At 57.5% G+C, this 55,867-nt stretch carries 59 protein-coding genes and 1 riboswitch (2 of these 60 only partly in view); of the genes, 36 read left to right on the plus strand and 23 right to left on the minus strand.

The genetic code is table 11. The features are described 5' to 3' along the window. Both WCY31_RS05780 and WCY31_RS05785 read left to right on the plus strand, forming a co-directional pair. A protein-coding gene (locus tag WCY31_RS05780) for a cytochrome-c peroxidase (RefSeq protein ID WP_345973629.1) crosses the window boundary here: on the plus strand, nucleotides 1-6 show its 3' end. Its footprint begins 1,167 nt before the window's first position; the window shows 6 of its 1,173 coding nt (coding positions 1,168-1,173); the start codon falls outside the window, past its left edge; its stop codon occupies nucleotides 4-6. Nucleotides 7-61: 55 nt separating this feature from the next. After that, a complete protein-coding gene (locus WCY31_RS05785) occupies nucleotides 62-286 on the plus strand; it encodes a hypothetical protein (protein ID WP_231021124.1) in 225 nt (74 codons plus the stop codon). A gap of 4 nt (nucleotides 287-290) precedes the next feature. Here WCY31_RS05785 and WCY31_RS05790 read toward each other — a convergent pair whose 3' ends face one another. After that, nucleotides 291-677: a hypothetical protein gene (locus WCY31_RS05790; RefSeq protein WP_345973630.1), complete on the minus strand. Its 387-nt coding sequence runs from the start codon at nucleotides 675-677 to the stop codon at nucleotides 291-293. A 53-nt stretch (nucleotides 678-730) separates the two neighbouring features. Here WCY31_RS05790 and WCY31_RS05795 point away from each other — a divergent pair, with 53 nt between their 5' ends. Genes WCY31_RS05795 through WCY31_RS05805 form a run of 3 tightly spaced genes read left to right on the plus strand, consistent with a single transcriptional unit; the run spans nucleotide 731 to nucleotide 2,440 of the window. Next, the gene (locus WCY31_RS05795; RefSeq protein WP_345971352.1) at nucleotides 731-1,471 is read left to right on the plus strand and encodes a DUF695 domain-containing protein; all 741 of its coding nucleotides are present in this window, start codon (nucleotides 731-733) and stop codon (nucleotides 1,469-1,471) included. 2 nt (nucleotides 1,472-1,473) lie between these two features. After that, the gene (locus WCY31_RS05800; RefSeq protein WP_345971353.1) at nucleotides 1,474-2,085 is read left to right on the plus strand and encodes a 1-acyl-sn-glycerol-3-phosphate acyltransferase; all 612 of its coding nucleotides are present in this window, start codon (nucleotides 1,474-1,476) and stop codon (nucleotides 2,083-2,085) included. Further along, the gene (locus tag WCY31_RS05805; protein WP_231021128.1) at nucleotides 2,075-2,440 is read left to right on the plus strand and encodes a diacylglycerol kinase; all 366 of its coding nucleotides are present in this window, start codon (nucleotides 2,075-2,077) and stop codon (nucleotides 2,438-2,440) included. The genes WCY31_RS05800 and WCY31_RS05805 overlap by 11 nt, the downstream gene beginning before the upstream one ends. Here the strand turns inward: WCY31_RS05805 and WCY31_RS05810 are convergent. After that, nucleotides 2,431-2,700: a hypothetical protein gene (locus tag WCY31_RS05810; RefSeq protein ID WP_345971354.1), complete on the minus strand. Its 270-nt coding sequence runs from the start codon at nucleotides 2,698-2,700 to the stop codon at nucleotides 2,431-2,433. The genes WCY31_RS05805 and WCY31_RS05810 overlap by 10 nt on opposite strands. Nucleotides 2,701-2,921: 221 nt before the next feature. On the opposite strand from WCY31_RS05810, the gene WCY31_RS05815 reads away from it, so the two are divergent. The 7 genes from WCY31_RS05815 (at nucleotide 2,922) to WCY31_RS05845 (ending at nucleotide 8,519) form a co-directional block, all read left to right on the plus strand. Next, entirely contained in the window at nucleotides 2,922-3,152 is a 231-nt protein-coding gene (locus tag WCY31_RS05815; RefSeq protein ID WP_345973632.1) for a hypothetical protein, read from the plus strand. A 4-nt stretch (nucleotides 3,153-3,156) separates the two neighbouring features. Then, on the plus strand, nucleotides 3,157-3,552 hold the full coding sequence (locus WCY31_RS05820; protein WP_345971355.1) for an ester cyclase: 396 nt from the start codon (nucleotides 3,157-3,159) through the stop codon (nucleotides 3,550-3,552). Between the two features lie 65 nt (nucleotides 3,553-3,617). Beyond that, nucleotides 3,618-4,172, plus strand: coding sequence for an ATP-dependent zinc protease family protein (locus tag WCY31_RS05825; RefSeq protein ID WP_345971356.1), 555 nt, complete (start codon nucleotides 3,618-3,620; stop codon nucleotides 4,170-4,172). Then, nucleotides 4,169-5,707, plus strand: coding sequence for a UUP1 family membrane protein (locus tag WCY31_RS05830; RefSeq protein WP_345973633.1), 1,539 nt, complete (start codon nucleotides 4,169-4,171; stop codon nucleotides 5,705-5,707). Before WCY31_RS05825 ends, WCY31_RS05830 begins: the two co-directional genes overlap by 4 nt. Next, the gene (locus tag WCY31_RS05835; protein WP_345973634.1) at nucleotides 5,704-6,642 is read left to right on the plus strand and encodes an alpha-L-glutamate ligase-like protein; all 939 of its coding nucleotides are present in this window, start codon (nucleotides 5,704-5,706) and stop codon (nucleotides 6,640-6,642) included. Before WCY31_RS05830 ends, WCY31_RS05835 begins: the two co-directional genes overlap by 4 nt. Before the next feature lie 15 nt (nucleotides 6,643-6,657). Further along, the gene (gene ppk2 / locus WCY31_RS05840) at nucleotides 6,658-7,473 is read left to right on the plus strand and encodes a polyphosphate kinase 2 (protein WP_345971359.1); all 816 of its coding nucleotides are present in this window, start codon (nucleotides 6,658-6,660) and stop codon (nucleotides 7,471-7,473) included. After that, entirely contained in the window at nucleotides 7,470-8,519 is a 1,050-nt protein-coding gene (locus WCY31_RS05845) for a peptidase M42 (RefSeq protein WP_345973635.1), read from the plus strand. The genes ppk2 and WCY31_RS05845 overlap by 4 nt, the downstream gene beginning before the upstream one ends. A gap of 7 nt (nucleotides 8,520-8,526) precedes the next feature. On the opposite strand, the gene WCY31_RS05850 is transcribed toward WCY31_RS05845, so the two are convergent. From WCY31_RS05850 to WCY31_RS05865, 4 genes are read right to left on the minus strand one after another with little or no spacing between them, the layout of a single operon-like run. After that, the gene (locus WCY31_RS05850; RefSeq protein ID WP_345971361.1) at nucleotides 8,527-9,570 is read right to left on the minus strand and encodes a succinylglutamate desuccinylase/aspartoacylase family protein; all 1,044 of its coding nucleotides are present in this window, start codon (nucleotides 9,568-9,570) and stop codon (nucleotides 8,527-8,529) included. A gap of 13 nt (nucleotides 9,571-9,583) precedes the next feature. Continuing rightward, a complete protein-coding gene (rimK, locus tag WCY31_RS05855) occupies nucleotides 9,584-10,495 on the minus strand; it encodes a 30S ribosomal protein S6--L-glutamate ligase (RefSeq protein ID WP_345971362.1) in 912 nt (303 codons plus the stop codon). After that, entirely contained in the window at nucleotides 10,492-10,932 is a 441-nt protein-coding gene (locus tag WCY31_RS05860) for an ATP-dependent zinc protease family protein (protein ID WP_345973637.1), read from the minus strand. Before WCY31_RS05860 ends, rimK begins: the two co-directional genes overlap by 4 nt. Nucleotides 10,933-10,974: 42 nt before the next feature. After that, nucleotides 10,975-12,627, minus strand: coding sequence for a Na/Pi symporter (locus WCY31_RS05865; protein WP_345973639.1), 1,653 nt, complete (start codon nucleotides 12,625-12,627; stop codon nucleotides 10,975-10,977). Between the two features lie 130 nt (nucleotides 12,628-12,757). Here WCY31_RS05865 and WCY31_RS05870 point away from each other — a divergent pair, with 130 nt between their 5' ends. Then, nucleotides 12,758-13,942, plus strand: a complete 1,185-nt coding sequence (locus WCY31_RS05870; RefSeq protein ID WP_345973640.1) for a saccharopine dehydrogenase family protein — start codon at nucleotides 12,758-12,760, stop codon at nucleotides 13,940-13,942. Here WCY31_RS05870 and WCY31_RS05875 read toward each other — a convergent pair. After that, entirely contained in the window at nucleotides 13,884-14,864 is a 981-nt protein-coding gene (locus WCY31_RS05875; RefSeq protein ID WP_345973641.1) for a glucosaminidase domain-containing protein, read from the minus strand. The two genes, WCY31_RS05870 and WCY31_RS05875, sit on opposite strands and share 59 nt — an antisense overlap. A gap of 28 nt (nucleotides 14,865-14,892) precedes the next feature. Here WCY31_RS05875 and nspC point away from each other — a divergent pair, with 28 nt between their 5' ends. Further along, complete coding sequence (gene nspC / locus WCY31_RS05880) at nucleotides 14,893-16,029, plus strand: carboxynorspermidine decarboxylase (protein WP_345973642.1); 1,137 nt, start codon at nucleotides 14,893-14,895, stop codon at nucleotides 16,027-16,029. Between the two features lie 23 nt (nucleotides 16,030-16,052). Here nspC and WCY31_RS05885 read toward each other — a convergent pair whose 3' ends face one another. The 5 genes from WCY31_RS05885 to WCY31_RS05905 form a co-directional block, all read right to left on the minus strand. Beyond that, a complete protein-coding gene (locus tag WCY31_RS05885) occupies nucleotides 16,053-17,270 on the minus strand; it encodes an HD-GYP domain-containing protein (RefSeq protein ID WP_345973644.1) in 1,218 nt (405 codons plus the stop codon). A 110-nt stretch (nucleotides 17,271-17,380) separates the two neighbouring features. Then, nucleotides 17,381-18,772: a Do family serine endopeptidase gene (locus WCY31_RS05890; protein WP_345971369.1), complete on the minus strand. Its 1,392-nt coding sequence runs from the start codon at nucleotides 18,770-18,772 to the stop codon at nucleotides 17,381-17,383. A 68-nt stretch (nucleotides 18,773-18,840) separates the two neighbouring features. Continuing rightward, complete coding sequence (locus WCY31_RS05895; RefSeq protein ID WP_345971370.1) at nucleotides 18,841-19,047, minus strand: hypothetical protein; 207 nt, start codon at nucleotides 19,045-19,047, stop codon at nucleotides 18,841-18,843. A 92-nt stretch (nucleotides 19,048-19,139) separates the two neighbouring features. Next, complete coding sequence (gene pdxA / locus WCY31_RS05900; protein WP_345973645.1) at nucleotides 19,140-20,075, minus strand: 4-hydroxythreonine-4-phosphate dehydrogenase; 936 nt, start codon at nucleotides 20,073-20,075, stop codon at nucleotides 19,140-19,142. After that, nucleotides 20,072-20,854 carry a pyridoxine 5'-phosphate synthase gene (locus WCY31_RS05905; protein ID WP_345973763.1) on the minus strand — a complete coding sequence of 261 codons (783 nt, stop codon included), beginning with the start codon at nucleotides 20,852-20,854 and terminating at the stop codon, nucleotides 20,072-20,074. The genes pdxA and WCY31_RS05905 overlap by 4 nt, the downstream gene beginning before the upstream one ends. Before the next feature lie 244 nt (nucleotides 20,855-21,098). Then, nucleotides 21,099-21,197: riboswitch (guanidine-I (ykkC/yxkD leader) on the plus strand. A gap of 47 nt (nucleotides 21,198-21,244) precedes the next feature. Here WCY31_RS05905 and WCY31_RS05910 point away from each other — a divergent pair. The 13 genes from WCY31_RS05910 (at nucleotide 21,245) to WCY31_RS05970 (ending at nucleotide 35,749) form a co-directional block, all read left to right on the plus strand. Further along, complete coding sequence (locus tag WCY31_RS05910; protein WP_345971372.1) at nucleotides 21,245-22,315, plus strand: putative urea ABC transporter substrate-binding protein; 1,071 nt, start codon at nucleotides 21,245-21,247, stop codon at nucleotides 22,313-22,315. A gap of 9 nt (nucleotides 22,316-22,324) precedes the next feature. After that, entirely contained in the window at nucleotides 22,325-23,149 is an 825-nt protein-coding gene (locus WCY31_RS05915; protein WP_345973647.1) for an ABC transporter permease, read from the plus strand. Beyond that, nucleotides 23,146-23,910, plus strand: a complete 765-nt coding sequence (locus WCY31_RS05920; protein ID WP_345971374.1) for an ABC transporter ATP-binding protein — start codon at nucleotides 23,146-23,148, stop codon at nucleotides 23,908-23,910. The genes WCY31_RS05915 and WCY31_RS05920 overlap by 4 nt, the downstream gene beginning before the upstream one ends. Before the next feature lie 92 nt (nucleotides 23,911-24,002). Then, nucleotides 24,003-24,740, plus strand: a complete 738-nt coding sequence (locus WCY31_RS05925) for an urea amidolyase associated protein UAAP1 (protein WP_345971375.1) — start codon at nucleotides 24,003-24,005, stop codon at nucleotides 24,738-24,740. A 10-nt stretch (nucleotides 24,741-24,750) separates the two neighbouring features. After that, nucleotides 24,751-25,371, plus strand: coding sequence for an urea amidolyase associated protein UAAP2 (locus tag WCY31_RS05930; protein WP_231021152.1), 621 nt, complete (start codon nucleotides 24,751-24,753; stop codon nucleotides 25,369-25,371). 4 nt (nucleotides 25,372-25,375) lie between these two features. Continuing rightward, nucleotides 25,376-26,389 (plus strand): fatty acid desaturase, encoded by a 1,014-nt coding sequence (locus tag WCY31_RS05935; RefSeq protein WP_345973649.1) that lies wholly within the window; start codon nucleotides 25,376-25,378, stop codon nucleotides 26,387-26,389. Nucleotides 26,390-26,400: 11 nt separating this feature from the next. Further along, a complete protein-coding gene (locus WCY31_RS05940) occupies nucleotides 26,401-27,183 on the plus strand; it encodes an N-acyl homoserine lactonase family protein (protein ID WP_345973651.1) in 783 nt (260 codons plus the stop codon). Between the two features lie 95 nt (nucleotides 27,184-27,278). After that, nucleotides 27,279-30,881, plus strand: a complete 3,603-nt coding sequence (uca, locus tag WCY31_RS05945; RefSeq protein WP_345973652.1) for an urea carboxylase — start codon at nucleotides 27,279-27,281, stop codon at nucleotides 30,879-30,881. An 8-nt stretch (nucleotides 30,882-30,889) separates the two neighbouring features. Next, nucleotides 30,890-31,741 carry a sugar phosphate isomerase/epimerase family protein gene (locus tag WCY31_RS05950; RefSeq protein ID WP_345973654.1) on the plus strand — a complete coding sequence of 284 codons (852 nt, stop codon included), beginning with the start codon at nucleotides 30,890-30,892 and terminating at the stop codon, nucleotides 31,739-31,741. Further along, the gene (locus WCY31_RS05955) at nucleotides 31,738-32,622 is read left to right on the plus strand and encodes a DMT family transporter (RefSeq protein ID WP_345971380.1); all 885 of its coding nucleotides are present in this window, start codon (nucleotides 31,738-31,740) and stop codon (nucleotides 32,620-32,622) included. Before WCY31_RS05950 ends, WCY31_RS05955 begins: the two co-directional genes overlap by 4 nt. A gap of 13 nt (nucleotides 32,623-32,635) precedes the next feature. Continuing rightward, a complete protein-coding gene (gene atzF / locus WCY31_RS05960; protein ID WP_345973656.1) occupies nucleotides 32,636-33,970 on the plus strand; it encodes an allophanate hydrolase in 1,335 nt (444 codons plus the stop codon). After that, nucleotides 33,963-34,361: an allophanate hydrolase-related protein gene (locus WCY31_RS05965; protein ID WP_345973657.1), complete on the plus strand. Its 399-nt coding sequence runs from the start codon at nucleotides 33,963-33,965 to the stop codon at nucleotides 34,359-34,361. The genes atzF and WCY31_RS05965 overlap by 8 nt, the downstream gene beginning before the upstream one ends. Before the next feature lie 173 nt (nucleotides 34,362-34,534). Further along, nucleotides 34,535-35,749 (plus strand): hypothetical protein, encoded by a 1,215-nt coding sequence (locus WCY31_RS05970; RefSeq protein ID WP_345973659.1) that lies wholly within the window; start codon nucleotides 34,535-34,537, stop codon nucleotides 35,747-35,749. Nucleotides 35,750-35,841: 92 nt separating this feature from the next. Here WCY31_RS05970 and WCY31_RS05975 read toward each other — a convergent pair whose 3' ends face one another. Continuing rightward, nucleotides 35,842-36,651, minus strand: coding sequence for a class III extradiol ring-cleavage dioxygenase (locus WCY31_RS05975; RefSeq protein WP_345973661.1), 810 nt, complete (start codon nucleotides 36,649-36,651; stop codon nucleotides 35,842-35,844). A gap of 215 nt (nucleotides 36,652-36,866) precedes the next feature. Here WCY31_RS05975 and WCY31_RS05980 point away from each other — a divergent pair, with 215 nt between their 5' ends. Further along, the gene (locus WCY31_RS05980; RefSeq protein WP_345973662.1) at nucleotides 36,867-37,739 is read left to right on the plus strand and encodes a hypothetical protein; all 873 of its coding nucleotides are present in this window, start codon (nucleotides 36,867-36,869) and stop codon (nucleotides 37,737-37,739) included. Between the two features lie 4 nt (nucleotides 37,740-37,743). Here the strand turns inward: WCY31_RS05980 and tgt are convergent, their stop codons facing one another. After that, nucleotides 37,744-38,865 (minus strand): tRNA guanosine(34) transglycosylase Tgt, encoded by a 1,122-nt coding sequence (gene tgt, locus WCY31_RS05985; RefSeq protein ID WP_345971388.1) that lies wholly within the window; start codon nucleotides 38,863-38,865, stop codon nucleotides 37,744-37,746. 187 nt (nucleotides 38,866-39,052) lie between these two features. Between tgt and WCY31_RS05990 the strand changes: the two genes are divergently transcribed. The 7 genes from WCY31_RS05990 to mog all read left to right on the plus strand — a co-directional run bounded on the left by WCY31_RS05990 (nucleotide 39,053) and on the right by mog (nucleotide 47,575). Further along, a complete protein-coding gene (locus WCY31_RS05990; protein ID WP_345973664.1) occupies nucleotides 39,053-40,456 on the plus strand; it encodes a COG3400 family protein in 1,404 nt (467 codons plus the stop codon). A 74-nt stretch (nucleotides 40,457-40,530) separates the two neighbouring features. After that, entirely contained in the window at nucleotides 40,531-41,586 is a 1,056-nt protein-coding gene (aroB, locus tag WCY31_RS05995) for a 3-dehydroquinate synthase (RefSeq protein ID WP_345973666.1), read from the plus strand. After that, nucleotides 41,583-43,667 (plus strand): mechanosensitive ion channel domain-containing protein, encoded by a 2,085-nt coding sequence (locus tag WCY31_RS06000; protein ID WP_345973667.1) that lies wholly within the window; start codon nucleotides 41,583-41,585, stop codon nucleotides 43,665-43,667. The genes aroB and WCY31_RS06000 overlap by 4 nt, the downstream gene beginning before the upstream one ends. Beyond that, entirely contained in the window at nucleotides 43,664-44,911 is a 1,248-nt protein-coding gene (gene mtaB, locus WCY31_RS06005; RefSeq protein WP_345973669.1) for a tRNA (N(6)-L-threonylcarbamoyladenosine(37)-C(2))-methylthiotransferase MtaB, read from the plus strand. The genes WCY31_RS06000 and mtaB overlap by 4 nt, the downstream gene beginning before the upstream one ends. Continuing rightward, complete coding sequence (locus WCY31_RS06010) at nucleotides 44,898-46,541, plus strand: AAA family ATPase (protein ID WP_345973671.1); 1,644 nt, start codon at nucleotides 44,898-44,900, stop codon at nucleotides 46,539-46,541. The genes mtaB and WCY31_RS06010 overlap by 14 nt, the downstream gene beginning before the upstream one ends. Next, on the plus strand, nucleotides 46,528-47,040 hold the full coding sequence (gene bioV, locus WCY31_RS06015; RefSeq protein WP_345973672.1) for a pimelyl-ACP methyl ester esterase BioV: 513 nt from the start codon (nucleotides 46,528-46,530) through the stop codon (nucleotides 47,038-47,040). The genes WCY31_RS06010 and bioV overlap by 14 nt, the downstream gene beginning before the upstream one ends. 1 nt (nucleotide 47,041) lies before the next feature. Further along, nucleotides 47,042-47,575, plus strand: a complete 534-nt coding sequence (gene mog, locus WCY31_RS06020; protein WP_345973674.1) for a molybdopterin adenylyltransferase — start codon at nucleotides 47,042-47,044, stop codon at nucleotides 47,573-47,575. Nucleotides 47,576-47,633: 58 nt separating this feature from the next. On the opposite strand, the gene WCY31_RS06025 is transcribed toward mog, so the two are convergent. The 6 genes from WCY31_RS06025 to WCY31_RS06050 all read right to left on the minus strand — a co-directional run bounded on the left by WCY31_RS06025 (nucleotide 47,634) and on the right by WCY31_RS06050 (nucleotide 52,667). After that, nucleotides 47,634-49,220, minus strand: coding sequence for a hypothetical protein (locus WCY31_RS06025; protein ID WP_345973676.1), 1,587 nt, complete (start codon nucleotides 49,218-49,220; stop codon nucleotides 47,634-47,636). A gap of 245 nt (nucleotides 49,221-49,465) precedes the next feature. After that, nucleotides 49,466-49,828, minus strand: coding sequence for a hypothetical protein (locus WCY31_RS06030; protein ID WP_345973677.1), 363 nt, complete (start codon nucleotides 49,826-49,828; stop codon nucleotides 49,466-49,468). 23 nt (nucleotides 49,829-49,851) lie between these two features. Beyond that, the gene (locus WCY31_RS06035) at nucleotides 49,852-50,235 is read right to left on the minus strand and encodes a hypothetical protein (protein ID WP_231021173.1); all 384 of its coding nucleotides are present in this window, start codon (nucleotides 50,233-50,235) and stop codon (nucleotides 49,852-49,854) included. A gap of 77 nt (nucleotides 50,236-50,312) precedes the next feature. Continuing rightward, nucleotides 50,313-51,365 carry a hypothetical protein gene (locus WCY31_RS06040; protein ID WP_345973679.1) on the minus strand — a complete coding sequence of 351 codons (1,053 nt, stop codon included), beginning with the start codon at nucleotides 51,363-51,365 and terminating at the stop codon, nucleotides 50,313-50,315. A 117-nt stretch (nucleotides 51,366-51,482) separates the two neighbouring features. Further along, the gene (locus WCY31_RS06045; RefSeq protein WP_345973680.1) at nucleotides 51,483-51,929 is read right to left on the minus strand and encodes a hypothetical protein; all 447 of its coding nucleotides are present in this window, start codon (nucleotides 51,927-51,929) and stop codon (nucleotides 51,483-51,485) included. A gap of 255 nt (nucleotides 51,930-52,184) precedes the next feature. After that, nucleotides 52,185-52,667, minus strand: coding sequence for a GNAT family N-acetyltransferase (locus tag WCY31_RS06050; RefSeq protein ID WP_345973681.1), 483 nt, complete (start codon nucleotides 52,665-52,667; stop codon nucleotides 52,185-52,187). Between the two features lie 93 nt (nucleotides 52,668-52,760). On the opposite strand from WCY31_RS06050, the gene WCY31_RS06055 reads away from it, so the two are divergent. Next, nucleotides 52,761-53,087: a hypothetical protein gene (locus WCY31_RS06055; protein ID WP_345971404.1), complete on the plus strand. Its 327-nt coding sequence runs from the start codon at nucleotides 52,761-52,763 to the stop codon at nucleotides 53,085-53,087. An 83-nt stretch (nucleotides 53,088-53,170) separates the two neighbouring features. Here the strand turns inward: WCY31_RS06055 and WCY31_RS06060 are convergent, their stop codons facing one another. The 3 genes in view from WCY31_RS06060 to WCY31_RS06070 are tightly spaced (at most 54 nt apart) and all read right to left on the minus strand, a layout consistent with a single transcriptional unit that may run on beyond the window. Further along, entirely contained in the window at nucleotides 53,171-53,947 is a 777-nt protein-coding gene (locus tag WCY31_RS06060) for an exodeoxyribonuclease III (RefSeq protein ID WP_345973682.1), read from the minus strand. 54 nt (nucleotides 53,948-54,001) lie between these two features. Then, a complete protein-coding gene (locus WCY31_RS06065) occupies nucleotides 54,002-54,886 on the minus strand; it encodes a CoB--CoM heterodisulfide reductase iron-sulfur subunit B family protein (protein WP_345973684.1) in 885 nt (294 codons plus the stop codon). A gap of 9 nt (nucleotides 54,887-54,895) precedes the next feature. Next, nucleotides 54,896-55,867, minus strand: the 3' portion of a protein-coding gene (locus WCY31_RS06070; RefSeq protein ID WP_231021180.1) for a succinate dehydrogenase/fumarate reductase iron-sulfur subunit. The gene runs 9 nt beyond the window's last position; the window shows 972 of its 981 coding nt (coding positions 10-981); its start codon lies beyond the right edge, outside the window; it ends in the stop codon at nucleotides 54,896-54,898.

Consider the following 55,867-nt stretch of genomic DNA (forward strand, 5'->3'; position numbering starts at 1 on the left):
CCGTAGCGATTGATTCGGTCCCGCCATTGCGCTATACTATCCAGAAAACAATGGAGGGGCCATGTCCGTAGAGGGGCTGATGCTGAGTGCCGCCGCGCTGTTGCTGATCGTGACGGCGGGGCTTTTTTACCTTATTGTACGGCGGATCGGGCGTGCCCAGCGCGATGACAACGCCCGGATGGACAAACTCAGCGAATCGCTGATGGAGAAACTCGAATCCCAGTCACTTTCCGAAGAGCAGAAGGCGAAGATCGCCGAAGCGCTCAAAGAGATAAGAGAGCGTTGACCTTTTAAAGGATCGCCCACAGCACCAGCGGCGGGTAGACGGCGTAGCCTGCGTAGGGCATCCACCTTCCCAGCGGCATAATAAGCATCTCCTGCAGCGGTGCGGAGACCTCTCTTTTTTCAAACACCTGTTGCATCAGGACGATCTTTGTCGCGATATCGACCGTTTTGATAAAGAGGAGCATGACGGCGGGCAGCGCCATCCGCGTCTCCAGGATCAGCCAGATGGCAAAGTAGTAGGTGGGGTGCAGCAGGAAGAAGTAGAAAATGCTTCTGTCATAGCGGCGCCGGATGCGTATAAGCATCTCCAGCATCGTCGGCGCCTTCTGCCAGGCGATCTCGAACCCTTCGAGGAGAAGATAAAAAACCGTTACCGCGACAATGCTCTCCATCTATTCCTTCCCCAATCTTTGTTAAAATAGCGCCATTATACCAAGGGCAGTGCATGAACGTTACCTACACGACGACGAATGAAGAAAATATCCCGGTCACGATCGAGGCGAACCTCGATTTTGAGCCCCAAAGCGACGATACGGTCTGGATGCTCTGGAGCTTCGCTCCGCTCAAATCGCCGAACGCGGCGGGCGGGTGCGACGCAGAGGAACGCCGTGTCCTCGATGCGATCAAGACGGAGCTGAACGATCGGCTCGAACTGCGCAACGGCGCCCTGTATGCCGGCATGCGCCTGCAGGAGGGGTGGGCGGAGCTTTATTACTATGCCGCCTGGAGCAAGGGGGCGGAGCAGCAGTTCCGGGATCTTTTCAAGCAGCATGGCTACGGCCGGATCGAGTACGGGGCGACCCGCGACACCCATCACGCCTTTTACCACGATGTCCTCGTACCCGACCCCTTTGAGCTTCAGCAGGCCAAAAGCACCGAGATCATTGCGGAACTGGTAGCGGCCGGCGATGACCTCTCCTGTGAACGCCCGGTGGAGCATTACCTCTTTTTCCAGACGCGAACAGCGATGCAGCGCGCGGCGGTGGCCCTGGCCGAAGAGGGTGTGCGTATTGAAACGGACCTGGAAGAGGAGGGGCTCTATCCCCACGGACTACTGTACGAACGCACACACGCCTGTACCCCCGAAGTGCTTGAGGAGGTTACCCGGCCGCTGATCGAAACCGCACTCGAGGCTCACGGGCTCTACCTGGGGTGGAGCACCTCGCTTTCGGGAAGCGAGGGGTGAGGATGCGCAAAGGCGTGCTGCTGCTGCTCTGGACGGTGGCCGCGCTGCTGGTGTCGCTGCGTTACCGCGTCCGGGCCGAGGGGCGGGAGCACGTTCCGCGCTCCGGGCCGGTACTGCTGCTGGGCAACCATGTCAGCTGGCTGGACTGGCTGCTGGTGCAGATCGCGCTGCGCCGCCGTCTGCTGCGCTACATGATGGAACGTGCCATCTACGAATGGAAAGCGCTGGGGTGGATGTTCCGGCTGGGGCGGACGATCCCCGTCTCGCCCAAGGCGTCGAAGCAGGCGTTCAAAGAGGCGATATCATCGTTAAACGCGGGAGAAGCCGTGGCCATTTTTCCCGAAGGCGGCATCAGCCGGCGCTGCGAGATAGAAAAGTTTTATAGGGGTTTTGAGATAATAGCGTCTCAGAGTCACGGGGGGGAGATCGTGCCGTTTTACATCGATGGGATGTGCGGCAGCCGATGGTCCTATACCCGAAAGAGCCATCCCGGCCCGCGGCGTTCGCTGCGGCGCACGGTGACGGTCGTCTTCGGTGCCCCGATGCCCCTTGCCAGCAGCGCGGATTCGGTCCGCGACGCGGTCATGCAGTTAAAGGATTCGATTGCTCAATAAACCGGAATACACCCTCTTCAAAAATACGCGCTATGCCCTGAGCGGCCTCATCGAGGTTATCCGCAATGAGAGCTCTTTCAAACTGCAGCTGCTGCTCTTTTTCGGCATGGGCACCTTTGCCTGGCTGTTGCCGATCAGCCCGCTTTACAGCGCTATTTTGAGCATTTCCCTCTTTATCCCGCTCCTGGCGGAACTGGCCAACAGCGCGGTGGAGCGTGTCGTGGACCTGGTCACGCTCGAATACCATGAACTGGCCAAACGTGCCAAGGATGCGGGTGCGGCGCTGGTGTTCGTTTCGCTCGTGATGACCGGCGCCATCTGGATCAGCACCCTGCTGATCGCTTTTTACTTCTGAGCCTTTTTCGCACTCGCATTGGCATCCGCCGCATACGTGCTGGGGAGTTCCGGGGTGTATCCGTTGGCGATGTCGAGGCAGCGCCGGTAGGCGGTATCGCAGGCGTCGTAACACGACGAGGAGGCGTTTTCCATTCCGTCACACTTTGCGACGCAGGCGTCGTTCCTTTCGTCGCATACCTCCATCGGGTCTCTCTCCTCAGCTTGCGCTGAAAGTGCCGCAAACAGGAGGCACGCTCCCCAAACTATCTGTTTCATCATGCGCTTTCTCCTCCCGGCAGTACGGCTCTCTATTTGGCATAGGGCAATGCAATGAGTGTCTAAATTATAGCGCTGTTTTCGCAAAAAAAGGAGTATAATTTCTGGTTTGCACTTATTTTTGTTTTGGCCGCTGCACGCGGTCATGGTCGGGTAGTAGCCCGTGTTCAGCGCCTGTCGGCGCTTTACTATTTGAGGTCGAAATGACGATTTCTGATATCGAAATGGAAATGAAGTTGAACGGTGTGGAGGAAGCGGATGCCGCTTCGATCCTTGCGGTTTGTAAAACGAAAGGGTACGCCCCCGAAACCCTTGACGAAGAGCTGGAAAAACGGGGATACGAACGTATCTTTACGTATGATTTTGAGAACGATGAAACCTGGGAGGACGACGACGAGGACGATTTTGCGCCGGTTGAACGTTTCCCCCATAAACACCGTTTCGATGATGAGTGAGTGCATGATGGAACCGCGGCAGTTGCTCGAACGCTATTATGCGATGTGGAATGATAAGGATTTCTCCCAGGCTGACGTGCTGCTCGATCCCGATGTCCGTTTCAGGGGATCGCTGGGAATCGAAGCGAACGGCCTGGCGGGCTTCAAAGACTACGCCGAGCTGGTGACACGGGCATTTCCGGCCCTTTACCACGCCGTTGAGATTACCGTTGTCGAGAACGAGAGGGCCGCCGCGTACGTCTCCTATACGGGCAAGCATGAAGGCGAGCTTTTCGGGCATCCGGCTTCGGGCAACAGGGTGAGCTTCTCCGGCGCCTCTTTTTTCCATTTCCGTAACGGCAAGATCGCATCGATCAACGTGCTCGGCGACCTCAATACGCTGCTGTCACAGTTGTCATAGTCACCTTTCTCTGTTACAATCTAAACCAAAAATGCCTTTTTGGCTACGAAAGTGAGCGGCGTATTTTGAAGAAACGGACCTTCCTGGCGATCTTATGTTTAGTGGCGTTCAGTGCGCTGGCGGCTGCGGAGACGGCCGCGCAGCAGCCCCCTGTCGTCGAACCGGCCGAAGTGAGCTGGAGCGATGAAGAGGCGGACGCGGGCGAGATCGGCACGAAACAGGTGATCGGGAAGGTGGAGAAGGTGTTTGTCGAACCGGGGGGCTTTGTCCTCGACGGCAGGATTGACACCGGTGCCAATACGACTTCCATCGGCGCGGAGGACCTCCAGGTCATCAATGAAGACGGCCAGGACTGGGCCCTGTTCAACGTCAACGGAAAACCGATCCGTGCCAAGGTCGTGCGTTTCGTGCGGATCAAACAGCACGGCGCCCCGTCGCAGCGCCGGGCGGTCGTGATGCTTAAACTCACCCTCAGCGATGTGACCCAGGCGGTCGAGGTGACCCTGACCGACCGGAGCAACTTCAAATACAAGATCCTTATCGGCGTCAATTTCCTGCATGATCACTTCATTGTCGATGTCAGCCGAAAATATATCAAAGAGCTGGTGGAAACCCCGTGATATCGTCACGTTTTCAGGTACTGATGATCGTCATGCTGCTGGCGATGGCGGGGCTCTTCGTCTCCTGGTACAAGGTGGTGTACCTGGGTGTTCCTGTCACGCCCCATGACAAGCGTTCCGTCTTTACGGTCACGGCGGAAGTGGACCTGGAAGGTACCGGCAGTGCTGCGTCGGTCTCGCTGCGTCTCCCGTCGCAGCAGCCGGGTATGAAGATCCTCGAGCGGGAGGGGGAAGCCGGCGAGTTCGGCATGACGACTGCCTCCATGCAGGACGGGGAACTGCTGCACTGGACGAAACGGCAGTTTGACGACAAGAGCAAGCTCTTTTATAAAGTTAGGGTTACGCCCGAACCGCTCTACGAGCCTCAGGAACGCAAGGATATGTGGGATACGTCCCCCGCATATGACGACACACAGTTCTGGGATGCATCGGAACAGGCCGCGGCGGCGGGGATCCTCAACTTCGCGCGGGAGCATTCGGCCGATGGGATCTCCCTGGCGGCACAGCTGATCGATATGTTCAACACCGAAATGCCGACCGATGCGGTCAAAGAGCTCCTGGCGAAGAAGAACGAGACGACATCCTCCCTGGTCATGGCACTGCTGGCACGGGAAAAGGTTCCCTTCCGCAAGGTGCGCGGTATTATGCTCGAGGATGGGCAGAAAAAACGGCGGGCCGTGACCCTGCTGGAGGTCAAAGGGACGGACGAGACGGGCTATTTCAGCTTCAAGTCGGGGCAGATCACGCTGCCGGAGAACTTCTTTGTCTGGTCACTCGGCAACCGGGCAATGATGACGACAAAGGGGATTGCCAAAGCGCGGCTGCGCTTCTCGGTCAGCGAGGCGAAAGTCGCGGCCTCGATGCTCAGCAAGCGTGAAATGCTGCGTCAGGGTAACGATTTCCTGAACTTCTCGCTCTACACCCTGCCGAGCTCCCAGCAAAACGCTTTCAAGCAGCTATTGCTGATCCCGATCGGCGCACTGGTGGTCGTCATCTTCCGTATCCTGATCGGGATCCGCACCATGGGGACCTTCATGCCCGTCCTGTTTGCCCTCGCCTTTATTCAGACGACGCTGATCAGCGGTCTGGCGATGTTCTTCGTCATTGTCGCGAGCGGCCTGATCGTACGCAGCTACCTCTCCAGGCTCCAGCTGCTGCTGGTGGCGAGGATATCCGCCGTTATCATCGTCGTGATCAGCATTATGTCGATCATGAGCATCATCAGTTTCAAACTCGGGATCGACGAAGTGCTCAAGATCACCTTCTTCCCGATGATCATCCTCTCCTGGACGATCGAGCGGATGTCGATCCTCTGGGAGGAGAGCGGGGCGCGGGAGGCGTTGACCCAGGTCGGCGGTTCACTGATCGTAGCGATCGCCGCCTCTTTTGCGATGGATAACGACTTTGTACGCCACCTGACCTTTACCTTCCCCGAACTGCAGCTGCTTGTCCTGGCCATGGTCATCCTGATCGGCCGCTACACCGGCTACCGGCTCTCCGAACTGGTGCGTTTCGCACCGATGGCCGGGCGATGAAACTGGTGACCTTCGGCGCGCTGCGGCGCAAAGGCATCATCGGGATGAATTACCGCAATATCGAACTGATCGGCCGCTACAATCCCCGCAAACTCTACCCGATGGTCGATAACAAGCTGATGACCAAAGAGCTGGCCACCGCTTCGGGGGTACCGGTGACGGAACTTTATGCGACCATTGAACGCCAGTCCCAGCTGCGCGACCTGCACACCATCCTCGCCACCTACGACAGTTTTGTCGTCAAACCCGATTACGGCAGCGGCGGGAAGGGGATCGTCGTCATCACCCACCGCGAAGGCGATACCTTTATCAAAGCCAGCGGCGATGCGCTCTCCCTGTCGGACCTGCGCAAACACTTCTCCAATGTCCTCAGCGGCCTCTACTCGCTGGGCGGCCGGTACGATACGGCGATCATCGAAAAGGTCGTCGCCTTCGACCCGATGTTCGCCAATTACAGTTTCGAAGGGGTGCCGGACATCCGCATCATCGTCTACCGGGGCTACCCGGTGATGGCGATGATGCGCTGTCCGACCAAGGAGAGCGACGGGAAAGCGAACCTGCACCAGGGGGCCGTCGGCGTCGGATTGAACCTGAAAGACGGTTCGGCGCTTTCGGCGGTTATCCACGACCGTCCCGTCACGCACCATCCCGATACCCATCACGATTTCGCCCACCTTCGGGTCCCCCAGTGGGAGGCGGTGCTGTCGATGGCGTCATCGTGTTATGAGATGACGGGCCTGGGCTACCTGGGGGCCGACATCGTTTTTGACAAGAACGACGGTGCGCTGCTGCTGGAGCTCAATGCCCGGCCGGGACTGGCGATCCAGATCGCCAACGGCATGGGGCTTCGGGGCCGACTGGAGACGGTGGACCGCCAAAAACAGACGCGGGATGCCCATGAGCGCGTGCTTTACAGTATGAACTATCTCGAATAACGTCAGGGGGAGACAATGCAAACGTATGGCCTGACACCGGAGCAGCAGGATGAAGCGCTTCGTATCCACGCGGAGAACCTTGCGCTCGCGCCTTACCAGGCGGAACTGATCAAGCTTCAGCAGCATATTGAACGCAACCGGTTGAAGATGATGGTGCTCTTCGAAGGGCGTGACGCCGCGGGCAAAGGAACGACGATCGGCAGCGTCAGCCGTTTCATGAACCCGAAACACTACCGCATCGTCGCCCTGGGCAAACCGACGGAGGAGGAGCGCTCCCAGTGGTATTTCCAGCGCTACATCAAACACTTCCCCCATTTCGGCGAACTGGTGCTTTTCGACCGCAGCTGGTACAACCGGGCGATGGTCGAGCCGGTCTTCGGGTTCTGCACCCCGCGCGAACATGCGCTTTTCCTCAAGCACGTCGTGCCGTTCGAGCAGGCGCTGACCGAGGAGGGGACGCTCCTCGTCAAACTCTATTTCAGCGTCAGCAAGCAGAAGCAGGCCCTGCGTTTCGAACAGCGCCGGAGTGATCCGCTGCGCCGCTGGAAACTCAGCGAGATCGACATGCAGGCGCAGAGCATGTGGGAGCAGTTTACGCAGATGAAGTACCAGATGCTGACCGTGACCGATCACGCGGCGGCCCCCTGGCACGTTATCCGCTCCAGCGACAAGCACAGGGCGCGGCTTGAGACGATGAAGCTACTGCTGCGGCAGGTCGATTACGAAGGGCGTGACGACAGCCTCATGCTCACACCGGACCCGAAAGTCTGTTTCTCCGGGCGGCAGGAGTTGAACCTGATGGACCAGCACGGCAAAGGATATACATCATGAGCGGCACGGCGTTCAGCGAATTCCTCGATACTCTGAAGTACCTTGTCCGCCGCCCCTCCGTCGTGGGGGCGGAACACCCCTTCTTCCTGACGCTCAAGCGCGAACTCGACGAGCTCGGGATCGAAACGACCCTCTATGAGGGGGTGCTTTTCGCGCAGGGCAAGCAGCCCGAAACGGGGGCCTTGTCGGCGCATATCGACCGCCACGGCCTGATCTGTACGGGGCCGAACGAGTTCCAGTACGCGGCGTTCCTGACCCAGAACCGCGCAGACCTGATCGGCAACTCGGTGGCGGAACAGACGATGAATACGATTTCGGAACGTTTCGCGGGGCAGGCGGTCCAGGCCTATCAGCCCTGGTCAGGTACATACATCGGGCTGGGCAATATCGAGAAGGCCTACATCTGCCCGCGGCGCAACAACCTGATCTTCGAGGTGAAAGGGCTGGAGTACCTGCTGCCGGGAACACCGGTCGCCTATGTCGATTCGCTTCGGATCAATGGGGGGATGCTCTCGGCCCAGCTTGACAACGTCATCAGCGCGGCGCTGATCCTGCATCTTTACCGCTGCGGATACGAGGGGACGGCTTTTTTCACCGCACAAGAGGAGGCAGGCAAAAGCTGGCGTTTCGTGCTGGAGTGGTACCGCCGCTTCGACGGGAAGACCGACCGGCTCCTGGTGCTCGACACCAGTCCTTTCCCCGACCGAGAAACGGCCGATGCGCAGGACCTGGTGCTGCGCTACCGGGATGCGAACGCTTCTTTCAACGAGGCATTTACGGAGGAGATCGCCGCGCGCTGTGAAACTCTCGGCATCCGCTACAGTTTCAAAGACCGCTATATCGAGACGCAAAACGCCAAGCTGATGGCCTCCGGAGGAACGGCGGCATCACTGGGGAGTACGGAGATGGGGCGGCTGGCCGCGGAGGGGACGCTCCAGGGGACGACGCTGCAACTGCCGACGACCGGGTATCATACCGTCTCGGAGACGGTCCGGACGGAATCCGTCAAGAAGATGCTGCAGCTGCTCACTGATCTCTACCTTTAGGCGGCGATCAGATCAGAGGCGGGTCCTGAAGCAGAGAGGGCATCGCTTCGCCGACGGCACTTTCGTCCAGGGCCTCCAGGGCCTCCAAGTGGGAGATGGTATGGGCCTTTTCCTTGGTGGCGATATGAAAGATCGCATCCCCTTCGTAGACCAGGGGGGTTTCCAGGCGTCCGATGATGACCCCGTCGAATTCGGCATAGACCTCGATCACCTCCTGCTGCAGCGGCACGTCGATCTGCGCCAGCAGTTCACCCTCTTTGACGAAACTTCCCGGAGCTTTGAAACTGCGCATCAGCCCGCTTTGGGGCGATCGAAGCCATTTGCTGCTGCTGACGGTGACGGTCGGCAGCTTTTTGGGGGTATAGGTGGTTTTCGGCAGCATTCCCAGATGGCGCATGACGTGGACGATCCCCTTCAGCCCGGTGCGGATGGAGAGCTCGTCGTAGCGCAGCGCTTCTCCCCCTTCGTAGAGCAGTATGGGCACCCCTTTTTCTACGGCCGCTTCGCGCAGCGAACCATCGCGAAGCGCGGAGTGCATCAGCACAGGCGCACGGAATGCCTCGGCCATTGCCAGGGTCCTTTCGTCGTCGAGGTTGGCCCGTACCTGCGGGAAGTTCGAGCGGTGGACGGCGCCGGTATGCAGGTCGATTCCCGCGTCGGCTTTGTCGACGATCTCGTCCATGAAGATCTTGGCGACCCTGGAGGCGAGGCTTCCTTTCTGCATGCCGGGGAAGGATCGGTTGAGATCGCGGCGGTCGGGGAGGTAGCGCGAATGCTGGATCAGGCCGTAGGGGTTGACGACGGGAACGGCCACGATGGTGCCGCGGAGTTTGGCGAGCTGGGGGAGCTGCAGCAGACGGCGGATGATCTCGATACCGTTGAGTTCATCCCCATGGACGGTTGCACTGACAAACAGGGTCGGACCTTTGCGCTTTCCCCGAACGACCTCGACCGGCATATCGATCCGTTTTTCGGAGTAGAGGGCGGGCAGAGGGATGGGAATGACTTTGCGCTCCCCCCTGGCGACGGAAATTCCTGCTATCTCGAACATGGCGTCATCCCCTTTACATTGGTGAAAGTCTCGGCTTTTTGGCGCGGGGCTTGCTGCTGGCCTTTTCAAGGTGCTGGATAATGAGACCGGCGATGTCTTTGCCGGAGGCGCTTTCGATCCCCTTGAGCCCGGGGGAGGAGTTGACCTCCATAATCAGCGGGCCGCGTTTGGAACGGAGCATATCGACGCCGCAAACCTGCAGCCCCATTGCTTTGGCCGCGGCAACGGCGGCCGCGCGTTCGTCGGGAGTGATCTTGATCACTTTGGCGCTGCCGCCGCGGTGCAGGTTGGAGCGGAACTCCCCCTCAGGCCCCTGGCGCTTCATCGCGGCGACGACCCTGTCGCCGATGACAAGGCAGCGGATATCCGCACCGCCCGCCTCCTTGATGAACTCCTGGACCATGATGTTGGCATTGAGCCCCATGAACGCCTGGATAACGCTCTCGGCGGCCTTTTTCGTCTCGGCGAGGACCACGCCGATCCCCTGGGTCCCTTCGAGGAGTTTGATAACGACCGGGGCGCCCCCGACCATGTCGAGTACGTCATCGATATCGTCGGGATTGCGGGCGAAGCCGGTTGCCGGCATCCCGACCCCTTTGCGCGCCAGCAGCTGCAGGGAGCGCAGTTTGTCACGGGCACGCTTGATGGCGATGGAGTCGTTCAACGGGTGCAGTCCCATCACCTCGAACTGCCGCAGTACCGCCGTCCCGTAAAAGGTGATCGACGCCCCGATGCGGGGAATAACGGCATCGAACCCGACGAGGTCTTCGCCCTTGTAGTGCATCGACGGCCGCTCGGAGGTGATGTTCATGTAACAGCGCAGGGTGTCGATGACCTCGACCTCGTGTCCGCGTGCCTGGGCCGCTTCGACGAGGCGGCGGGTTGAATAGAGATTCTTGTTGCGTGAAAGGATGGCAATTTTCATTCGGCGGGCTCCCCGGTAAGATAAGAGGCATCGGGATCGACAATGAAACGTTTTTCCATGGCACGGCGGCCAAGCAGCATCCGGAACACCATCGTGTCGCGGTTGGTGAGGGTGACTTCGGCGTCAAAGGTTACATTTCCGATGCAGATCGGCGTCAGGATGACGTAGCGCTCTTCCCGGTGACCGCCGGAATCGCTGACGGTGCGTACATCAAAGAGTTCGGCAACGCATTCGACGACCGTCTCCGTATCATTTTGATTCGGGTGCAGTCCGAACCGCACCATCCGTTTGCCGTCCGTCTCAAACGCCTCAACGTAAAAGGCATGGAGGGCAGACGTTTTGGCCCCGGTGTCGATTTTACAGTTGACGGCGTCGACGCCCAGTGCCGGGAGTCCAACCTGTTCACGCCAGCCGATAACCTGTTTATCCTGCTTCATGTGGTTTACTCTTGTATCAAAGTTTAATTCTACCATTATAGGTCATGATTGATTAAGAAGAGGCCCCTTGGGCAGGGCGTTTCTCAGGGACTTGGTAAAGCTCTTGACCAGGTGCAGGGCATTGACGGTGATTGTCGTCATCTCCGAAGGGATGGCAGGGTTTTTGGCAATGGCTTCGATGACCTCCATGCTGTTTTTGTAGGAGTTGGCCACCCGCCTGTAGGTCTCCTCCAGTACTTCGCGTTCCGCTTCGGCACCCTGGGCGACGGCATGATAGGCCAGGACGCTTTTGAGGATCTGGTAACGGAGGTCTTTGTAAAAGGACTGCTCCTCGGGCGACGCGGCATCGTAGAGACGTTCGATGTCGTAAAGCATATCTTTGATCGCCTTGGCCGCGGTGGCCAGGTAGGCGATGGTACGCTGCAGTGCCAGGAGCTGCACCTGCTGCTCCTGCTGGGGGCAGTTCGGGGCGAGCAGGATGATGTAGCGGTAGATCTCCCCCTCATGCCGGCGGATATTCGAGTAGAGCCGGTCAAAAGCGATGTCGAAGTGCTTGGGCGGGGCTTCGAGGAGCTTGTCGACGGAGAGCCCCGCCTCAAACGCTTTCGGCGGCGGGATGTCGATGGCGAGCAGGGCGAACTCCTCGACCCGCTGTGACAGGGTCGTCACTTCGTTTTTCAGGGCGTCTATCGCCATGTCCGGGACCGTGACCGCCACTTTGTGGATCCACTTGGTTACCTGCAGCGGTTCTTTTTTGAAGGTACGTTTCAAGAGCCGTTCAAGCAACCGGATGAAGGGGAACCACAAAACGACGCCCAGCACATTGAAGACCGTATGGAACACGGCGATCCTGACGACGTCATTCAGCGGTGCTGCGGCGCTCTCCACCAGCCAGATCAGCGGATGGAGAAGCGCCAGGGCAAGGGCACCGGTCGAGATATTGAACACAAAGTGGGCGAGCGCGACACGTTTTTTGTCCGGTGTCCCGCCGATGGCGCCGAGCATCGCCGTGACCGTCGTACCCGCGTTGGCGCCGATGACAAAGGCGGCGGCCGCATCAAAGCTGATTATATGGGCGAAAATGGCGCTTTGCGCGATGGCAATAGACGCGGCACTGGCCTGGATCACCGCGGTCAGCACCAGGCCCATCACGGCGAACCAGTAGGGGCTGAGGGAGGCGAAGTGGGTGAGATCGAAGACGTCGGCGAAACCGCCGAAACTCCGTTTCATCCCCTCGAGACCGAGAAACAGAAGACCGAACCCGACCATGACGCCGAAGTGGTTTTTCCAGCGCCCCTCGGAACTCACCAGCACACCGCCGATCCCCCCGATGCCGATCATCAGGTAGGCGACAAGGTTAATGTCGACCTTGAAGCCGACAAGCGCGACGATCCAGACGGTAATGGTGGTCCCGATATTGGCGCCGAAGATGACGGCGATCGCGCTGCCGAGCGTCAGGAGCTGTGCCCCGACGAGCGACAGCGCCATCAGGGTGACGACGGAAGAGCTTTGAAAGACGGCCGTCGCGCCCAGCCCCGTCATCAGGCTGCGCAGAGGCGTACCGGTCGCACGCTGGACGATGCTTCTGAAGGCATGGCCGGCGGACTGGCGGATCTCGCTCTCCAGGAAGAGCATCCCGAAGAGGAAAAGACCGAGCCCGGAGAACGCCTCCACCCAGAGGATGAATGACGGCATACCGCTCCTTTTTCCACGATTTAAGACAGTATAGCAAGATTACGCTCCGGCGACAATCGTCCTGTTTTCGGGGGCTGCTTAAACGGAAATAGGTTACTATTTTAGGTGAATTTATTGACGAGGTAGAAGAATGGCTACTGTATTGATTATCGGTGCGGGCGGCGTGGGCCGCGTGGTGACGCACAAGTGCGTTATGAACAGCGAAACGTTTACAAAGATTGTCCTGGCGAGCCGCAGACTCGAGAGCTGCAAGGCGATTGCGGACGAACTCCCGGTCGGTGCCGTCGCGATTGAACAGGTCAATGCGGACAGCGTCGAAGAGACCGCTGCCCTCATCAAAAAGGTCAAGGCCGACATCGTTATCAACGTGGCGCTTCCCTATCAGGACCTCTCTATTATGGATGCCTGTACCCTGACGGGCGTCGACTACCTGGATACGGCGAACTACGAGCATCCGGACGAAGCGAAGTTCGAGTACAAGGAGCAGTGGGGCCGCGACGCGGCATTCAAACAGGCGGGGATCATGGGGCTGCTGGGCAGCGGCTTCGACCCTGGCGCGACCAACGTCTTCTGCGCCTATGCCCAGAAGCACTATTTCGACGAGATCCATACCATCGACATCCTTGACTGCAACGCCGGCGACCACGGCTATCCGTTTGCGACGAACTTCAACCCGGAGATCAACCTCCGCGAGGTGAGCGCGAAGGGACGCTACTGGGAAGAAGGCGAGTGGATCGAGACGGACCCGATGCAGATCCATATGAGCTGGGACTACCCCGAAATCGGGCCCAAAGAGAGCTATCTGCTCTATCATGAAGAGATGGAGTCGCTGGTGAAGCACATCAAGGGGCTTAAGCGTATCCGCTTCTTCATGACCTTCGGCGAGAGCTACCTGACCCACATGAAGTGTCTGGAGAACGTCGGGATGCTGGGCATAGAACCGGTGGAGCACCAGGGGCAGAAGATCGTCCCGATCGAGTTCCTCCGTACCCTGCTGCCCGATCCGGCGAGCCTGGGGCCGCGTACCAAGGGCAAGACGAACATCGGCATCGTCGCCGAAGGGCTCAAAGACGGCAAAAAACGCAAGGTCTACATCTACCAGGTGAAAGACCATGAGGCGTGCTACGCCGAGGTTAAATCACAGGGCGTCTCCTACACGACGGGTGTCCCGGCGATGATCGGCGCGAAACTGATGCTGGAGAAAAAGTGGTATGAGAAGGGGGTCTGGAATATGGAGCAGTTCGACCCGGACCCGTTTATGGACGAAATGAACGCGCAGGGCTTACCGTGGAAAGTCCAGGAGCTGGACGCGTAAGGTTTGTCTCCGGCTCCTCCTCGCAGGGGACCGGTTCTTTCTCTTCCCCCTCCACTTTGACTTCGTTGAGTGCGCACATCTGCTGTTCAGACGCTTTTTTCTTCGCGGCTTCCTCCATCTTCTGCGCGACATACTCCGGAACGATATCGACCAGCGCGATCGGCGCGTAGGAGGGCGTATCGTAGGTGTAGAGCTTGTTGGCCTTCATGACGTAGTAGAGGCGGGCGACATATTCGTCGCGCAGCTCCGAGTAGCGGCGCAGGTGGCGCAGCAGCTCGAAGGGGTTGTCGGTCTGGTAGCGTGCGCGCCGGAAGCCGCTGTAGGCGTATCCCTTGGCGATCATCCTGAAATAGCCGCGGATCGCGTCGTTGAGGGTGGCGAACTTCTTCACATAGATCGTCTTGGTGCCGCGCTGCTCCGAGGCGGCGATCCTTGGCTCATGCTTGTTATACGACCAGATCCCGAAAACGTTATTGGCCACCTTGAAGAAACGCGAGCTTCCCCACCCGGTCTCCAGTGCCGCCTGGGCGATAACGAGGCTGATCGGGTGCGTGTGCATACTGCGCAGCAGACAGGGGTACCCGGCAACGTTGTAGCGCTGCATCTGCTCCTGGAGCCACGCCTCTTCAGCGGTCGTGCGCCCGGGTTTGTTTATCAGCATTTTTGCCCGGGCGTATTCGGCATCGAGTTCGGCTTTGACCGCCTGCACCGCGGGGAGGATCTGGCGGATGAAACGGGCTTTTTTCTCGCGGGCACTCAGCCTCTGCTCCGGGTGCAGTTCGGGGTTGGCCGTGACCGCTTCGGTCCCGTTCGGGGCCTTGACAGGTTCATTTTCGGCGGGGGAAGAGGTTATAATATCGTAGAGTGAATAGAGGGTGAAGGCAAGCGCGATGGCCGCGACACCCAGTATGAATTTTTGCATGGACGGGATTATATCGAAAAGTAACACGATGAAAAAGTATTATGACGTTGAAACACCGGTTTATATTTGTGAAGAGGCGCGTCTGGCATCGAACCTCGCGCTGCTCGATCGCGTCCAGCGCGAGAGCGGCGCGAAGATCATCCTGGCGCTCAAAGGCTTTGCGATGTGGTCGACGTTCGACCTCGTCGGACGTTATTTGCAGGGGTGCACCGCCAGCGGCCTGCATGAGGCGAAGCTGGCGCGGGAGAAGATGAATAAAGAGGTGCATACCTACTCCCCCGCCTATAAAGAGCGGGATATCGATGAGATCGCAGCGATCTCCGACCATATCGTCTTCAACTCCCCGGACCAGCTGGCGCGTTTTTATGATCGTGTCAAAAGCGTCAATCCGGGCCTCTCCGTCTCCCTGCGCGTCAACCCGGAGTACTCCTCGTCGCCGGTCGACCTCTACAACCCCTGCGGGCTTTACAGCCGTCTGGGAACGACGGCGGCCAATTTTGACGCGGCCCAGCTTCCAAAACTCGACGGGCTGAATTTTCATGCGCTTTGCGAACAGAACGTCGATGCCCTTGAAGGGGTCCTCGAAGCCTTCGAAGCGAAGTTTGGTGCCTACATCGACGGGCTCGAGTACATCAATTTCGGCGGGGGGCACCACATTACCCGCGCCGATTACGACGTCGAGCGCCTGATCGAGGTGATACGCGCTTTCCGCGAGCGCCATAAGGGGATCACCGTCTACCTGGAACCGGGTGAAGCGGTCGGCTGGCAGACCGGTCCGCTGGTCGCGACGGTGCTCGACATCGTGCATAACGGGATGGACATCGCCATCCTCGACATCTCCGCCGAGGCGCATATGCCTGACACACTGGCCATGCCGTACCGCGCCGAGGTGCGCGATGCTGCCGAGACCGGGGAAAAACCTCATACCTACCGTCTCGGTGGCAATACCTGTCTGGCGGGCGATATCATGGGAGACTACGCCTTCGATGCGCCGCTGCAAGTAGGGGACCAGATCGTCTTCGAAGACCAGATCCACTACACCTTCGTCAAAAACACGGCCTTCAACGGTGTGCAGCTTCCTTCACTGGCCATACTGCGGCAAAACGGACAGATGGAGATCATCAAGCGGTTCGGCTACGAAACCTACCGCGATCGTCTCTCCTGACCGATTTCTTACCCTGAAGGGCATCATAGCCTGTTGATGTAGGGTTCGACCTCTTTTTGCAGCATCGCTTCGAGCTCCTTTTCGCTCCGCTGCAGCGTCTCGCGGTAGATCCCGGGCACGATGCGAATGAACACTGCGACGATGGCGGGATCGAAGTGGGTACCGGAATGGCTTTTGATGTAGTCGAGGGAGGCCTCGAGCGTCATGGGCGCTTTATAGGGGCGGCGTGAGCTCAGGGCGTCAAAGACGTCGGCGACGCTGAAGATGCGCGCTTCCAGGGGGATCGCCTCTCCGCGCAGGCCGTGGGGATAACCGCTGCCGTCATACTTCTCATGGTGGCCGGCGATCACGCTCCCGGCGTTGGAAAGCCAGGTGACATGGCTGACGATTTCCAGCCCTTTCTCGACATGGCTTTTCATTAGCTCGAACTCATCGGCGGTCAATTTGCCCGCTTTTAACAAAATTGCGTCCGGAATGCCGATTTTGCCGATATCGTGGAGATAGGCGCCGAGGATGATATTGGCAATGTGCTTTTGACCGCAGCACTGCAGCGCCTCGGCAAGTCTCAGCGTATAGAGTGTGACACGGTAACTGTGGCTCGACGTGCCGCTGTCACGCTGGGCGACGGCGCTGCCGAGGGCGGAAACGGTCCCGAAATAGCTGCGGATCAGCTCACTGTTTTTGAGGCGAAGCTGCCGATAATAGAAGAGGATCATCGGAAAAAGGGCGAGGGCAAATACCGCGCCGGTCGCGAGCACAAGCCAGAGCGCGTTGGCATAATGCTCACGCATGCGCCGGATGATGCCCTCGTCGACGGGCAGCACGCCGCGGAAGGCTCTGACGACATGCCGCCCGAACGGGTTCTTGATTTCGGTAGGTCCGGTTGCAAAAACAAGATAGGGGGAGTGGGCATGTTCGATCAACGTAAAATGTTCTTCGCCGCTGACCGGCAGTTCAGGCAGGGGAGTACCCTGCCGAATCGACGGCCATTCTCCAGAGGCGAAAGTGTGCAGCAGGCGCCCTTTCCCGTCATAGGCCTCGAGATAGGGGATCTGCATGCTGTGCAGCACTTCACGCATCTCTTCACTGACCGTTTCGGCTTCATCCATCGTCAGGTGTGCACGTACCTGCGTCATGACGTCCGCGAAGAGCTGACTGACATAATCTTCCATCCGTGAATGGTGCTGTTGGTACACCGTGGCAAACATGATGCCGATGACAATGAGATAAGCGGTAATCATGCGTAACGTGAACGAGAGGAGCATAGTGGCATCTCCGGTACAGTGTGTCAACCTCTATTGTAACGCATCAGGGTACCGGATCCCAATGCCCGGGATCACCGGGGCAGCGCTTAGGGAAGGGCGACGACGTAGACTTGCCCTTTGCGGTAGACGTAGACACGCTTGATTTTCCCTTTGGCGTTTTTGTGCGCTTTGACCAGGGAGGCGATGTCGGTGACGGGGGTGTTTTCCAGCTGGACAATGATGTCTCCGGGCCGGATACCCTGCATCGCCGCATCGCTCTCGGCGTCGACTTCGGTGACAAGGACCCCCTCGACGTCATCGGGTATCCGCAGGCGGTAACGCTGCTGCGCGTCGATGTTCTGCAGGCTCACCCCTTCAAAGACGGCGTCGGCGTCGTTCGTGTCGTGTTCGCCCAGGTCGGTCAGATTGACATAGACGCTGTCGGTGTCGCCGTCGCGTTCATAGGTGATTTTGACACGGCTTCCGGGACGGTACATCCCGACCCTGTTCTTCAGGTCGGCGGCGTTGCGGATCGGGTCGCCGTCGACGGCGATTATGAGGTCGCCCCGTTTCAGTCCCGCCTTTGCCGCCGGCGAATCGACAACGATATCGTTGAGCAGGGCACCCTGCTCATGCTTGTACAGCGACTGCAGCTCTTTGGTCATATTGCCGATGCTGACGCCGAGGTAGCCCCGCGTGACGCTGCCGTCCTCGATCAGTTTCTTGGCAATGCTTTTGACCATATCGACCTCGATGGCAAAGCCGATCCCGTTGTTGCCGCCGCTGCGGGTGATAATGGCGGAGTTGATGCCGATCAGCGCCCCGCGGCTGTCGACCAGGGCCCCGCCGGAGTTCCCGGGATTGATGGAGGCATCGGTCTGGATGAAGTTCTCGTACTCATTGATCCCGATGCCGCTTTTATGCTGGGCCGAAACGATGCCCTGCGAGACGCTGAGGCCGACACCGAAGGGGTTGCCGATCGCAAAGACGATATCCCCGATCTGGAGCTCGGCGGAGCTGCCCATCCGGATCGGCGTCAGCCCCTCCGCGTCGATTCGGATAACGGCGATATCCGATTTGGGGTCACTACCGACAAGCTTGGCGCGGTACTCCTTTTGGGAATCCGGCAGTTTGACCATGATGGTGTCGGCATCTTCGACGACATGATTATTGGTGACGATGTAGCCGTCCTTGGTAACGATGACACCGGAACCGAGGCTCTGGCGGTGGGGATTGGGATTGTAGCGCCGTCCGAAGAACTGTTCAAAGAACGGGTGCATCTGTTCCATGTACTTCTGGGAGCGCGTCTGTTTCGATGAGATGTAGACGATGGATGCCTTCGCCCGCTCGACGGCAGGACTGAATGAGAGCACCTCGTTGGGACCGTTGGGCATCACCCTCTTGGTCACCGGAGGCATTTCGTCAAAGGTGACGGCCGCGGCCTGGAGGGTCAACACGGCGGAAAGAATGGAACTGAGTAGTAGGTATCTTCTGGGCATCGATCATCCTTTGAAAAGTGGAATAACCCAGTATAGAACGCGCTATTTAATCGTGTGTAAACAGTGTGCTACTCGTAGCGGAACAGGTCGGAGTCGCTGTAGGTGGAGTCTTCCGAGATATAGGCGTCGGGATGGGCGTCAAGAATTTTTTTCGCCTCTTCCGTGCTGGTGCATTTTCCCAGAAGCTCCTCGTACTCGAAGGGGCCGCTGGCCAGATTGATCCGCTTGCGCTGCTTGATAATGTAGATATGCTGTTTGACTTTTTCCGTTCCCATCAGTCAACCCTAAAATAGTTTGGTATAGATAGATTCTAGTGTGAAAATGTCAATTTAATATCACAAATAATTATAAAATAAATGAAAGTTTTCTAGAGGAGTCTCAGTGCGGTATCCACGGCATTGCGGTAACTGTTGAGGCGTGCTTTGCCGCGGTAGGCGATGTCGAACGCGGTGCCGTGGTCGACGGAAGTACGGATAATGGGAAGGTTCAGCGAGATGTTGACACTTTCGTCGAAATAGAGGGCCTTGAGGGGCGCGAGCCCCTGGTCGTGATACATGGCCACAATGTGACGGTGCACGGAACGGAAGGTCGGCGTAAAGGCGGCATCGGGAACGACCGGCCCGAAAAAGGGGCGTCCGTCGCACTTGAACCCTTTTGAGGCGATCGTGTCGTTGGCCAGGTCAATGGCCGCTTCGATCTCCCGCTCTTCATCACCGAGTACGCCGTTGTCCCCGGCATGGGGATTGAGCCCAAGCACGGCCATGTCATCGAAGCCGGTGGCCCGGTAGAGGTCGACGAGAAAACGGGCGAGGGCGTTGCGTTCGATCTTCGCCGGTACCTCTTTGAGCGGAACGTGTTCGGTAAAGAGCGCGACATAAAGCTGGCTGCACCCCAGCATCATGATCGCTTCCTGCTCGAAATGATCACGCAGCAGGTCGGTGTGACCTTTGTAGGTGATGCCCGCCTGCATCCACGCCTCTTTGTGGATCGGGAGAGTGACGATGGCATCCGTTTCGCCCGCTTCGGTCAGCGCGATCGCCTTGACAAAGGAGGCGTGGCTGTAGCGCCCGGCATCGGCGGTGACGCATCCGGGCTTGATGGCGACGGGGAGCCCCAGAGGGACCATGGTGAAATCGTCGGGCAGCTGCATGCCCAGCAGGGATGCCGCCTCGGCCATGACCTCGGGGTCGACGCAGTAATAGGGGCGGCAGACGTCGGCAATCTGAGGATGGGTCCGCAGGGCGATCTCCGGGCCGACCCCGTTCGGATCACCGATGCTGACGGCGAGGCGCGGCAGGCTCATCGGACGAGCAGCGCTTTCATATCGCGCACTGCAGCGGCAAGCCCGGAGAAGACGGAGCGTGCGACAATGCTCTGGCCGATATTGAGCTCCGTGATCTCTGCAATGGCCCTGATGGCCTGTACGTTGTGGTAGTTGAGTCCGTGGCCCGCGGCGATTTCGAGGCCGATGGAATGGGCGTGTTCCGCGCTCTGGCGCAGGGCGTCGACGGCGGCTTCGAGGCGGCGCTGCAGGTCGTCGCGCGGCAGTTCGAGGTCGGGGATGCTGTGGCGGGTATAGGGGAGGGCGGAGTGAAGCATCGCATAGATATTGGCGTAGGTTCCCGTGTGGAGTTCCACCATTTCCGCTTCCAGGGCTTTGGACTGTTCCATAATGTGCGCGGAGGGATCGACGAAGAGCGATACGGGGATCCCGGCATCGTGAAGCTGGTCGATCGCATCGGAGACGGCGGTGCTTTGGCCGATGACGTCAAGCCCGCCTTCGGTGGTCACCTCTTCGCGGTTTTCCGGCACAAGCGTGGCGCGGTGGGGACGGAGTTCGCAGACGATGTCGATGATCGACTGGTTGATGGAGCACTCCAGGTTGACCGGCAGCGGCGAGGAGGCGATGATCTTCTGGGCGTCCTCGTCGTGAATGTGGCGGCGGTCTTCGCGGAGGTGGATGGTGATCTGGTCCGCGCCGTTCTGCGCACAGAGGGCGAGGGCCATCAGCGGGTCGGGATCATTGATGCGGCGCGCTTCGCGCAGTACGGCGATATGGTCGATATTGACGCCGAGCTGGATGGGACGGTGATCCTGGGGCATGCAACTCCTTCTCTGCTCTCTCAATGGTCATGAAATTATACCCATATTAACAGATAAAATCGGTAAAAAGGATTTGGCCGTTTTCGCGCATTGAACACGAAAGTTGTGACTGTTTTTAATGGTGATTATTTTTTAACCACCAAACTTCTTCACCTGTTTGATAAAAATGTTATACTGACACCCAGAAAGCATGTCACGAGGTTGTTTAACCTCACCACTGTCTACAATAGGCGGCTAGGGTTCCGGCGGGTTACCGTGTCTGGTCCGAGAGCCGTCGACCTCTTGAGTAGGGGTTACACGGAGGGATAAAAGCCCGGGAGGTTACAACCTCTTGGCGTGTTTATTCCATTACCTACTCAGGAGATTTACATGAAATCTATTTTCAAATCTACCTCAAAACTCTTAGTTGCCGCTACGCTGGTCATGGGCCTTGGTGCCTCTTCGCTGATGGCGGAAGTCAAAGATAAGTTTCAGGTCTCCTGGACGATCTATGTCGGATGGATGCCCTGGGATTACGCCCAGCAAAAAGGGATCATCGACAAGTGGGCCAAAAAATACGGCATCGAGATCGAGATGGTCCAGGTCAACGACTACATCGAATCAATCAACCAATATACTGCAGGAAAATTTGACGGCTGTCTCATGACGAACATGGACGCCCTCACTATTCCGGCTGCCGGCGGCGTTGACTCTACGGCGGTCATCATGGGTGACTACTCCAACGGGAACGACGGTATCCTCCTCAAAAACAAGAAAAAACTTTCCGACATCAAAGGCCAGACGGTCAACCTCGTCGAACTCTCTGTCTCACACTACCTGCTGGCGCGTGCGCTTGAAACGGTTGGCCTGAGCGAGAAAGACGTCAAGGTCCTCAACACATCCGACGCCGACATGGTCGCGGCATGGGGGACGAAAGACGTTACGGCGATGACGACATGGAATCCGCAGCTCAGCGAGATCATGGCCAACAATAAAGATGCGAACCTTGTCTTCGACTCCAGCAAGACGCCGGGCGAGATCATCGATATGCTCGTCATCAACACTGAAACGCTCAAAGACAACCCGAAACTGGCCAAGGCACTGACCGGTGCATGGTTTGAAACGATGGCACTGATGAAAAAGGGCGACGAAGCGGCCCTGACTTTTATGGCGCAGGCTTCCGGTACGGACCTCGCGGGGTACAAGAGCCAGCTTGACTCCACGATGATGTTCTACGAGCCCGCTGACCTGCTGACGTTCACAACCAGCGACGCCATTCCGGCGACGATGAAAAAAGTCAGCGAATTCTCCTTTGATCACGGCATCCTCGGTGAAGGTGCTCCTGACGCCGAGTTCATCGGTATGGCGTTCCCGGGCGGTAAAACGTTCGGTGATCCGAAAAACATCAAGCTTCGCTTCGACGACACCTACGTCAAAATGGCAGCCGAAGGGAAACTGTAAGGTCCTCTCATGAAACGTTTAATGAACCTCAGACCGTCGAAGCCGTCCCTCTTTTTCCTGGGGCTGCTGCCGTTTGTGCTGATCGTGCTCCTCTACCTGGGAGCGTCGGAAGTCCGTCTGGCGGAAAATCCGAACGACAAACTGCTGCCCTCCATGAGCAGCTTTGCCGAAGCCATCGACCGTATGGCGTTTGAACCGAGCAAGCGTACCGGCGAATACCTCTTCGCCCGGGATACGGTTGCCTCACTCGAGCGTCTCGGCCTCGGCGTGCTCATCAGTGCGGTGCTTGCGCTGCTGATGGGGATCCCGCTGGGGTTCATTCCCTTCGTTCGTGCGGGCCTTTCGCCCTTCGTCGCGGCCTTTTCCATGGTGCCGCCAATGGCTATTTTGCCCATCTTATTCATTATCTTCGGTATGGGTGAGCTGGCTAAAGTAGCACTGATCGTCATCGGGGTGACCCCGCTGATCGTCCGCGACCTGCAGCAGCGGGTCATGGAGATTCCTGCGGAGCAGCTGATCAAGGCACAGACCCTGGGCGGATCGTCCTGGACGATCGTCCTGCGCGTCGTGCTGCCGCAGATCTTTCCGCGCCTGCTTGATGCGGTGCGCCTCACCATGGGGACGGCGTGGATCTTCCTGATCTCCGCCGAAGCGATTTCGGCCACCGAAGGGCTGGGGTACCGGATCTTCCTGGTACGCCGCTATCTGTCGATGGATGTGATCCTGCCGTATGTCGCCTGGATCACCTTCCTCGCCTTTTTGTTTGATTATCTGCTCAAGCGATTCACTTACAAGGTGTTCCCGTGGTATGACGCAGGAAAGGAGCAGTCATGAGCCTCGTCACCGTCAAAAACCTCTGGAAAGAGTACGGCGACAACGTCGTGCTGGAAAACCTGAACCTGAACATCGAAGCGGGGGAATTCTGTACGCTCGTCGGACCGTCGGGCTGCGGGAAAACGACCTTTCTGAAGATGCTGCTGGGGCAGGAGAACCCGACCCGCGGCACCTTTTTGCTTGATGGGAAGCCTTTCCCGGAAGAGCCGGGTGTCGACCGCGGGATCGTCTTCCAGCGTTACTCGGTCTTTTCGCACCTGAGCGTGCTGAAAAACGTCATGCTCGGGATCGAGTTTGACCAGTCGCCGCTGATGGGGCGCCTTTTCGGCCAGGCCCGCAAGGCGGCGGAAGCCGAAGCGATGGCTATGCTTGAAGCCGTCGGCCTGGGCGACGCGGCGCACAAGTACCCCAGCGAGCTCTCCGGGGGGATGCAGCAGCGTCTCTCCATCGCGCAGTCTCTGGTGAAAAAGCCGAAGATCCTGCTGCTGGACGAACCCTTCGGAGCCCTCGACCCGGGGATCCGCGCCGACATGCACGCGCTGATCCTCGACCTGTGGGAGAAGAACAACCTCACCGTCGTTATGGTGACCCATGACCTCCACGAGGGATTCTACCTGGGAACGCGGCTGCTGGTCTTCGACAAGGTTCGTCACGATCCGCATGCACCCAACGCCTACGGGGCGCGCATCACCTACGACATCCCCGTCGGGGATACGCGCGAATCCGTACTCGAAGAGATCGATAAAACCATCAAGGTTTGATCCAATCCCGGAAGAGCAGATCTTCCAGTGCCGCAGGACGACTTGCGGCATCATGACGCGCGGGACGGCCCGAAAACTTTGAAGGAGAAACAGTGATTACTGAACACAAAAACCTGAAACCAGAATCCATCATCCTCGACGAGGTGCTCCCGGGCGGTGCACGCTGGTCGAAGATCATCAAGCGCGGCGACAAGATCCGCATCACGACCAAGGACGGGCTGGGCACCCTCAGCGCGATGTTCTACAACGCCGACAACACCTCGGAGCGTTTCAACTCTGCCGACACGGTCAAACTTCAGCATAATGCCTACTTCTGCAAAGGGCGGGTTTTCTATTCCGAGCAGGGCCGCGTTCTGCTTTCCATTACGGAAGATACGACCGAGGGGCTTTTTGATGCCATCGGCGGGATCAGCAACCCGCGCCTTGTCGCGAAAAACTTCGGCGAAGGCGATTTCGAACATATCCGCAACCGCTACTACAAAAGCGACCGGGAGAACTTCCTCGTCGAACTCGGCAAATACGGCATGGGAAAACGCGACATGCTTCAGGCGGTCAACTTCTTCAGACGTGTCGACGTCAAAGAGGGCAACAAGCTGGCGCTTTCGGAAAAGCGGCCGCAGCCGGAGAGCTACATCGAACTGCGTGCGGAGATGAACGTCCTGCTGGTACTCTCCAACACGCCGCATGTCATGGAAACGGGAACGTACAACCCGAGCGACGTCCAGCTGACGCTGTTCAAAGCGGCCCCGGTCACCGAAGATGATTACTGCATGAACTTCAGTATCCAGTCCCAACGTGCGTTCAAGAACAACGCACGCTACTTTGCCTGAGGAGCGCGTGATGAAAAGAGATATCGAAACAGCCGTATACAACCACAAACTGCCGGCCGGCGTGCCATGGAGCTACGTCGTGAAAAAAGGCCAGACGCTGCGTATCGTCGACCTTGAAGGGTGCCAGGCCGTCGACACGCTTTTTTACAATGCCAATGATCATGAAGAGCGCTACTCGGCCAACGATACGATCCGCGAGCAGGGAAGCATCTTCGTCACGACGGGCACCCAGCTGATCTCCACCGACGACAATGTCATGATGACGATCACCGACGATACCTGCGGCAATCACGATACCCTAGGTGGGCACTGCTCTGCGGAGAGCAACACCGTACGTTACGGCCACGATACGAAGTACATGCACAGCTGCCGTGACAACTACCTTTTCGAGATCGGTGAACGGGAAATGGATCCGCGGGACCTCACGAACAACATCAACTTCTTCATGAACGTGCCGATCGAGGAGAACGGTTTCCTGATCATCGTCGACGGTATCTCCAAGCCGGGCGACTATGTCGACATGAAAGCCGAGATGGACACACTGGTGCTGATCTCGAACTGTCCGCAGCTCAACAACCCGTGCAACGCGTTCAACCCGTCGCCGATTCAGCTGGTCATCTGGGACGACTGAGACGATGAAAAAGGCGACACGGCTTCTGCGCTTCGAAGATGCATGGCTGCCGAACCTGGCGGCATGGACCTATATGCTGAGTGCCTACGTGGGCGGATTTGCCGCCATCCTGGCCGATTCCTTGTGGCTGAACGCGGCAGGGGTACTCCTGCTGGCGCACGGTATGGTCATCGCCGCCTATTTCATTCACGAGTGTGCCCACGATTCGCTCTTCAGGCTGCCGATCAACAACCACCGCTTCGGAGAGGCACTGCTCTGGATCTGCGGCGCGTCGTACAGTGATTACGAGGCGATACGTCTGAAGCATGTCCGCCACCACTTGGATCGTGCCGACGTCGTTTCGTTCGATTTCCGTACCCGCCTGCTGCACTATCCGAAACTGCTCAAGACGATCCAGGTACTGGAGTGGTTCTACATCCCGGCCCTTGAGATCATGATGCACGCCCTGGTCGTGGTTCTGCCGTTTGTCAAAGAGAGCCGCCGCTATCTGCGCCGCCGCGTCGTTACGGTACTGCTGCTGCGTATCGCTTTCTTTGGCGCACTGGCCTCGATTTCGCTGAAGGTGCTGCTGCTTTACCCGCTGGCGTACATGATTTTCCTGACGGTCATGCGTTTCATGGACGTGCACCAGCACACCTATGATGTGCATGAAACATTGGACTTTTCGCGCGAAGCGCAAGTAAAACAGTATGACCGCGCCTTCGAATCGCGCAACACCTATTCGAACCTGATCTCAGAGAAATACCCGTGGCTGAACCTGCTGGTCCTCAATTTCGCGTACCACAACGTTCACCACGACCAGCAGATCCAGCCGTGGTACCGGCTGCCGGGGCTGCATGCCAAGCTCTACGGCGAGGACAGGACGCAGGTGCTGATGTTCTCTGACCTGGCGCGCAGCTACCACCGCTACCGTGTCGCGCGGGTCCTCAACGGGGACCCGGCCGACCTTGACGTCAAGCACGATGCAGGCCGCACCTTTATCGGGGTGGACGGCGTCTCGTTCCTGACGGCGCACTGAAGGAGTCCAACATGACACAGGTAAAGAAGTTCTGGCCCATCCTGACGGGAACCCACCGTTACGAGAAGACGCTCTCAACCCGCAACCACGGGGCGGGAGTGATCATCGACGCCCCGATCCTGGCTTACCTGATCGAGACGTCCAACGGCCGTATCCTTTACGATGTGGGATGCGACTACACGAAGATCGCCGACCCGGTTCTGCGCAAGCAGTTCTACGAGCACGAGGGCTTTCCCTTCGGCCCGCCGCAGATGACCGAGGAACAGCGTCTGCCCAACCGTCTGGCGGAGCTGGGGCTGCAGAAGGAAGACATCGACGTCGTCTTCTGCGGGCATCTGCATTTCGACCACGCCGGCGGGGTCTGCGAATTCTGCGGTGCGGAAGTGCACGTGCATGAAAAAGAGCTCGAGGCGGCGCGGGAGCCGGCGGACGAAGCCTACTTCAAAGAGGACTTCGACTGTCCGGTGAACTGGCGCGTTTACACGGGTGAATACGACCTCGTCCCCGGCGTCCGCGCCATCGAGACGCCGGGCCATACGGCCGGCCACATGTCAATGATGATCGAGCTGCCCAAGGGCTCCCCGATCCTCCTTGCCGGCGACGCGGCGGACCTGCGGGAGAACCTGGAGCGGGAGATCGCGCCGGGGCTCTGCTACCGCGACGACGAAACGCAGGCGCTGGAGAGCATCCGCAAGCTCAAACGGCTCGCCCTTGAAACGGGCGCGGATCTGTGGCCCAACCACGACATGGCCTTTTTCGAGAGCAAGAACCGCTTTCCGAAATTTTTCGAATAACGCCGGGAAGAGCGTTTCTTCCAGTGCCTCGGGACGGCCTGCGGCATTCAGACGACCGGGACGGCCCGAAAAGTACTATTTTTAAGGACCTGAAAATGTTTAGCAAAGTTTTGATCGCCAACCGCGGAGAGATCGCCTGCCGCGTCATCCGTACGCTCAAGAAGATGGGCATAGGCTCCGTCGCCGTCTATACCGGCGCTGATACCGACTCCCTGCATGTCAGCCTCGCTGACGAAGCCTACTATATCGGCCACGGTGTGGCTTCCGAAAGCTATCTCGATGCGGCAAAGATCCTTGACATTGCAAAACAGAGCGGTGCCGAAGCGGTGCACCCGGGCTACGGCTTCCTGAGCGAAAACGCGGCGTTTGCCAGCGCCTGCGAGGCGGCCGGGATCGCCTTTATCGGTCCGCGTACGGAGCATATGGAGAAGTTCGGCCTCAAGCACACGGCCCGTGCCCTGGCCGAGGCGAACAACGTCCCCCTCCTGCCGGGCTCCTCGCTGCTGGCCGACCTGGACGAAGCGAAAAGTGAAGCGGTGCGCATCGGCTACCCGGTCATGCTTAAAAGTACCGCCGGCGGCGGTGGGATCGGTATGCAGCTCTGTTTTGACGAAGCGCAGCTGCTGAGTGCCTATGACTCCGTCAAGCGCCTCAGCGAAAACAACTTCTCCGACGGCGGGATGTTCCTGGAAAAATACGTCGCACATGCTCGCCACATCGAAGTGCAGGTCTTCGGGGACGGTGAGGGCTTCGTGGCGACCCTGGGCGACCGCGACTGTTCCGTCCAGCGCCGCAACCAGAAGGTGATCGAGGAGACTCCGGCCCCTTTGATCTCGGATGAGACGCGCGAAGCGCTCTACACGGCCGCCAGAGACCTGACGGCTTCCGTCGCCTACCGCTCCGCCGGGACGGTCGAGTTCGTCTACGACACTGACAGCGGCGCGTTCTATTTCCTTGAGGTCAATACCCGCCTGCAGGTCGAGCACGGCATTACCGAAGAGGTGACAGGTGTCGACCTCGTCGAATGGATGATCCGCACGGCCGCCGGCGAGAACCCGGCGCTTTACAACTACGTCCACGCCCCGCAGGGCCACGCCATCCAGGTGCGTGTCTACGCCGAAGACCCGATGAAAAACTTCCAGCCCAGCTCAGGGGTCCTGACGAACGTCGCCTTCGCCGATGGGATCCGCTGCGACACCTTCATTGAAACGGGCCTCGAGGTTTCATCCTTCTACGACCCGATGATCGCCAAGCTCATCGTCAAGGGCAGCGACCGCAGCGACGCGCTTGCCAAGATCGGCAGCGCCATCGCACAGACCCGCATCGACGGCATCGAGACGAACCTCCGCTACCTCGGGGCCATCGTCGCCTCCGATGTTTTCGAACAGGGCAAACAGACGACGAAGTACCTTGACGGCTTCAGCTTTACGCCAAACAGTATCGACGTGCTGCGCCCGGGAACACAGACGACGATCCAGGACTACCCGGGCCGCAGCGGCTACTGGGACATCGGCGTTCCGCCGTCAGGTCCTTTCGACGGCTTCAGCTTCCGCTATGCCAACCGCCTCGTGGGTAACAGCGAAGCGGCGGCGGGCCTCGAGATTGCCATCGCCGGGCCGACGCTGCGCTTCAATACCGACAGCGTCGTCGCGCTCTGCGGCGCGCAGATTGACGCCTCTATAGACAACGAGCCGGTGGGCATGAACGAAGCGCTTGCGGTCAAGGCCGGCAGCGTGCTTAAACTGAAAAAGATCCATAACGAGGGGTTTAGAACCTACCTCGCCGTCCGCGGCGGATTCGATGTCCCCGAGTACCTCGGCAGCCGCTCGACCTTTACACTGGGTCAGTTCGGCGGCCATGCAGGGCGCACCCTTGTTCCCGGCGACGTCCTGCACATCGACACGATGACGGAGAACGACGCCGCAACCGTACCGGCTACGCCGCGCCACGGATATGAGAACCGCTGGGAGATCGGCGTGCTTTACGGACCGCACGGCGCCCCGGATTTCTTCACCGACGAGGACATCGAGACCTTCTTCAAGACGGAGTGGGAGATCCACTACAACTCCAACCGCACCGGCGTACGCCTGATCGGCCCCAAACCGCAGTGGGCGCGTACGGACGGCGGCGAAGCGGGGCTGCATCCCTCCAACATCCATGATAACGCCTACGCGATCGGCGCCGTGGACTTTACCGGCGACATGCCGGTCATCCTCGGCCCCGACGGTCCGAGCCTCGGCGGTTTCGTCTGCCCGGTCACCATCGTCAGTGCCGAGCTGTGGAAGATGGGCCAGCTTCGCGCGGGGGACAAAGTGAAATTCGTCCCGGTGGAGCATGATACGGCGATGGAGATGCTCAAAGCGCAGGAGGAGGCGATCGCTACGCTCTGCACCTATGACGAGCGTCCTTTCCTCGACCCCAAACCGATCGGTTCGCCGATCCTTTTCGCCGATGAAGCGAAGGGAGACCTTCCAGCGATGGTTATCCGCCAGTCCGGTGACGCGAACCTCCTCGTCGAGTACGGCGAGATGCAGCTTGACATCGAACTGCGCTTCCGCGCCCACGTGCTGATGGAGGCGATGAAAGAAGAGTCCTTCGAGGGCGTCACGGACATCACCCCGGGTATCCGCTCGCTGCAGGTGCATTTCGACCCGAAAGCCTGCGACCGCGCGGCGCTGATCGAGCGCCTGAAAGAGATCGAGCTGACCCTGCCGTCCATCGACGACATCGAGGTACCGGCCCGCGTCGTACACCTGCCACTCTCCTGGGACGACGAGTCGACCCGCGTCGCCATCGACAAGTATATGAAAACGGTCCGTCCCGATGCACCGTGGTGTCCTTCGAACATCGAGTTCATCCGTCGCATTAACGGTCTGGACTCCATCGACGAGGTCAAGAAGATCGTCTTCGGTGCCAACTACCTCGTCATGGGGCTGGGGGACGTCTACCTCGGTGCGCCGGTTGCGACACCGCTCGACCCGCGCCACCGCCTGGTCACGACCAAATACAACCCGGCGCGGACCTGGACCCCGGAAAACGCCGTCGGCATCGGCGGGGCCTATATGTGTGTCTACGGCATGGAAGGTCCCGGCGGCTACCAGTTCGTCGGTAGGACGGTGCAGATGTGGAACCGCCACCGTCAGACGGCGGATTTTAAAGAGGGCAAGCCGTGGCTGCTGCGCTTCTTCGACCAGATCAAGTTCTACGAGGTCAGCGCCGAGGAGCTGCACAAGATGCGCGAGGATTTCCCCCGCGGCCGCATGAAGCTCGAAGTCGAAGAGACGACTTTCAGCCTCAAAGCGTACAAGGATTTCCTGAGCGAGAACGAGGCGAGTATCAAAGCCTTCAAAACGACGCAGCAGAACGCCTTTGACGAAGAGCGCGCCATGTGGGAACGCACGGGCTTGGCGAACTTCACCAGCGAGAGCGGCGAAGTGAAAGCGGAGACGATGGAGGTGATCGCGCTTGGCGAACACGACGAAGCGGTCGAATCCCCGGTACAGGGAAGCCTCTGGAAGGTGATGGCGAAACTCGGCGACACGGTCGAAGAGGGCGAAGTACTGGCCATCGCCGAATCGATGAAGATGGAAGTCGACATTGAAGCCCCCGAAGCGGGCAAGATCGTCAAGGTGCTCTGCCACGAGGGCGAGAGCGTGCACGCGGGCAAGATGCTCTTCGTCATCGAACCGCAGGAGTAGGATGGATCATGGAACTGCAGCGTTATAAAACCATGTGGGGCTTTACGGGGGATTTCGAAACCGCCTGTGCCGAAGCCCTTGCGGCGGGGTTCGATGGGATCGAAGGGCCGGCACCCGAATCCTCCTCCCAGCGTGCCTACTGGAAAGCGTGTCTTGAAAAGTACGGCCTGCACTATATCGCCGAGGCGGTAACCGGGGGCGATTACGTCCCGCGTCGTGATCTCGGTGTCGAGGGGCACCTGGATGACCTCAACGCGATTCTCGCGCGGAGTGCGGAACTCTCCCCGCGCTTTGTGACCTGCATCGGCGGGCTGGACGCCTGGAGTGAGGCGGAGAGCCTGCGCTTTTTCAAAGAGGGGATGAAACTGGCGGAGCGCTACGGCCTGCAGATCAGTTTTGAGACCCACCGCAGCCGCAGCCTCTTCAACCCTTGGGTGACGCGCCGGATCGTTGAAGCGTTGCCGGCGATCTCCCTGACGGCCGATATCAGCCACTGGTGCGTCGTCTGCGAACGGCAGATGGACAGCGAACGCGAGACCATCGAGGCGATCGCGCCGAACGTGAAACATATCCATGCCCGCGTCGGTTACGACCAGGGGCCGCAGGTCCCGCACCCGGCGGCACCGGAGTATGCCTATGCCCTGGAGGCGCACCAGGCGGCCTGGGAACGTTTCTGGGAAGCGCAGTACCACCGCGGCTTCGCGATATCGACGATGACGCCGGAGTTCGGCCCCGACGGCTATCTGCATACGCTCCCCTTCACCCAGGCCCCGGTGGCCGATCTGTGGGAACTCAACCAGTGGATGGGCGACACGGAACGGCTCCATTTTCAGCGCCATATGGCAAAGGCGGCGGCATGAGATCGCACCTGCCTGTCGTCGTGCTGCTCGGCGCGTCGGTCCTTTGGGGGCTTACCTGGCTGCCGCTCAAACAGATCAATAGCATGGGCATAGACGGCATCGCACTGACGATGGGGGCCTACGGCATCCTTGCCCTCCTGCTGACGCCGGTGCTCATGGCGCAATTTTCGCAGTGGCGCGAACATAAGCGGGCGATGGGAATGATCCTGCTTTTCGGCGGGGGTGCGAACCTTGCGTTTACCTATGCCCTGATCAACGGCGAGGTGATCCGCGTCATGGTGCTCTTCTACCTGCTGCCCGTCTGGGGCGTGCTCGGCGGGAAGTTCTTCCTGCGTGAAGGCGTCGATCTCTGGCGCTGGCTCGGTGCCGCCCTGGCGGTCACGGGTGCCTTTGTCATTCTCGGCGGTTTCGACGCCCTCAGCGGTGCCCCGTCATGGATCGACCTGATCGCGCTGCTTTCGGGCTTGCTCTTCGCGATGAACAACCTGGTTTTCCGCGCGGCGGCAGCGGTCCCGGTCGCATCGAAGATCACGGTGATGTTCTACGGCTGCCTGATCCTGGCCGGTGCACTGCTCGGACTGGGCGTGGAACAGCTCCCCTATGACGCAGCTCCCGAAGCGTGGTTTGCCCTCGCGGCTTACGCGTTGCTGTGGCTGCTGCTGGCCAACATCGGTTCCCAGTGGGGCGTGACGCATATGGAAGCGGGGCGCTCCTCCATCATCATTATCATGGAGCTGATCACCGCCGTTATCTCCGCGACGCTGATCGCGGGAGAGCGCATGGACGCCATGGAGATGATCGGCGGCGTGCTGATCCTCGCGGCGGCGCTGATCGAGGCGCTGCGTACCAAAGAGGACGATCTCCCCGAGACGACGATATAAAAAGGAATAGATTATGACGATTTCACAACTTTTGAACGACTATAAAAACGGGACAACAACACCGCGCGACGTCATGGCGAATATCCGTGCGCAGATCGCGGAACATGCGGAAAACCCTATTTTCATCCACGCGCTGAGCGAAGCGGAACTTGAACCGTACCTGCAGCGTCTCGAAGGGGTAAGCCCCGATGCCCTGCCGCTCTACGGCATCCCTTTTGCGATCAAGGACAATATCGACCTCGCCGGTATCCCGACGACGGCCGCCTGTCCGGCATTCAGCTACATTCCGGAAGCCTCCGCTTTCGTCGTCGCGCAGCTGATCGAAGCGGGGGCGATTCCCGTCGGCAAGACGAACCTCGACCAGTTCGCGACGGGGCTTGTCGGGACGCGTTCACCCTATGGCGCCTGCCGCAACAGCATCGACCCCGCCTACATCTCCGGCGGTTCCAGTTCGGGGAGCGCCATCAGCGTCGCCCTGGAGATGGCGGCCTTCTCTCTGGGGACGGATACGGCGGGATCGGGACGCGTTCCGGCGGCCTTTAACAACCTTGTGGGCGTCAAGCCCTCCAAGGGGGTATTAAGCACCTCCGGTGTCGTGCCGGCGTGCCGCAGCCTCGACTGCGTCTCCATCTTTGCCCTCAACACCGAGGACGCCAAAGCGGTCTTTGACATCGCATGCGCTTTTGACGCCGCGGACCCCTACAGCCGCAAGATGCCGAAGACAGGAGGTACAGCGGAAAAAACGATGCGCTTTGCCGTACCGCTGCCGTCGCAGCTGAAGTTCTTCGGGGACAGCGAGGCGGAGGCGCTCTTCAACGCGGCGGTAGCCCGCTTCGAATCCATGGGGTATACGGCGGTCGAAACGGATTTCTCACCGATGCTCGACGCGGCGAACCTGCTCTATTCGGGTCCCTGGGTCGCCGAACGCTATATCGCGACGAAACAGATTATGGACGAAACGCCCGAGCAGGTATTGGACGTCACCCGTTCGATCATCGAACAGGGACGTGACAAGAGTGCAGAGGCGTATTTCAATGCCGAATACCGTCTCAAAGCCTACAAGCGCCACTCCGAACAGATGCTCGAGGGGACGGATTTCGCCCTGACTCCGACGACGGGGACCATTTACACCATCGAGGCGGTCAACGCCGACCCGGTGCAGCTGAACACGAACCTCGGCTACTACACCAATTTTATGAACCTGCTTGACTTCGCCGCCTACGCGGTACCGGCCGGCTTCCGCCCCAACGGGCTCCCCTTCGGCGTCACGCTCTTCGGCGACGCCTTTGAAGACCGCCGTCTGATGGACGTCGGCGAAGCTTTTGTTGCGGAGGCACCCCGTGGCTAAGACGATCGAGATCGCCGTCTGCGGCGCGCACATGCGTGGTCTGCCGCTCAACCACCAGTTGACGGAGCTGGACGCAACCTTTGTGACGGCGACAAGCACGGTAAAAGGGTACCGCCTCTTTGATGTGCCGGAGAAAGTGCCGCCGCGGCCGGGGATGGTCCGCGACAGTGAGGCACAGAGCAGCGTCACCCTTGAAGTGTGGTCGATGCCGCTGGAGCATTTCGGCGCGTTTATGGTCCAGATCGCTTCGCCGCTCTGTATCGGCACCGTGCAGCTCGAAGACGGCAGCGACGTATACGGCTTCTTGTGCGAGGCCGATGCGCTCAAAGGTGCCGAAGAGATCACTGCCTTCGGCGGCTGGCGGGAGTACCTCGCTTCAACGCCGCGCTGACGCTTCTTTTCAGCAGAAGACAAAACCAACTTTTTGGAGGTGGAAAAAATGAGATGAATAGAATTTGTCCTATGCATGATTAAAAAATAAACAATATAGCGGTTTAAAAATGTTAGACCGTTGGTAAAGTACTAAAGACATAAAGCAAGTCTATCTACCGATAAGGAAACATAATGAAAATGACAAAAATGAGTTTGATGGCGGCACTGCTCCTGGGAAGCAGCGCTTTTGCATTTGAAAATACAGAAGTCGGCGGTGATGCCCGTTTCTTCTACTCTACATTTGACGGTCACGGTGCCGACCTTTTCGGCAAAGCGAGCAGCACGGCCGATTTCGGTGCACGCCTGAGCATTACAACGGATATCGATGAGATCCTCTCTGCCGGCGTAACAGGTTACGCTGTCAGTACGCTTGGCCTTGACAAAGAGATTGCCAATAACGTATGGTCCGGTGCGCATCTTGATACTGCGACAGGTGACTTCTATACGACGACCGGTTGGATCGGCGAAGCGTGGCTCTCTGCAAAACTGGGTAACACCGTTGTCAAAGGCGGTCGTATGGAACTCGACACGCCGCTGCTCTTTACGGAAACGTGGGGCATTACAGCAAACAACTTTGAAGCGGCGACGGTTACCAATACGGATATCCCGGATACGACGCTTGTCGGTGCATGGGTTGCAACCGGAAACGGCTACTCCCAGTTCCTGCTGACAGACACGAAGGGTAACTTCTCCACTATCGGCGACCAGGGTGCGATCGCCGTCGGTGCCATCAACAACTCTTTTGAACCGCTGACGGCGCAGGCGTGGTACTATGAGCTGCCTGATACGGCGACGGCCTACTGGCTCGAAGCAGACCTCTCCATGGCAGGTGTTGTCGCAGGTCTCCAGTACGCGGACATGAACCCGAACGAGCTCATCTCTGCAGCGGACGACTCCACGGCGTTTGCGGCAAAACTGGGTTACGAAGGGATTGAGAACCTCGGTATCTACGCTTCCTACTCCACAACGGATAAAGACGGTGACATGTACATCGGTAATATCGCAACCACACCGGGCGAAGGCTGGGGTATGCAGTCCAAGCTCTACACGGAAGCATGGTGGAACTTCGGTTATGTCGGCCTGCCGGGTACGGATGCCTACAACGTCACGGCGACATACAGCATTCCTGAAATGGCTGATCTCGGACTCTTCTACACCAACATCGACACAGATGGTGGCTTTGGTCCGGCTTATTTCAAAAACACGGTGAGCGAAGTAACCTTTACGGCTGCCAAATCATTCGGCAAGCTTGATGCGCTGTTCGCATACATCTATGCGGATGACGACGCCATTAACAACGGCGACGCTTACAACACGCTGCAGCTCTACCTCGTCTACAACTTCTAATTGAAGCCGTAGATGCGCGCCGACGCGCGACACACTACTTTTGCCCGGGAGCCTTCATTCTCCTCTTCCGGGCGCCTTCTCCTATCCCTTTTTCAAGACCACAGAAACATCGCCGAAGAGACGCCGAGTATCTCCGCCTCGAAAACGCTGTCGCAGGCTCGTCCCGTCGCGCCGTAACAGACATGCAGCGGCAGGAGATGTTCCGCCCTGGGGTGGCAGTATCTGGCGTAGGGGGCATGCTCCCAGTTGATCAGCCGTTCGCTGCGTTCGCTCTCGATCAGCGCTTTGTCCGAACAGGTCTTGATGAGCCAGCGCTTGAAGGCGTCGTTCTTATCCGTACGTTCCCGGGAGGGTGTAAAGAAGGCGTTCATATTGTGAAAAGAGAAGCCCGAGCCGATCACGAGGATGTTGTCGTGCGAGAGCGATGCCAGCGCCTCGCCCATGTGCAGATGCGCGGCCGGCTCCAGGCCCTTGACGAGCGAGAGCTGTATGCAGGGAATGTCCGCATCGGGATACATGATCTTGAGGGGGACGAACAGCCCGTGGTCGAAGCCGCGATCGTCGTCCAGGATCGATTCGATCCCGTGCTGTTGGAGGCTCCAGTGCAGCTCATCCGCCAGGGCCGGCGCACCGGGAGCGGGGTAGGTGATGTCGTAGGCTTCGTCGGGGAATCCGTAGTAGTCGTAGATGAGCTCCGGTGTGCTGCCATGGGTGATCGTCGGGGTGATTGTTTCCCAATGGGCGCTGACGACAATGATGGCCGAGGGTTTTGCGATCATCGCAGCGATCCGCTTCAGGGTGATTACCATCTCGTCGTGACCCCTGTCTCCCAGCAGCGGCATCGGCCCACCGCCGTGGGAGAGGTAGAGGACACGCATATGCTTGGAGTCATTTAGGGCCATTGTGCGCTCCTTTTTATCCCGCTTGGTGATGCAGTTGGTGATTTCATTATAACGCGGAGGAAGGCGCGACAGTTTAATCGGGCGGACTAGCGCGGAGCGTTCAGTCGCCGTTTAACAGCTCAGGCGCATAATGAAGTATTATTGTGCAAAAAGGAGAACGACGCATACACCGTATCGGCATGCGCGGCAGAAACAGGCAGCCGCAAGGAGGCCGCATGAAACGCATTGTGAACCAGTTCCGGCAGCACCGGCATGCGATCGAAATGTTTTTGCGCAACAGGGTAGAGGATGACCGTTTCAATTTTGAGGACGAAGCCGGAATACGCACTGCCTTCAGCCATCTGCCTTTTTTGCAGATGATCTATCTGATCGGACCCGACCTCAAACAGACGAGCCCGAACTACTACCGGCGGGGCAGGGATGTGACGCGCGTCGGCACGGATAAAAGCCACTACTTTGCCAATATCAATTTGGAGAACTTCAGTACCTACATGACCAGCCCCTATATTCACCACATCACCGGTGATTCCAGCGTGACGCTCGTGACAGCGGACGGGGAGGGGGGCTTCGTCGTTTTCGACTTCAACCTGCTCAAACTGCTCGAGGCGCTGCGCCTGATCGAACACAACTCCCGCTTTGAGCGTTTCAAACTGATCGTCTATGCCCTGGGCGGATCCACCCTGGTCGCTGTCTCGCTTTTCCTGATCCTCTACGGTGCGTATACGTTCGCCTATGTCTTCTTCCATACCGCCGACGCCATGCTGCACGAGGTTTTCAAAGCGATCATCGCCATTACCCTGGGGATGGCCATTTTCGACCTGGCCAAAACGATTCTTGAGAACGAGGTGATGTATAAAAACGCCGGTCGGCAGCGGGAAGGACAGTATGCGCTGCTGGGCAAGTTCCTCGTCTCCATCATCATCGCCCTCTCCATCGAGTCGCTGATGGTCGTCTTCAAGATTACGCTGGGAGACTATACGGGGATGGGGTACGGTTTTCTGCTGCTGTTGGGCGTGACGCTGATGATCGTCGGGCTCGGGTGGTTTGACTACCTGACGACGCGCAGAGTATTGGATGAGGATAAGTAGAAACTTACCCCTCGCGTTTGCGGTAGAACTCGGCTTTGAAATCGCTCCAACGCCCTTCGAGGATCGCTTCGCGCGCCTGGCGCATCAGATTCAGGTAGTAGTGCAGGTTGTGGATGGAGGCGAGGCGGAAGTAGGTGAGCTCCTTCGCGCGGTAGAGATGGTTAAGATAGGCGCGGCTGTAGCGGCGGCAGGTGTAGCAGTCGCACGCGTCGTCGACGGGCGCTTCGTCGTATTTGTACCGGGCAGCCTTGATGTTGATCTTGCCGAAGCTGGTAAAGAGCGTCGCGTTGCGGGCGTTGCGCGTCGGCATGACGCAGTCGAACATGTCGACGCCGCGGTCGATGTTCTCGATCAGGTCCTCGGGCGTCCCGACGCCCATCAGGTAACGGGGCTTGTCCGTGGGCATGTACTGGAGAGTATGCGCGACGGTGTCGTACATGTCCGCGTTGCTCTCGCCGACGGAGAGGCCGCCGATGGCGAAGCCGTCATAGTCGAGGGCGCAGAGTTCCGTCGCGGATTTGGCGCGGAACTCCTTGTCGATGCCGCCCTGGATGATGGCGAAGATGTTCTGGTTGACGCCGATACCCTCTTGCTGTTTTCGGCGGTGGTAGTCGATGGACTGCTTCGCCCACTGGGTCGTGCGGTCGATGGAGAGGGCGATGCGTTCGCGGGTGGCGGGCAGGGCGACGAGGTCGTCCAGGATCATCATGATGTCGCTGCCGAGGTTGTATTGGATGTCGAGTACCTTCTCGGGGGTAAAGTAGTGCTTGGAGCCGTCGATGTGGCTGCGGAACTCGATGCCGTTCGCGTCGGCCTTTGAGATGTCGCTGAGGCTGAAGGCCTGGAAACCGCCGCTGTCGGTGAGGAAGCTGTTGGGGTAGGTCGTGAATTTATGCAGACCGCCGAGTTTCGCGACGCTGTCGTCGCCCGGGCGCAGGTACATGTGATAGGTATTGGCGAGGATGATCTTGGCGCCTAAAAGTTCGGCCATATCCTGCATGTCAAGGGATTTGACGCTGCCGACGGTTCCCACGGGCATGAAGACCGGGGTCTGGATGGTGGAGTGGGCCGTCTCAATGGTGGCGGCCCGGGCGTTTCCGCTGGTCGCTTCGAGGGTAAATGTCATGGGCTTCTCTATGGCAATGTAAGTGCGGAATTGTAACGCAAACCCCCTAAACACGCAGTTATGCTACAATGTCTCCCGATAATAGACAGGCCGTGCCACGCTCATCCCGGCACCGGGCCTCCACTGCAGACGAAAGAAGGTATTCGCACCGCTACGGGCCCCTGTGCCCGTGTCGCGACATTGGACCATGAAAAAAATTCTCATCATCACGGATTGCACGATCGGCGAGCATCTCGTCGAGCGTGCCATCGAAGCCTATTCCAAAGACAATCTTTACTACGTCATCCAGATGAAGGAGCGCAGTTACGAGAATGCCGGTCCGGACCGCTTCAAATTCTTTACCTTCGACCCGACGAGCCGTTACAAGCTCAGCAACGTATTGAAGATGGAGTTCGTGCAGATCATGCTGGTGATGAGCAGCCGCGCGGACGCCGTGAATACCCTTGAGAACATCCGGGCCGACAAGCCCTCCGTCCGCGTCATCATGCTGGACCAGTGGGACCTCAAAATCGACGACCCGAACACGCTCACCATCGACGTCAACGACCAGCTCTCCGCCCGCCTCATCGATTATCTCCCCAACGTCCCCGTGATCGCCCAGAACGTCGGGCTCGGCGAAGGGGAGGTGATGGAGGTGCTGGTCCCATTCGGCAGCGCCTATGTCTACCGCCATGTCGGTGCCATCGAGCAGTCGCAGTGGCGCATTGCCGGCATCTACCGCGACCAGCGGCTGATCCTGCCGACCGAACGGACCCTGATACACCCCAACGACCTGCTGCTCCTTGTCGGCGAACCGGACGTACTGATCTCCATCTACCGATCTTTCAAGCGGGAACTGGGGCACTTTCCCGCCCCCTACGGCAGCTCAATTTACCTCTTTTTCGACATGGATGTGGACCGCGCGGAGGATATCGTCCCGATGCTGCGCAAAACCCTTTACGTGCAGGAGCGCCTCCGCCGCAAGCTCTACATCCGTGTCACCAACCCCGGCGACCTGGACGTGCTGCGCGAAATCAAGGCTATGCGCTCTTCGGATGTCGAGGTGATGATCGACTATGACCGCCGGGGCGAGGTCTACCTGCTCAGTAATGACAAACGCCATGTCCATGCGGGCTTCATTATCGTTTCACGGAAGCTTTTCGGGATCGACGCCGTGCGCAAAGTGCTCTACGATCTCAAGGTCCCGGTGCTGAAAATGGCCTCAGGACAGATGCACAACGTCAAACGCGCGGTCATGCTGCTCTCCGAGTCCGAGGATGTCGAGAAGATCACCACCACGATGTTCGATATGGCGTCGCAGATGGAGTGGATGATCGAGCTGCTGGAGTACCAGCAGGACGACAACAGCTTCAAAGAGCAGGTGGAGCAGTACTACCAGAACCTCTCCGCGATCTTCTCACAGTCCGTCTCCATCCGCAAAAGTACGGACAACCCACTGCGCATGCTCAAAAAAGAGGAGCGATTCGTGCAGTGCATCCCCTTTTCCGAGACGGTCATGCAGCGGCCGGTACTCACCCTTTTCTCGACAGATCTGCAGGGACTCTCCTTCCACCTGGACCATTTTCACCAGCTTTTCATCCCGGTCCTCTAGGAAGCGCACTGTCTCAAGATGGCTATAAGTCCCATTTAAGTATTATAAGTCACTAATTTTTTTTCGGATAGAGAATGACCGTAGACATCGATCTCAAAAAGACTGTTGACACCTCGTACAAGATCTATATTGACGCGCTCCCGGCGCTGACCTTTGACAAGAAAGTTGCCGTCGTAACGAACCCGACGGTTTCCGGGCTGCACCTGGACTACCTGCTCGAGCGCCTTGAGGCACCGGCGGTGGAAGTGATTACCCTTCCTGATGGCGAGCAGTACAAGAACTGGGAAAGCATTGAGACGGTACTCGGTGCGCTTTTCGAGGCGCGTTTCAACCGCAGTTCGCTCCTTATTGCCTTCGGCGGCGGTGTGATCGGCGACATGACGGGGTTTGCCGCGAGCATCTTCCAGCGGGGGATCGACTTTATCCAGATCCCGACGACGCTGCTCTCGCAGGTCGATGCCAGTGTCGGCGGCAAGACCGGGATCAACAACCGCTACGGCAAGAACCTCGTCGGGGCCTTCCACCAACCCATCGCCGTCTATGCCGACCCCCACTTCCTTGCAACCCTTCCGCCGCGCGAATTCGCCGCGGGGGTCGCGGAGATCGTCAAGATGGCCGTCACTTTCGATGCCGATTTCTTCGCATGGCTCGAGACGGCGGACCTCTCAAAACCAGAACAGCTTGCCGAAGCGGTGGCGCGTTCGGTCAAAACGAAGGCAGCCGTGGTCGCCCAGGACGAGAAGGAGCGTGGGCTGCGCGCGGCGCTGAACTACGGGCACACCTTCGGCCACGTCATCGAGAACGAGACGAACTACACGACCTATCTGCACGGCGAGACGGTCGCCATCGGGATGGTCATGGCCAACCGCCTGGCCGTTGCGCTGGGGCTGATGGAGGCGACGGAAGCGGAGCGGGTCGAGCAACTGCTGCAGCGCTACGGCCTGCCGGTCCGCTACGCCATCGCCGACGTCGATGCCTTCTACGAGGCCTTCTTCCTTGACAAAAAGAGCGGCGACAACTCGATCACCTTCATTCTGCCGCAGCATCTCGGCGGTGTCGAGATGCGCAGTGACATTCCCCGCGAGGCGGTGATGGACATCCTGCGCACTTTCACGGAGGCTGCACAATGATCGGACGTCTCGCCGAAAGCCTGCTCTGTTCGGCAGTACTGCTCTTTACCGGACCGCTGGCCGTTTCAGCCATGGGCGCCGAAACGCCTGCAAAGGCGGCGATCACATTACAAAAGCCGCTCTCCTGGAGCAGTGTCGTCGACACCTATGCGCACCGCCATATCCTCCAGGAGCGTCTGGCACAGGTCGATGTGGCGCTGCAGAACGCCAAAGCGGCGGGCAAAGCCGAAACGGTCCGCCGTCTGGAGCGTGACCGTCAGCGGCTGGACGCGGAGCTGGGACGGATCGACACCGCTGCCGTAGCCGCCGTCGAGTATTATGTCCACCCTATGGGCGAAGAGCTTTCCATCCGCACCGAAATGTACCGCGGTTACGAATCGAAGGCTGCCGAACTCGAACCGCTGAAGAGCGAGCTGCAGCAGAAGCAGCAGAGCCTCAACCAACTGCTGGGGACGGCACGGGACTCCGCCGAGGTGCAGCAGTCGCTCAAGGCGACGACCTTCGCCTTGGAAACGATCAGCCGGATCCAGCAGCGGATCGTCCACCTTTCCGACGCGCGGCTGACCCGGGTCAACGAGCTGCGTAAGCAGGAAGACGATCTTAAAGACGAACTGGACAAAAGCAATATCTGGCAGAAGAGCTATACGGCCTACCTGACCTACCTGGACGTTAAAAAGGACCTCGCGGCGCTGCAGGAGCAGATCGATGCCATCGACCGCTCCGACGACTCTGAAGCCCGTATGGAGCAGCGCGACGCCCTGCTGGCGAAGCAGAAGATCATGAGCGACCAGCTCTCCTTGCTGCAGTCGCACTCCGCTTCTCCCTTCGCGGACCTGCTCAAACCCGAGGAGATCGACGCGGCGCCGGAGATCAGCAACCCCATCGACATTTTCGCCGGGGTCTCCTACAACAAGAAGGTGCGCGAACAGCTCAGCGAGTATATCAAGCGCGGGGACGAGCTGAAACGTTACCTGCGGCTGCTGCTGGACGAACGTCAGCTTCTCTCCAGCCTCTCCGACGTCGACAGCGAGGAAGCGTACGCCAAGAAGATCGCCGGACTCGACTCCATGACGGACAAGTACCAGACGGCCTATACGACGCTGCAGGATACGGCGGACGTCTATGCCAAGCGGGTCGAGGAGATCGAACTCAAGAACAACAAGGCGATCGAGGAGCAGCTCTTCAAACTGGCCAATATCGGCGGTATCATCCTGTTCCTGCTCATCATCTTCTTCATCATGAAGCAGATCGCGAAGCGCTATATCAGCGACAACGAACGTTTCTATATGGCGAACAAAGTCATCACCTTCGCCAACGTCTCATTGATTCTGCTGGTCCTGCTCTTCAACTACATCGAGAACGTCAGCTACGTCGTCACTGTCCTCGGGTTTGCCTCCGCCGGTATCGCCATTGCGATGAAGGACTGGTTTATGAGCATGCTCGGCTGGCTCGTCATCGTCTTCGGCGGCTCCATCCACGTCGGTGATAGGGTCCGCGTCGACAAGGACGGCAAGCAGTACGTCGGGGACGTCCTGGACATCTCGCTGCTGCGGATCACCATTCTCGAAGATATCACGCTGACGACCTATATGCACAACCGCCGGGCGGGACGGGTCATCTTCATCCCGAACAACTACATCTTCACGGAGATGATCGCCAACTATACCCACGTCTCCCTCAAAACGGTGTGGGACGGCATCGACATCACGATCACCTTCGATTCAAACCACAAAAAGGCGCAGCTCATCGCCAAGGAGATCACGCGCAAGTTCGCCAAGGGGTATACGGACATCACCCGTAACCAGCTCAACAAGCTGCGCAGCCGCTACAACCTGAAAAACACGAACGTCGAACCGCGCATCTACTCTTTTGCCGAGGAGAACGGGGTGCGTATCAGCGCCTGGTACCTCACCAATGCCTACGCGACCCTGACGCTGCGCAGCACGATCTCCATGGAGATCCTCGACGCCTACGGGAAGGAAGACGACATTACCATCGCCTACCCGACCCAGCGTCTGCGTCTGCAGAACGAGCCGCTGCCGCAGCCGCGATCCCTGCCCGAGGAGGGCGAACCTGTATGAAGCCCAAAGTCTACTTCAAGACCTTCGGATGCCGCACCAACGTCTTCGACACGCAGGTGATGATGGGGCGGTTGCAGGATTTTGAAGTCACCGAGGACGAATCGGCCGCGGACATCGTCGTCGTCAACTCCTGTACCGTCACCAACGGGGCCGATACGGGGGTCAGAGGTTACATCAACGCCCAGGAGCGCGCGGGCCGGACCGTCATGCTGACGGGCTGCGGGGCGCACACCAAGGGCGAAACCCTCTTCGACGCCGGAAAGGTCCAGGGGGTTTTCGGACAGTCGGAAAAGGCGAAGATCAACGAACTGCTGCAGCGCAAGACCCGTTTTTACGAACTGGGAGACCTGGAGTTCATCGACGACAACGTCGTCGAGCAGTTCGTCGGTAAAAGCCGCGCCTTCATCAAGATTCAGGAGGGGTGCAGCTTCCGCTGCAGCTACTGCATCATCCCCTTTGTGCGAGGGGATGCGCGCAGCGTCGACGAGCAGGTGATCCTGGAGCAGGTGAGCCGCCTGGCCGCCAACGGTTTCGGGGAGTTCATCCTCACCGGGACCAACATCGGCAGCTACGGGCAGGGTGAGAACCGCTCCATCGCCACGCTGCTGCGGAAGATGAGCCTGATCCGCGGTGTGCGCCGCATCCGCCTGGGTTCTTTGGAACCGGTGCAGATCACCGACGCTTTCAAGGAGATTCTGGACGAGCCGTGGCTGGAGCGCCACCTTCACATCGCTCTGCAGCACACCTCCAAGGAGATGCTCAAACTGATGAACCGCCGCAACAAGTTCGACGAGGACCTGAAGCTCTTTTCCGAGCTGGCCGCGAAGGGCTTCGCGCTGGGCACGGATTTCATCGTCGGGCACCCCGGCGAGACGGAGGCGCGCTGGGAAGAGGCGTGGGGACATCTGCAGCAGCTGCCGCTGACGCACGTACACGCCTTTACCTACTCCAAGCGCGACGGCACGCCCTCGGCGACGATGAAACCCGAGATCAGCGGGGCCGTCGCCAAGGAGCGGCTGTCGCAGCTGACGGCCCTGGTGGATGCGAACAACCTTGCGTTCCGCCGCGAACACTGCACGGACCTGGACGTGCTCGTCGAGTCCGTGACAGACGACGGGCGCTACCAGGGGTATGACCAGTACTACAACAAGATCCTTATCGACAGCGAGGCAGACCTGGAAGGCAACTGGATCCGGATCGAATCCGCCACCGCAGCAGAGGAGTACAACCATGCAGTCGTCTGACAAAGCCAAGTGGATCATCGCCGCCTCGGCGGTCCTGCTCATCGCATTGACGCTCTTCGCCTTTCTGCGCGACAGCACCAAGCCGATCAGCCGCGATCAGCTCAATACGCTCATTGCCGGGGGAGAACTGAAACAGGTCGTCGAACGGGAGAGCTCCTACCTGCTGAGCAGCAGCGAAGGGCGATTCAGCATCGTCAAATCCCAGGTCCCCTCTGGTACCTTCGACGCCTATGTCGTCAAAACGGAGGAGGGCGGGGCCATCGTCATCGCCATTTTGACCCTGATCATTCTCCTGGGAGCGGCGTCACTGCTGCTGCGCTACTGGATGAAGCACCGCCGCTTCCCGGGCGCACCGGTCAAATCCGCCCAGGGGGCGGGTGCGCCGGAACAGACCTACCACGTTCAGCCGGTTGTCTCCGACGTCACCTTCAGCGATATCGGCGGCATCAGCGACGTCAAGGAAGAGCTCGAGGAGATTATCGATTTTCTCAAGAACCCCCAGCGCTACCGTCACTTCGGTGCGCGCCTGCCCAAGGGCGTCTTGCTGGTCGGCCCTCCGGGCGTCGGCAAGACGATGATCGCCAAGGCGGTCGCCGCCGAGGCGAACGCGCCCTTTTATTACCAGAGCGCTTCCTCCTTTGTCCACATCTACGTCGGGATGGGGGCCAAGCGCGTCAGCGAGCTCTTCCGCGCCGCGGCGTCCAACGCCCCGGCCATTATCTTTATCGACGAGATCGACGCCGTCGGCAAGGTGCGCGACGGGGGCAGCAACGAGGAGCGCGAAGCGACCCTGAACCAGCTGCTCACCGAGATGGACGGCTTTACAGATTCCAGTGGCATTATCGTTATCGCTGCGACGAATAAGATCGAAGTGCTCGACCCGGCCCTGCTGCGCGCGGGCCGCTTCGACCGCCGCATTTTCGTCGATCTTCCGACGCCGCATGAGCGCGAGGCGATCATCGCGAAGTACCTGGAGAAGATCCCCCACAGCGTGGACGCGAAAGCGATCGCGGAGATCACCGTCGGCTTCAACGGTGCGGCGCTGGCCGCGCTGGTGAACGAAGCGGCGCTGCACTCCCTGCGCAACCGCCAGATCCATGTCCGTATGGAGGACGTTTTGGCCGTCAAGGACAAGGTCGCCTACGGCAAGAAGCGGCTTCCGATCCTCAACGAGGAGCAGAAAGAGTGCCGGGCGACCTACCTCGCGGGCAAAGCCGTCGCCGCTACCTGGTTCGACCTGGCCTTTGAAAAGGTGATGCTGGGTTCGGAAAGCATCCGTCCGGCCCTCTCCGACCCGCTGATGCGTCACGAGATTGAATCGCACATCCGCATGCTGCTTGCCGGCAAGGTAATGTGCGATATCCGCTACCGCGAACATGCCTCCAGTGCCAAAGAGGATATCGATGCCGCACTGACCCTTGCCAAAGCGATGCTCTTCGAGTACGGCATGGGTGATTCACTGCTGCCATCGCAGGAGGCGCTGCCGCAATTGCTCGAGCGCATCGAGCAGGAGACCCGCACTCTGCTCGAGGGCAAAACGGCCCTGGTTGACGGGATCGTCGATGTGCTGCTTGAGCGCGAAAGCATCTCCAAAGAGGAGATCAAAGCCCGGATCGATGCGGTTTTATAGCGGTTTCTGCCTGAGGGACGAATCGACCTTCTTCGCGCCGTGGCTGAAGCAGAACGACTTTACGGTCGCAGGGTTTAGCTACGGGGCCATTAAAGCGCTCTATGACGTCCTGCAGAGCGAGAGGCGCATCGATACGCTGCAGCTCTTCTCGCCCGCTTATTTCTGCAACAAGCCCGACAGTTTCAAACGGCTGCAGATGAAGGGGTACAAACGCGATAGCGCGGCGTACCGGGCGCATTTTATCGAGAGTTGTTTCGCGCCTTATCCCGCCCGCGACGTCAGCGTCTATGACGAGGGGGAGGAGGCGCTCGAGGATCTGCTGGGATACCCATGGCCCGAAAAGCCGCTGCGGGAGCTGAACGAACGCGGGGTGCACATCGAGGTCTACCTCGGCGGGAAGGACGCCGTCATCGACGCAGATGCGGCCCGGGCGTTCTTCAAACCCTACGCGACTCTATACTATTTTAAAGACGCAAACCACTTTTTGCAAGGAGCATAATATGAGCAATATCAAAATCGGTGTCATCACCGCCTCCGACCGCGCCAGTGCGGGTATCTACGAAGACATTTCCGGCATGGCGATCCAGGAGACGATGACGGCGTACCTCACGAGCAGTTTCGAGATCGAGTACCGCTGTATCCCCGACGAGCAGGAGACCATCGAAGCGACAATGAAGGAGCTCTGCGACGAAGCCGGCTGCTGCCTCGTCGTCACGACGGGCGGTACGGGCCCCGCGCCCCGCGACGTCACCCCGGAAGCGACGGAGAACGTCTGCGAAAAGATGATGCCGGGCTTCGGCGAGCTGATGCGCCAGGTAAGCCTGCAGTACGTCCCGACGGCGATCCTGTCGCGCCAGACGGCCGGCATCCGCGGCCAGTCGCTCATCATCAACCTCCCGGGCAAACCGAAGTCCATCCGCGAGTGCCTCGACGCCGTCTTCCCGGCCGTGCCGTACTGCATCGATCTGATCGGCGGCCCTTACCTCGTCACCGATGAGAGCGTCATCAAAGCCTTCCGTCCGAAGGCGAAATAGCGTCAGCTCTCCCTGAATCTTGTAGGACTGTCCAACTTTGCGCCGGGGCTCTCAGGCCTTAGCGGCCACTGCTTTTGAACAGGTTGATGTAGCCGTTGACACCATGGCAGACGGCGTCCGTTCTGACTTCCTCTCTCTTATCATTTCTGATAAGGCCGCCGATCGCTTTCTCGGGTTCTTTCAAAAAATAGGTATTCTCTTCAGAATAGGTGTTTTGGATCAGCCATCGCATCATGCCCAGCATATGCGCTTTGTACCTCTCGCAACCGCCCCAGTTCTCCCGCCTGCATGACAGATACACTTCCGAGGTGACTTCGTTGATCCATCCGTTCCCGCTTGTATTTTGACCGGTACCGACCCTGCCGTAATTCTGCATATCGTTCGGATCGTTTTTCTGCCGCGTAAAAATCGCATCTAGACACTTCAACAATGTCTTTTTATAGACGTCGTTTTTGCTGATTTTATAAAAATCAAGAAGACTCATCACCGCCCAGCTTGTCGGAACCGCGTCTGTTGGCGTGCGGTAGTCGTCCGTCAAAAAATAGGAATCTTTCGCTGCTCTTTCCCGAAAATTGTCCGCCAGTATGGCAGCGGCATCGTAGTAGCGTTGATCCGACGTCACCGCATACATTCTCGAAAAGGCGGAGAGCACTTCGCCCGTATAAAGATTGGAGTATCTTTTGTCAAAAACCGGTCGGCCCGATTCGATTTTAACCTGATTGATGACGGTGCCGTCTGGGTTCCGCATGGTAAGCAGCCAGTCGGCGGCCGATACGACGGCATCCAAATAGCGTTTCTCTTTTGTCCGTTTATAGAGATCCAACAGGGTGAAGATGGTTTTCGAAGCCGTTCCGACGACGAACCTGTCATCCTTTTTGCCGCTGTCGAGGGAAAGGGAGTAATGAAATGCCCCCTTGTTGCTTCCTTTTTGAATCTGCATGGACAAGATAAATTCGGCGATCAGGGGGGTGACTGCGGCGATGCGTTCATCCTTTTCCAAATCGTTGAGTTTTAACAGACTGTAGAGGCTGGATGAGGAGTAGGTGGTGATGACGCGTCTGTCGTAAGCGGCATCGTCGGCGGTATAGAGTTTGTGAAGTCCATGGGTCTCTTTGTCCATAGCGCGCAGAAGGTACGCTTTCGCCTCCATGATCTTGGTATAGATCAGATCGCTGTCCAGATGTCGAATGACCACGACGTCGCCGATCAGCTCTTTTGCTTCACTCTTGTACTCAATCAGCGCGTGGGCCGGAGCGTCAGGGCGGGCAAAGGAGATCATCAACCTTGACGCTGCGAAATCCTTTGCACCCGGATGGGTATGGCCGGGGCCAGCAAGAAGGTCTTGGACCGCATGCTCAATCGCCTGGCGCAGCGTATGCGCTTGCCCCGTGCCTTCGCCGACGATCTCTCCATGCAAATAGGGCGTGACAGATACGGTCCAGTCACCATAAACGGCTAACACCTTGTGATCAGGAGCAGGGGCACCTGAAAAATGTGTCTGCGCAACGGCGCGTGCATACGTCAACACCTCATTTCTGGTACTCTGATCGGCAATGGACTCTGCATTGCTGAAACCGATGGTTGATGCGAACCCTGTGGTGACGAACCAAAGAACGAGAATGAAGTGACGGTACAGTTTTTTCATTTTTTCTTTAACGGACTGCCATCATTCTACACGATAGCAGATTGCGGGGTTGGATTACAGGTATAGTACACCATTGGCTCTTCTATTTTCCCCGTTTGAGTGTTCCGGGGACCATTAGTGGCAAATGGTAGATGACTTGTGTGATCTGATATTGTGATCATAATAAAATATACAAATTTTCTGGAATTGCCTCGTGTCTGACGAGAGTGTTATCAAAGCTTTCCTCCCGAAGTCCGAATAAGTCGTTAGCACTTGGACAGCGGCGTCTCCAGTGTCAGATCGACGCAGAGCCGGCGCGGTTTCTGTAAAAGCAGGAAGTAGAAGATGTAGCCGAAAAAGCCGACATAGTAGAGTGTTCCGATCATCATCAGGAAGATACCGATATTGAAATGCTTTTTTTCGGCGACTAACGTGTCTTCCCTCTTTTTGGTGATGGTGTAGCCGTTCTCGTAGAACATCGCGTCGATGCGCTCCATCTTCTGCGTGTCATCCAGCTCGGAACCTTGCAATTGAACAATGTAGTCGTTAAAGAGTGCAATGCCCTGTGCAATATTTTTCCTGTCCCAGAAGTAGATAATGAGTCCAATGGGAAGAAAGAAAAGCAACATGCTGGGAGCTTTGATGAAATTTGTTATGCATAGTACCTAATCACTACCGTAACCAGCATACCTAAAAGGAACGATGAGAAGGTTATGACAAGCCTGAAACCTACTATCGGTGTAAAAAGGTTTTCCGGTTTGAGCATATGTGAAATTGCGGCATCGACTTTCCCAACCAGATAACCAGATGCGAACAGTGCAATGACTGATGCGTACTCCGCAAATTCGGCTTTTTGTCCTGCGCTATAAGGGGTGAGAAAAATCCCGACCACCCAGCCAATCGCACCGCCGAGAATAACAAGTCCAAGATTGATGGCCACGTCTGATGGTTCTTTCTTGACCCTCGTAGACAACCATGCTAAGAGAGCATATACGGACAAGATAACAATACCGCTTATTGCCAATTTGACGTTCATATAGTTCCTTTTGTATAACGTTTAAAATGAGTAATCAAGAATCTGTTTGCGTGTTTTTGATAATCTCCACGCCATTGTCAGTTTTCATGCACTATCAATTGATCAAGAAAGTCAATCATTTCATTCTGAAAAACTTCAATGACATATTCGCTGTTTCGATGTGACAACAACACATATGTGTCATTGTCTTGTGGATTTTTTATCATCCATGATCTGTCTTTGTCAATCACAGTATTTGTAAAACCCAATTTGGAATATTGTGACTTTAGCTTCTCTTTTAAGTCTTCAAATGTGACGTCACCTTTATCGTGAATAACGATCTTGTGATTTTTATCATTGCTTATGACTGTAGTTTCTCGTATTTCTACTTCCTCTTCTTTATTGTCTGGTTCCAAATATTCAAGATGCTCTTCGATTATTATTTTATAGGTCGCTGACAGTGCGCTGACCGTGATGACGGCGATGACAATGTTTAAAACGGAGAACAAAAAGAAGAGTTCGTAGTGAATGATGGAAGAAATCAGTTTAATAGCCAAACCATACACGAAACCAAATACGAACGAAAACAATAGGGGAAAAAGAACGACTGAAACAAAGACAAAAAGTTTGTACTGTTTTGTGAAGGTCCATGCATCTGAAAAGGTCATTGCCTTGTCTACCGAGATTGACGGAAACACTAGTGAAACACGGGATACGATGATGGATAAGACTACACCAATAATCGCAATACTTAGGATAAAGCCTATGCTGTCAAACGAAGCACTTAACGATAAAACTGAAAACGCGACAAACATCATTAGCAGGCCCAGGAGAAAGCCATTGAACATAAATGACCATTCTCTTTTTGTGAATTTGTACAATCCCCATTTGGGAATACTGTCCTCCCCTAAAATAAGGATCCTGTGAGTCGAGATGGCCACCATGATATAGATAATCCAGTTGGCCAAAGCAGTGATAAACAATAGAAGTCCATTATCTATATCCGCATTACCTTTCACATAAACTATATTATTCAGATTAACATAGTCGATGATGATCATGAAGACCAAATAGATTGTAAGCGCGTTAATGAGAGCCATATGCTTTTCAAAAACAGAAGAGAGGGCCATATTTAGCATTCTTTTATACATTTATACTCCGTATTCAATTTTCTTTATTATCTCGTGATTCATCGATTTATCATCTAACGTTTAAACTCACCAATATGAACTCCCAGTGCGGAGCTCATATTGGTGTGCAGAGATTTGTTAGCTGCTCCAAGGCAGCACCACTATGACTAAAAATAATATAGGTATTGTAAAAAATACAGTCAAAGCAAGTGTTGTGAACCGTTTATAGTTCAGCTTCAGTTCTTTGACAACTGGGTCAGACAGATCATCATCGGAGTTGACAAAAGACAGAGTACGAAGGCTGTTGTATCCACCTGAGCCAAAGCCTGAAACATGTGTGATGTGTTCCCATGTTTGGTGATGATTTTCTTCAAGATAGTTTCTTAGTCTATATTCTTCTATTATGTTTAGAACCATAATAGCAATCCATGTTGGAATCATGTAGCAGTTGAATAACGTGAAAGCAAAATCCGTTTCAGTAAGGTGAGGCAAAGAAAAACGAAGGATAAATAGGCAAGCGATAAGCGTAAACCAGATTTTCCAATATAGCTTGATCTGGGATTTTGGAATAGTGTTACTTGTCATCACTTCCTCTTCAGTTAACTATTAATTAGATTACATTTGAGTGTACTATAGAACTTTTTTGGTTAGAAAATCCTGCAAAAATAATAACAATATGAAATATTTTAAATCTTTCGATGTGCTGTAGAATAAAAATGTATACATGATTATTATCGATATCCGGGGATGGATTAACATGTTGTGGGTCTATTAGCAGTTTTCGATGTTAATCATACATTGGAGTGGAATGGCTCTTCTTTATGACGAAGATTTGCTGGCTTACAGTTTCTTTTCCCAAAACTGCGCGCTTCCCGCTTTGGGGTCAAGCTCGTAGGCGGCGAAGCCGAATTTCCTGTAGGCACCCTGGGCGACTGCGTTATTGCCAAGCACTTCCAGGGTAATTTTGCAGCAGCCTTTTTCAGCGGCGATCTCTTCGACTTTTTCCAGCAGTTTCTGGCTGATGCCCAGCCCTCTGTATTTGGGAAGGACGGTGATGTCGTGGATGTTGACGAGGGGTTTGCAGGCGAAGGTGGAAAACCCCTCGAAACAGTTGGCCACTCCCGCCGGCTCTCCGTCGGCGTAGGCGATGACGGAGAAGGCGTAGGGGCGTGTTGAAAGCTCTGAGACCAGGTTGTGTTTTACCACTTCATCCAGAGGCTTTCCGCCGCCCATAGGGTCACGCGCATAGGCGTCGAGCATCATGGGGATCTCTGCTTTGTGCTTTTCACTGGAATAATCTGCTTTGACGACTTGAATGTTCATATTTTGCCTTGTGATCGGAGTAATGGATGTTAAATTATGTGCACGCGAATATGTTATGCATATTTTAGTGCAACGAAAGTAAAAAGGAAACTAATGACCTGCAAACTCCACGAGGTAATCGATTTTGTCCGTCAGTACCACCTGCTCGACGACCTGAGCGATGAAGATATCGAAGGCTACTTCCACACCTTTCACCACGCCTGCAAATGGGATAAAGAGATCCACTCCCACGACATCGACTGCGACGAGATCGGGATTATCGTCGACAAGACGAAAGAGGTGCTTGACGAAGCTTACGAGCACGAATATACCCTGCCGCAGATCTTTGAGGTCGCCAAGGCGTTCTGCGGCGTTTTCGAAGCGGCAAAGGCCCCTAAAGCGCCTGTGCCGTTTGTCATTGTCCTGCTGACCAGACTCTAAGCTGCACTTTCATACGAAACAGGCCCCCTTTCGGGGGCTGCTCCACAAAATTATTTAGCGAAATATATAACCGGTGTGAAGCACTACAGCGCGAGGCGGATGCCGACGGGGCAGTGGTCGGAGCCTTCGATGTCCTGGAGGATGAAGGCGTCTTCAAGTACCTCGGTCAGGTCGTCGGAGATGAAGAAATAGTCGATCCGCCACCCCACGTTCTTCGTGCGGGCGCTGAAACGGTAGGACCACCAGCTGTACTCCTCCTCAATGTCGCCGTGCACGTAACGGAAAGTGTCGATGTAACCGTGTTCGACGAGCTTATCGATCCACGCGCGCTCTTCGGGCAGAAAGCCGGAGGTCTTGGCATTGGACTTGGGGTTTTTCAGGTCGATCTCGCGGTGTGCCGTGTTAACGTCCCCGCAGATGACGATGCTTTTTCCTTCGTCGCGCAGCGCGTCGCAGTAGGTGAGGAACTTCTCGTAAAAGGCCATCTTGTACGCGAGGCGCTCATCGTCCTTCTGGCCGTTGGGGAAGTAGACGTTAAAGAGGGTGAAATCGTCGTAGTCATGCTGGATGATGCGCCCTTCGTGCTCGCTGTCGATGTCGAGGCAGAACTCGGAGGAGTCGGGAACGAGGTGTGAGAAGGTTGCCGTACCGGAGTAGCCTTTTCGCTCGCCGCTATTGATGGTCAGCGTCGCGTAGTTGGTATCGAAGAGGTCGTCGGGGAACTGGGACGCTGTGGCTTTGATCTCCTGGAGACAGAGAATATCCGGACGGCGTTCATCGACCCATTTGAGTGCCTGCTTGTTGGCGACGGCGCGGATACCGTTGACGTTCCATGAAAGTATTTCGATTGTATCGGACATTGAATGTACCTTGTGAGAGCAGGGGAGAGGCGCAGGCAGCGCCCCGTGTAGTCGTTAGACGAAGTTGACCTTGGAGACGTGGTGCTTGAGACCGAGTTCGGCCGGCGTGCAGCCCAGGGCCAGGCCGACCATCTGCTGCATGTGTAGGACCGGCATCTTGACGTCGCGGCCGACGGCGTGGCCGGCGTGCTCGTACTGGGTGTCGAGTTTCAGGTGGCACAGCGGGCAGGGTGTGACCATCCAGTCCGCGTTGGCATCCATGGCACCCATCAGGGCTTTACCGGTGAGCAGGGCAGCCGTTTTCGGCGCCTGGAGCTCCGCGTGGAATCCGCAGCACTTGTTCTTCTCTTCGTAGTCGACGTTGACGCCGCCCAGGGTGACAATGAGGTCATCCAGAGAGTTCGGGTTGTACGGGTTCTCCGCTTTGCCGTGCGTTTCGTTCTGCAGCTCGGAAGGGCGGATGTTGTGACAGCCGTAGAAGGGAGCGATATTGAACTGAGAGAGCGGCGTGACAACCTTCTCTTTGAGCGTCTCGAGACCGAAGTCGTCGATGATCGCGTAGAGGAAGTGGGTGATCTCGGAGGTACCTTTGTACTCCAGGCCGACTTCGGCGAGCTTCTCGTTGACGCGGGCTTTGAGCTCCGGGTCGTTGTCGAGGCGGTGCTTCGTCATCGCCGTGTTGAGCTGGCAGGTATTACAGATGGTGACCATCGTCATCCCACGGGATTCCGCGTAGCAGATGTTGCGCGCGTTGAGGACAAGCGACAGGAAATCGTCATAGTCCTGCAGGTGGGACGCGCCGCAGCAGGTCGCTTCGGAAAGCTCAACGAGTTCGATACCGAGCTTTTCGGCGACGGCGTACGTCGACATCAACTGCTCCGGCGTACTCTCCTTGGCGGTACATCCTGTAAAAAGGGCGTATGTGAGTTTCTTTTCCATGACTTATCCTTAGAATTTGACCGTTGACGACGATTTGATCAGGGCCTTGACCTCGTCGAGTTTGTCCGATTTCGGCATGTTCCACGGCATGACGACTTTGCCGACCTTGAACATCTTGAATCCGACCTTGCCGTGTTTCATCAGCATCGGGACCGTACCCTCGGAGTAGCGGACGAGTTCCGCTTCATCCAGCAGACCGTGCTTCTTGATGGAGTGTGCGAAGCCGACGGCGTGGCGCGTCGCGACGTTGTTGATGGCAACGCCGTTCTCGAAGACCTGGTTATGCAGCTTCGTGATCTTTTCGATCGGGTTGACCTCTTTGGGACAGACCTCCTGGCACTCGAAACATTTGACACAGTCCCAGACACCCTGGTCCGGCGCATTGACGATGTCAAGACGATCGAGGGTCGCTTTGTCGCGCACGTCGGCGTTAAAGCGGTAGGCGGCGGCAAACGCGGCAGGCCCGATGTAGGATTCGTTGTTCTCAAGCGACGGACAGGAGTAGTGGCACAGACCGCACTGGATACAGTAGTCGGCCTCGAGCAACTGCGCTTCCTCTTTCGGTGTGACGAGGTTTTCGCTCTCCGGGTGTTCGTCGATCTCGTCGATGAGATAGGGTTTGACCTGCTCGTGCTTCTTCCAGAAGTCCTCTTTGTCGATGATCATGTCCTTGACCGCGCGCTTGATGCTGAGCGGCTCGAGGGTCAGCTCGGTGCCGAAGAGCTCGATCAGGTCGTTCATGCGCTCTTTACAGGCCAGGACGCCTTTGCCGTTGACTTTGATGGCACAGGCGCCGCAGATCCCGTGGCGGCAGCTGCGGCGGTAGCTGAAGCTACCGTCGACGTCCCACTTGATGCGGTTGAGGATATCGAGGACGACCTCTTCGGAGGTGACCTCCATCTCGATCGTCTTGTAGTGGGGAAGGTAGTCCGTTTCGGCGTTGAAGCGGAACACGTTGAATGTAATGGTTTGTGTTGTAAT

Source organism: Sulfurimonas sp. HSL3-1 (assembly GCF_039645995.1).
Lineage (GTDB): Bacteria > Campylobacterota > Campylobacteria > Campylobacterales > Sulfurimonadaceae > Thiomicrolovo > Thiomicrolovo diazotrophicus.

Coding starts and splice junctions, on each gene's coding strand:
- WCY31_RS05970 (WP_345973659.1), top strand. CDS start 34,535: ATGAAAATGACAAAAATGAGTTTGATGGCGGCACTGCTCCTGGGAAGC.
- WCY31_RS05955 (WP_345971380.1), top strand. CDS start 31,738: ATGAGATCGCACCTGCCTGTCGTCGTGCTGCTCGGCGCGTCGGTCCTT.
- WCY31_RS05845 (WP_345973635.1), top strand. CDS start 7,470: ATGAGCGGCACGGCGTTCAGCGAATTCCTCGATACTCTGAAGTACCTT.
- nspC (WP_345973642.1), top strand. CDS start 14,893: ATGAAAAAGTATTATGACGTTGAAACACCGGTTTATATTTGTGAAGAG.
- ppk2 (WP_345971359.1), top strand. CDS start 6,658: ATGCAAACGTATGGCCTGACACCGGAGCAGCAGGATGAAGCGCTTCGT.
- WCY31_RS05800 (WP_345971353.1), top strand. CDS start 1,474: ATGCGCAAAGGCGTGCTGCTGCTGCTCTGGACGGTGGCCGCGCTGCTG.
- WCY31_RS05810 (WP_345971354.1), bottom strand. CDS start 2,700: ATGATGAAACAGATAGTTTGGGGAGCGTGCCTCCTGTTTGCGGCACTT.
- WCY31_RS06025 (WP_345973676.1), bottom strand. CDS start 49,220: ATGAAAAAACTGTACCGTCACTTCATTCTCGTTCTTTGGTTCGTCACC.
- WCY31_RS05910 (WP_345971372.1), top strand. CDS start 21,245: ATGAAATCTATTTTCAAATCTACCTCAAAACTCTTAGTTGCCGCTACG.
- WCY31_RS05820 (WP_345971355.1), top strand. CDS start 3,157: ATGATGGAACCGCGGCAGTTGCTCGAACGCTATTATGCGATGTGGAAT.
- WCY31_RS06065 (WP_345973684.1), bottom strand. CDS start 54,886: ATGGAAAAGAAACTCACATACGCCCTTTTTACAGGATGTACCGCCAAG.
- atzF (WP_345973656.1), top strand. CDS start 32,636: ATGACGATTTCACAACTTTTGAACGACTATAAAAACGGGACAACAACA.
- WCY31_RS06045 (WP_345973680.1), bottom strand. CDS start 51,929: ATGACAAGTAACACTATTCCAAAATCCCAGATCAAGCTATATTGGAAA.
- WCY31_RS05850 (WP_345971361.1), bottom strand. CDS start 9,570: ATGTTCGAGATAGCAGGAATTTCCGTCGCCAGGGGGGAGCGCAAAGTC.
- WCY31_RS05895 (WP_345971370.1), bottom strand. CDS start 19,047: ATGGGAACGGAAAAAGTCAAACAGCATATCTACATTATCAAGCAGCGC.
- bioV (WP_345973672.1), top strand. CDS start 46,528: ATGCGGTTTTATAGCGGTTTCTGCCTGAGGGACGAATCGACCTTCTTC.
- WCY31_RS05930 (WP_231021152.1), top strand. CDS start 24,751: ATGAAAAGAGATATCGAAACAGCCGTATACAACCACAAACTGCCGGCC.
- WCY31_RS05915 (WP_345973647.1), top strand. CDS start 22,325: ATGAAACGTTTAATGAACCTCAGACCGTCGAAGCCGTCCCTCTTTTTC.
- WCY31_RS05935 (WP_345973649.1), top strand. CDS start 25,376: ATGAAAAAGGCGACACGGCTTCTGCGCTTCGAAGATGCATGGCTGCCG.
- WCY31_RS05885 (WP_345973644.1), bottom strand. CDS start 17,270: ATGATTACCGCTTATCTCATTGTCATCGGCATCATGTTTGCCACGGTG.
- WCY31_RS06030 (WP_345973677.1), bottom strand. CDS start 49,828: ATGTTGCTTTTCTTTCTTCCCATTGGACTCATTATCTACTTCTGGGAC.
- uca (WP_345973652.1), top strand. CDS start 27,279: ATGTTTAGCAAAGTTTTGATCGCCAACCGCGGAGAGATCGCCTGCCGC.
- WCY31_RS05875 (WP_345973641.1), bottom strand. CDS start 14,864: ATGCAAAAATTCATACTGGGTGTCGCGGCCATCGCGCTTGCCTTCACC.
- WCY31_RS05975 (WP_345973661.1), bottom strand. CDS start 36,651: ATGGCCCTAAATGACTCCAAGCATATGCGTGTCCTCTACCTCTCCCAC.
- WCY31_RS06010 (WP_345973671.1), top strand. CDS start 44,898: ATGCAGTCGTCTGACAAAGCCAAGTGGATCATCGCCGCCTCGGCGGTC.
- pdxA (WP_345973645.1), bottom strand. CDS start 20,075: ATGAGCCTGCCGCGCCTCGCCGTCAGCATCGGTGATCCGAACGGGGTC.
- WCY31_RS06050 (WP_345973681.1), bottom strand. CDS start 52,667: ATGAACATTCAAGTCGTCAAAGCAGATTATTCCAGTGAAAAGCACAAA.
- WCY31_RS05920 (WP_345971374.1), top strand. CDS start 23,146: ATGAGCCTCGTCACCGTCAAAAACCTCTGGAAAGAGTACGGCGACAAC.
- WCY31_RS05835 (WP_345973634.1), top strand. CDS start 5,704: ATGAAACTGGTGACCTTCGGCGCGCTGCGGCGCAAAGGCATCATCGGG.
- WCY31_RS05860 (WP_345973637.1), bottom strand. CDS start 10,932: ATGAAGCAGGATAAACAGGTTATCGGCTGGCGTGAACAGGTTGGACTC.
- WCY31_RS05950 (WP_345973654.1), top strand. CDS start 30,890: ATGGAACTGCAGCGTTATAAAACCATGTGGGGCTTTACGGGGGATTTC.
- aroB (WP_345973666.1), top strand. CDS start 40,531: ATGACCGTAGACATCGATCTCAAAAAGACTGTTGACACCTCGTACAAG.
- WCY31_RS05815 (WP_345973632.1), top strand. CDS start 2,922: ATGGAAATGAAGTTGAACGGTGTGGAGGAAGCGGATGCCGCTTCGATC.
- WCY31_RS06040 (WP_345973679.1), bottom strand. CDS start 51,365: ATGTATAAAAGAATGCTAAATATGGCCCTCTCTTCTGTTTTTGAAAAG.
- WCY31_RS06055 (WP_345971404.1), top strand. CDS start 52,761: ATGACCTGCAAACTCCACGAGGTAATCGATTTTGTCCGTCAGTACCAC.
- WCY31_RS05870 (WP_345973640.1), top strand. CDS start 12,758: ATGGCTACTGTATTGATTATCGGTGCGGGCGGCGTGGGCCGCGTGGTG.
- tgt (WP_345971388.1), bottom strand. CDS start 38,865: ATGACATTTACCCTCGAAGCGACCAGCGGAAACGCCCGGGCCGCCACC.
- WCY31_RS05865 (WP_345973639.1), bottom strand. CDS start 12,627: ATGCCGTCATTCATCCTCTGGGTGGAGGCGTTCTCCGGGCTCGGTCTT.
- WCY31_RS05940 (WP_345973651.1), top strand. CDS start 26,401: ATGACACAGGTAAAGAAGTTCTGGCCCATCCTGACGGGAACCCACCGT.
- WCY31_RS05890 (WP_345971369.1), bottom strand. CDS start 18,772: ATGCCCAGAAGATACCTACTACTCAGTTCCATTCTTTCCGCCGTGTTG.
- WCY31_RS05990 (WP_345973664.1), top strand. CDS start 39,053: ATGAAAAAAATTCTCATCATCACGGATTGCACGATCGGCGAGCATCTC.
- WCY31_RS06035 (WP_231021173.1), bottom strand. CDS start 50,235: ATGAACGTCAAATTGGCAATAAGCGGTATTGTTATCTTGTCCGTATAT.
- WCY31_RS06000 (WP_345973667.1), top strand. CDS start 41,583: ATGATCGGACGTCTCGCCGAAAGCCTGCTCTGTTCGGCAGTACTGCTC.
- WCY31_RS05790 (WP_345973630.1), bottom strand. CDS start 677: ATGGAGAGCATTGTCGCGGTAACGGTTTTTTATCTTCTCCTCGAAGGG.
- WCY31_RS06060 (WP_345973682.1), bottom strand. CDS start 53,947: ATGTCCGATACAATCGAAATACTTTCATGGAACGTCAACGGTATCCGC.
- mtaB (WP_345973669.1), top strand. CDS start 43,664: ATGAAGCCCAAAGTCTACTTCAAGACCTTCGGATGCCGCACCAACGTC.
- WCY31_RS05980 (WP_345973662.1), top strand. CDS start 36,867: ATGAAACGCATTGTGAACCAGTTCCGGCAGCACCGGCATGCGATCGAA.
- mog (WP_345973674.1), top strand. CDS start 47,042: ATGAGCAATATCAAAATCGGTGTCATCACCGCCTCCGACCGCGCCAGT.
- WCY31_RS05795 (WP_345971352.1), top strand. CDS start 731: ATGAACGTTACCTACACGACGACGAATGAAGAAAATATCCCGGTCACG.
- WCY31_RS05785 (WP_231021124.1), top strand. CDS start 62: ATGTCCGTAGAGGGGCTGATGCTGAGTGCCGCCGCGCTGTTGCTGATC.
- rimK (WP_345971362.1), bottom strand. CDS start 10,495: ATGAAAATTGCCATCCTTTCACGCAACAAGAATCTCTATTCAACCCGC.